The sequence below is a fragment of the Kitasatospora sp. NPDC059408 genome (genome assembly GCF_042751525.1).
Lineage (GTDB): Bacteria > Actinomycetota > Actinomycetes > Streptomycetales > Streptomycetaceae > Kitasatospora.
The window spans coordinates 1-57,671 of the sequence record NZ_JBHYWI010000053.1; the positions used below are offsets into that span (position 1 = coordinate 1).

Consider the following 57,671-nt stretch of genomic DNA (forward strand, 5'->3'; position numbering starts at 1 on the left):
CCCCATCCCCCAGACCCCTGACCCACCACCCCGGGGGATGGAAGGAGAGCGAGGAAGGCGGGCCGTCAGATCGGCGGGGCCCGCGGGGTCCGCGGGCCCCGGCCGGTCCGGGACTCGGCCGAGTCGGCCGGCTCGGCCGTGCCGTGCGCGCCCGCCTTGTGCGCTCCGTGCGCGCTCTGCGGGTGCACGGCCACGCCGAGAGTGGCCGGGGAGTCGCCCGTGACGGCGATGTCCCCCGACCGATCGGTGCGCAGCACCGTCGCGCCGAGCCCGCGCAACCGGTCCACCGTCCGTGGGGACGGGTGCCCGTAGGAATTGCCCTCGCCGCACGAGATCAACGCCAGCCTCGGTCGCAACGCGTCGACCAGGTCCCAGTACTGATGGGCGGACCCGTGGTGCGCCACCTTCAGGACGTCCACGCGCCCCAACCGCCCCGACAACGCGGCCTGCGCCGGTGGCTCCAGATCACCCAGCAACGCCATCCGCACCCCGCCGCCCACCGTCACCACCATCGCGACGCTCGCGTTGTTGGCACCCGGCGCCTCGACGTCCGTGCCCGCACCCGGCCAGACCACGTCCCACGCCAACTCCGCTCCCGCCGAGCGACGTTCACCCCGCCTGGCGCGAATCAGCGGCACGCCCGCGCCGGCCGCCCACCCCGCCACCCGGGCCGCCTCGCCCGGGGGATCGTCCAGCGTGGTGCTCTCGATCGCACCGACTCTGCGCCCCCGCAACACTCCGGGCACGCCCTCGACGTGGTCAGCGTGAAAGTGCGTCACCAAAAGCAACGGCACGCCCGTAACGCCCAAGTCCCGCAGGCACCGATCGGCCGCGTTCGGATCCGGCCCCGCATCGACCACCACCGCACTGCCCGGCGCATCCGTCCGCAGCACCAGCATGTCTCCCTGCCCGATGTCGCACATCACCATCCGCCACCCTGGCGGCGGCCAGCCCGTGGCGATCCGACTCAGCACCGGTGGGCGCAGCAGCACCGTCATCAGGACCACCAGCAGCACACCGGCCACCAGCGCCCGCACCCATCGCCGCCGGGGAGGACGCGCACCGGGCTCCGCCCGCCGGGGCAGCAGCAAGGGCGCCGCCCAACAGGCCGCCAGCGTGGCCAGCCCGACCGTCACGACCCCGAACCACCCACCGGGCCAGGCCAGTTGTCCACCGGGCAGCTCGGCGCCCCGCCGCGCCACCAGGGCCAGCCAGCTCGCCGGCACCCCGGCCGGCTCCGCGAGCAGCCGGGCCAGTGCCGGGGAGAGCGGCTGCAGCACGAGCACCCCGAAGCCGAGCAGCGTCGCCGGGGCCACCGCCAGCTCGGCCAGCAGGTTGCACGGGATCGCGACCAGGCTGACGTGTCCGGACAGCACCACCGTCACCGGCGTGCACAGCGCCTGGGCCCCCGCCGTCGCCGCGAGGGCGCCCGCCAGGTGGTGCGGCCAGCGCCGGGACCTCAGCGCCTCGGCCCAGTGCGACCCGAGGACGAGCAGCCCCGCGGTGGCGAGCACGGAGAGCAGGAAGCCGTACGACCGCGCCAGATAGGGATCCAGCAGCACCAGGACCAGCACCGCCCCGGCGAGCGCGGGCACGGCCTGCCGGGGACGGCCGGTGGCAAGCGCGAGCATGCCGATCAGGCCCGTCCCCGCCGCCCGCAGCACGCTGGGCTCCGGTCGGCAGATCGTGACGAACGCCAGTGTGAGCGCCGTCCCGAGCAGGGCGCTGGTGCGCAGCGAGAGGCCCAGCAGCGCCGCGAGCCCGCGCCGTTCGGGCGTGCCCGCCTGGCCCGGGGCGCCCAGCAGGACGCCGAGGACGATCGCCAGGTTGGCCCCGCTCACGGCCACCAGGTGCACGAGGTCGGTGGCGCGGAAGGCGTCCAGGAGGTCGTCGGAGAGCCGCGAGGTGTCCCCGACGACGAGCCCGGGCAGGAGCCCCCGCGCGTCCGGCGGGAGCCCGTCGCTCGCCGTCCGCAGTCCCTCGCGCAGTCGCCCGGCGATCCGCTGCGGCAGGCTCGGCGGCGCGAGCAGCCGGGGCTCGCCCCGGGCCACCAGCAGTGCCGCCGCCTCCGTGTCGTACCCCTCCCCCGCCGGCCTGACCTCGGCCTCCACCGCGAGCCGGGCGGACGGGAGCAGCCCTTGCCACGGGCCGGCGTCCTGGCCCCGCACCATCACCGTGACCGGTGTCCGGGTCTGGACGGCCCGCTCCCCGGAGACGGTGACGCGGTCCACCACGGCGTCCAGCGTGAGCACGGACTGCCCGCCGGTCGTACCGCCCCGGAACGCATGGGACTTGGGATCGCCCACGACGGTCAGTTCGACCTCCACGCCCCGGACCGGCTCGCCCGGCTGACGCGGCGGACGGTGCTCGGCCGCCCGGGCGAGTCCCGGCAGCGGCCCGCGGTGCAGGTCGGCGGTGTGCAGGAGCGTCGCGGAGGCCGACGCCGCACCGGTGAGCAGGATCGCGGCCAGCGTCGTCGCCGCGCCTCCCCGGCGCAGTGCTCCCGGCCGGGCGAGCATCACGGCACCCGCGGCGGCGGCCGCGCCGGCGAGCCAGTAGAACACGGCGTCGTGCCCCGGCGCCCGCCCAAGGAGCGCCGCTGCGACCACCCAAGCGGCGACCGCCGGGAGCAGCAGCCGGAAGTCGGTGCGGGCGGTGTGAACGGACGAGGTCTGGTCGGTGGCGGACACGGCGGTACCTCCCTTCGGCGGGACGGGCTGGTGGACGGGACGTCAGAGGGTGAGCAGCGGGCGGAGTTCCGCGTACGTCCGCGCGCCGATCCCGCTGACCTGCCGGAGCTGGTCGAGCGTGCGGAACGAGCCATGCGACGTGCGGAACGCGAGGATGCGTTGGGCGAGGGTCGGGCCGACACCGGGGAGGGTGTCGAGCTGTTCGAGGGTGGCCCGGTTGAGGCTGACGGACTGCCTGGACGGGACGACCGACGGCGGCCCCGGGCCGGGACCGGCGGCGACGCCGGGGTCCGTGCCGGGCGGGGGTGCCGGTTCGCCGACACGGATCTGTTCGCCGTCCGTCAGCACCCGGGCCAGGTTGAGGCTCCGGGTGTCCGTCTCCGGCAGCGGACCTCCCGCCGCCCGAAGGGCGTCGGCCACGCGCGAGCCGCCTGGCAGGGTGTGCAGTCCTGGCGCGTGGACCCGGCCTCCGACGTCCACGACGACGACGGGCTCGACGGCGGGCGGCGGCGCCGGCCCGGGCGGACCGCCCTCCGCACCCGTCTCGGCCGCCCCGGACGGGAGCGGCTGCATCGACGTCACCGGCGCCGCCGAGCCCGCCGTCAGCGCCGGCACCGCGACCGCCTGCGGCCGGGCCAGCCAGAAGTGCTGCACGGCGTACCCGACCGCGAACAGGAGCAGGACGGCCAGCCCCACCACCGCCCGCCGGTCCAGGACCATCGCCGGCCCGAACCGGAACGGCACCCGGTGGCCGTCCTCCGGCGGCTCCACCGGATCGGGCTCACCCCGAGGCCCACCCCGAGGCTCACCCGAGGGCGCGCCCACCGAGCCCACCGCGCCGACACGCGAAACGGACTCCGCGGGCGGCGCCCCTGCGGCCGCAGCCTCTCCGACCCCCGCACCGGCAGCCGCACGCGCAGGGGCTCCTGCCACAGTCGTCAGCGGCAACGTGCCCGCCCCCGGCAACACGGCCGCCATCCGCAACCGGACGGTCTCGTTGATCTCGTGGCGCTTCGCCGCGCCCAGGCCCATGCTCGTCATGCGGAGCACGCTAGGAGTCCGCGATCGAACGCGCGGACATTACCGAAAGCCTGTGGATAACACGGGAGTTGTGGATAAATCAGCTAGCCCGGAAGAGTGATGGCACACCCATCACATTGACACCGCCCCCTGCACTCCCCTGCACCTCACGCCCCTACACCACCGGCGGGACCACCACCGGCGACACCACCACCGCCAGCAGCCCCGGCCCGACGTGCGCCCCGATGACGGCCCCCACCTCGCCGACGTACAGCTCCCGCAGCCCCGGCACCCGCCCCCGCAGCCGCTCCGCGAGCGGCTCCGCCCGGTCCTCCGCCGCCAGGTGGTGCACGGTGATGTCGACCGGCCCCTCCCCGGAGCGCTCCACCGCGATCTCCTCCAGCCGCGCGATCGCCCGCGAGGCCGTCCGCACCTTCTCCAGCGGCTCGATCCGCCCGCCGTGCAGGTGCAGCAGCGGCTTGACGGCCAGCGCCGAGCCGAGCAGCGCCCGCGCCGCGCCGATCCGGCCGCCGCGCCGCAGGTGTTCCAGGGTGTCGACGTAGAAGAAGCCGCTGGTCCCGCCCGCCCGCCGGGTCGCGGCACCGGCCGCGCCGGCCAGGTCCTCCCCCGCCGCGATGGCCTCGGCCGCCGCCAGCACCCCGTACCCGAGGGCCATGCCCACGAGCCGGCTGTCGACCACCTCCACCGGGACCGGCGCCTCGGCCGCCGCCAGCCGGGCGGCCTCCACCGTGCCGGAGAGCTCGCCCGAGATGTGCACCGAGACGATGCCCCGGGCCCCGGCCTCGGCCGCCGCGCGGTAGGCCGCCGCGAAGGACTCGGGGTTCGGCCGGGAGGTCGTCACGCGCTGCTTGCCGCGCAGCGCCTCGGCGACGTCCTTCGGCGAGATCTCGACGCCCTCGGCGAGAACGGCGTCGCCGACCGCGACGCTCAGCGGGACCACCGTGATCCCGTGCCGGTCGAGGGCCTCCTGCGGCAGATAGGCCGTGGAATCCGTGACAAGGGCGAGGTCGGAGGGCATGAGGCGGAGGTTACTCCCCGTTCGGCCGGGATGACAGCGCCCGCCGTCCGGCACCCGTGCGGCACCGCGGCGGCACTCGAACAGCCCCGCGCGGCGACTCGAACGGCAGCCCCGACAGGCGCCCCCGAACGCCGACGGCGGTCGGCGCCGCCACCGGATCAGCCCGCCGAGGAACCGGCCGAGGGCCCCGCGGACGGCTTCCGCAGCCGCTGCGCGATCTTGGCCAGCGGGTCGCCGAGCCCGAGCAGGTCCTCGGCACTCGGCCGCCCCTTCCCGTCGGTGAGCCCGGCCCGGGGAGCCGACGCCCGCCCGGCCGCCCCCGCCGAACCGGCCGGAGCGGAAGCCGAAGCAGAAGCAGAAGCCGAGCCAGAACCAGCACCCGTACCAGAAGCAGCACCCGCACCAGCACCGGCACCCGACGTGGAACCAGCAGCAGAACCCGCCCCCGCACTGTCCCAGTGCCGCAGCGCCCCCGCCTCGCTCTCGCACTCCTGGCCGAGCCGGCTCAGCTCGTCCTCCGCGAAGCGGTGCATCCGGTCCTGCGCCGCCCACCGCATGGTCTCCGCGGAGTGGGTGATCCGCTCGGCGCGCTCCCGCAGCTCGGGCAGTTTGGCCGCGATCCGCCCGGTGTCGGGCTCACGCTCCAACACGCGCAGTTCGCCGTCGAGTTCGGCCGCGTGGGCGTCCAGCCGGGTCAGCAGTGCGAGCGCCTCGCCGAGCTGGCCGTCCTGGGCGAGGCCGGACTCCAGGACCTGCCGGGTGCCGTCGAGCGAGGTGCGCAGGCCCAGCCGGACGGCGGCGATCTGCCCCTGCGGTCCGGGTTTGGCGAAGGTCTTGGCCTTGAGCGTGGCGTTCTCGACCGCCCGCCGGGCGTTGGCCTCGTGGCGCTCGACCTTGGCGGCGACGGCCTTGGCCGCCTTGACGGTGCCGACGACGGCCAGCACGACCACCGCGATCCCGATGAGCAGGGCCAGTCCGAGCATCACGCCGAGCACGTCCATCACGAGCCACCTTCCGCCACCGGGCCGACCGCCGCCGGTCCGACCCCACCGATTCGACCCCTCGGGCCAACGCGGGCCGCCCCGCCGAGGGTTCCACGGTAGCCGCCGGACCGGTCCCGGGGGCAGGCCGAACGGGCCCGGACGCCCGAGATCAGGGACAGATCGGGGATCCCCCGGAAGGCCCACACCCCACCCGGAAGACCCGCGCCCCCACCCCAGGGGGGTCCCCACCCCGGAAAGCCCGCACGCCACCCCGGCCGCCACCGGGAACGAGCCCCGACAAGTACGAACCCCGCCGAGAACGAGCCAAGACGAGAAGCGAGCCCCGACGAGAACGGGCGGGCGCCCCGAAGGACGCCCGCCCGCACGAGCACGGACTCAGGAGAGCCCCTCAGCCCGTCACCCCATCACCCCATCACCTCGTCGCTCGTCACCCCGTGACGATGTTGACCAGCTTCGGCGCCCGCGCGATCACCTTGCGCACCGGAGCGTCCCCGATCGCCGCGACGACCGCCGGGTCGGCCAGGGCCAGCGCCTCCAGCTCGGCGTCCGAGATCGTCGGCGCGACCTCCAGCCGGGCCTTGACCTTGCCCTTGATCTGCACGACGCAGGTCACGGCCTCGTCAACGACGTACGCCGGGTCGGCGACCGGGTAGTCGGTGTGCGCCAGCGAGTCGCCGTGGCCCAGCCGGCGCCACAGCTCCTCCGCGACGTGCGGGGCCAGCGGCGCGACCAGCAGCACCAGCTGCTCGGCGACGGCCCGCGGCGTGGAGCCGCGCTTGACCAGGTGGTTGTTCAGCTCGATGGCCTTGGCCACGGCCGTGTTGAAGCGCAGCCCGGCCATGTCGCCGCGGATGCCGTCGATCGCCTTGTGCAGCGCGCGCAGCGTGGCCTCGTCGGCCGGCTCGTCGGTGACGACCAGCTCGCCGGTCGACTCCGAGACGACGTTGCGCCACAGCCGCTGCAGGAAGCGGTACGAGCCGATGACGGCGCGGGTGTCCCACGGGCGGGAGACGTCCAGCGGGCCCATCGACATCTCGTACAGGCGCAGCGTGTCGGCGCCGTACTCGTCGGCGATGTCGTCGGGGGCGACGGCGTTCTTCAGGGACTTGCCCATCTTGCCGGCCTCGCGCTTGACCGGCTCGCCCTGCCAGAAGTACGTGCCGTCGCGCTCCTCGATCTCGGCGGCGGGCACCGGGAAGCCGCGCTCGTCGCGGTAGACGTCGGCGGTGATCATGCCCTGGTTGAACAGCTTGTGGAACGGCTCGACGGACGAGACGTGGCCCAGGTCGTGCAGCACCTTGTGCCAGAAGCGCGCGTACAGCAGGTGCAGCACCGCGTGCTCGGCGCCGCCGACGTACAGGTCGGCGCCGCCGGCCGGCTTGGTGGCGGTCGGGCCCAGCCAGTAGCGCTCGTTGGCCGGGTCGACGACGGCCGCGCCGTTGGACGGGTCGACGTAGCGCAGCTCGTACCAGCACGAACCCGCCCAGTTGGGCATGGTGTTGGTCTCGCGGCGGTAGCGCTTGGGCCCGTCGCCCAGGTCCAGCTCGACGTTGACCCAGTCCTCGTTGCGGGACAGCGGCGTCTTGGGCGAGGAGGTGGAGTCGTACGGGTCGTAGGTGTGCGGCGAGTAGTCGTCGACCTCGGGCACCTCGACCGGCAGCATCGACTCGGGCAGCGCGTGCATCACGCCGTCCTCGTCGTAGACGATCGGGAAGGGCTCGCCCCAGTACCGCTGGCGGCTGAACAGCCAGTCGCGCAGGCGGTAGTTGACGGTGCCCTCGCCGATGCCGCGCTCGGCCAGCCAGGCGGTGGCGGCGGCCTTGGCGGCGACGATGCTCAGCCCGTCCAGGGACAGGTCGCCCTGCTCCCGGGCGGAGTTGACGATGACGGAGTCGTACGTGTCGAACGCGTCGTCCCAGGTCGACGGGTCCTCGTCGCGCCCGTCGGTGGGCTTGACGACGCAGCGCATCGGCAGCGCGAAGGCGCGGGCGAAGGCGAAGTCGCGGTGGTCGTGGGCGGGGACGGCCATGATGGCGCCGGTGCCGTAGCCCATCAGCACGTAGTCGGCGATGAAGACCGGGACGGGCTGTCCGCTGACCGGGTTGACGGCGTGGGCGCCGGTGAAGACGCCGGTCTTGACCTTGGCCTCGACCTGCCGCTCGACGTCCGACTTGGCGGCGGCGGCCGCGCGGTAGGCGGCGACGGCCTCGGCGGGGGTGGCGGCGCCGCCGGTCCACTCGGCGGGGACGCCGGCGGGCCACTCGGCGGGCACGATGGTGTCGACCAGGCCGTGCTCGGGGGCCAGGACCATGTAGGTGGCGCCGAACAGGGTGTCGGGGCGGGTGGTGAAGACGGTGATCTTCTCGCCCTCGCCCTCGCCCGCGCCCTCGCCCGCGCCCTCGCCCGTGCCCGCGCCCGCACCGATCGCGAAGTCGACCCGGGCACCCTCGGAGCGCCCGATCCAGTTGCGCTGCTGCAGCTTGATGGCCTCGGGCCAGTCCAGCAGGTCCAGGTCGGCGATCAGCCGGTCGGAGTAGGCGGTGATCCGCATCATCCACTGGCGCAGGTTGGACTTGAACACCGGGAAGTTGCCGCGCTCGGAGCGGCCGTCCGAGGTGACCTCCTCGTTGGCCAGCACGGTACCCAGCCCGGGGCACCAGTTGACCGGCACCTCCTTGGCGTAGGCCAGGCGGTACTCGCCCAGGACCTCGTCGCGCTCGGCGGCCGACAGCTGCGACCAGGCGCGCCCGCCCGGCACCTCGCGCGAGCCGGACTCGAAGGCGGCGACCAGCTCGGCGATCGGACGGGCCTTGCCGGCGTCCTCGTCGTACCAGGAGTTGAAGATCTGCAGGAAGATCCACTGGGTCCAGCGGTAGTACTCCGGGTCGATCGTGGAGATCGAGCGGCGCGGGTCGTGGCCCAGGCCCAGCCGGCGCAGCTGCTGGCGCATGTTGGCGATGTTGGCCTCGGTGGAGACCCGCGGGTGGGTGCCGGTCTGCACCGCGTACTGCTCGGCGGGCAGGCCGAACGCGTCGTAGCCCAGCGTGTGCAGCACGTTGTGGCCGGTCATCCGCTGGTAGCGGGCGTAGACGTCGGTGGCGATGTAGCCCAGCGGGTGGCCGACGTGCAGGCCCGCGCCCGAGGGGTACGGGAACATGTCCATGATGAAGCTGTGCGGCTTCGCGGCGACGTCGCCCGCGGCCGGGTCGGCCAGGTCGCCGGCCGGGTTGGGAGCGTTGAAGGTGCCTTCCTTCTCCCAGATGTCCTGCCAGCGGGACTCGATCTCCGCCGCCAGCGCGGCGCTGTACCGGAACGGCTCGGTCGCGGGCTCGGCCGCGCCGGACGCAGGGGTCGTCTCGCTCATGGTCCTTCAAGCTCCATCGATGTCAGTTGGCGAACCGCGCACGTGAACCACCGCGCACGTGAACCGTGCACGGGGTCGTGTTCGTGGACCGGACGCGGGGACCGGGCACGTGCACCCCGGACGCGGCGGGCCGGGTACCGGAAGACCCCGGACCGGACCGGAAACGGGGCGGAAAACAAAAAAGCCCCTCGCAGGAGGGGACGCCACGCCGACTCCGGCACCGCCCGAGGGCGCAGCCGGTCCTGGTCAGCGCGGCCGGCTAAGGAGCAGGCGCACAGTTCGCATGGGCTCAGGGTACCGCAAGCGGGTCAGCGCGCTCCCGGGGATACCGCGCGCCCGGCCGCGTCGAAGTCGCGCAGCGCCCGCGCGACCCGCTCGGACTGCATGCCGGAGGCGAGCGTGCGGGCGGCGGCGGCGGTGCGGGCGGCCTCCCGCTGGTCGCCGAGGCGGCGGTGGGTCTCGGCCAGCCGGACCATGAGCAGCGCCTTGGCCCGGGCCCGGCCGGGGCCGAGGCCGGCGACGGCCTCGGCGAGCAGGGTCTTGGCCTTGCGGTGGTCGCCGAGGAACAGCCGGCCCTCACCCACCATGCCGGCGAGGTCGGCGCGGGCCTCCTCGGTGCCGGGCAGGCCTTCGAGTTCGGCGAAGGCCCGGTCGGCGGCCCCGGCGGCCTCCTCGGCCAGGCCGCGGCGCCCGTAGGCGCGGGAGATCCGGGCGAACTGGCGGGCCCGGCCGGGGGCGCCGAGGGCGTGGCCGTACGCGTCGAGGGCGGTGGTGAGCGCGGCGACGGCGTCCAGTCCGCGCCCGCCCGCGCCCTGGGTGGCGAGCACGACGAGGCCGCCGAGCACGAAGACGCCGAGCCGGGCGTCGCCGCTGACGTGGGCGGCGCGCAGCGCGGCGACGAACGCCCGCTGGGCGGCGGCGTCGTGGCCGAGGTCGTAGGCGGCCCAGCCGGCCAGCCGGGCGAGCCGGCTGGCCTGGCCGTAGAGGTCGCGGCCGAGCCGTTCGTCGTAGGCGCCGAGTTCCAGGAGCTTGGCCACCATGGCGAGTTCGGCGCGGCAGGGGCCGAGGACGAGGCCGCCGCCGCAGGAGCGTTCCAGCCGCTGCTTGCTGCGGTAGGAGAGGCCGAGTTCGCCGACGAGTCCGGGGTCGACGCGCAGCGCGCCCTCGCCGCCGCCGACGGGCGGGGGCGGCGAGGAAAGCCGTTCGGCGGCCTGGTCGAGGTCGGCGCTGCGGAAGAAGTCGGTGAGGCGGACGGGCCCGGCGTCGGTGGCGGCCTCGCGCAGGGCGGTCTGGGCGGTGTCGGCGGTCCACGGGTCGGTGAGCAGCCTCGGCGAGAGGATCTTGGCGCCGCGGTGGCCGCCCATCCGGCCCCAGAGCTGCTCGTAGGTGACGGCCATGCCGAGCGTGCGGCTGAGCACCTCGCACACGGTCTGGTCGTGCGGGCTGCGCGGCACCATGCCCCGGTCGCGCCACTTGTAGGGGGCGGTGGAGCTGATGGCCAGGCCGGGCGGCAGGGCGAGGCTCACCTCGCGGGCGAGCCGCTCCGGACTCCAGCCGAGCTGGTGCAGTATCCGGGCCAGTTCCTCGTTCCGCCTTCGCTCCAGATCGGCCATGGCACGACGGTAGCGGTCCTTCCGGGTCCCGTGCCGGTGGCATGCACAGTCGAGTGGCGTACGGCGGGGCACACGAAGCCTGAACGGCAGGACACACGAAGCCCGAACAGCGGGGCGCGCGAAGCCAGGTCGGCGGGGCGCACCGAGGCGGACGGCAGGGCGCGCGGGGCCCGCAACGGCCGAGGGCCGCTTCCCGGTTCGGGAAGCGGCCCTCAACTTCTGTGGAGCTATGGGGAATTGAACCCCAGACCTCTTGCATGCCATGCAAGCGCTCTACCAACTGAGCTATAGCCCCTTGACCTGCGATGTCACCGGGGTTTCCGTCCGGTTTCCCTCGGCGACATCGACTACTTTACACGGTCACGGGGGTGCTCCCCTAATCCGTTTCCGCGGCCGCCCCCGAGCGGGCCGGATGACGGCACGTCCGCAACACGCGGGCCCGGCAACGACGACCACAGCGCCCCCGGAAGCACGACCCCGGGAAACGCAAGAGGCCGCCACCCGGTGGGTGGCGGCCTCTCGGCGACTGTGGAGCTATGGGGAATTGAACCCCAGACCTCTTGCATGCCATGCAAGCGCTCTACCAACTGAGCTATAGCCCCGCGACACGTGCGGCACCGGCCAGGCCGGACCACTGGTGCGGAGTGGAGCTATGGGGAATTGAACCCCAGACCTCTTGCATGCCATGCAAGCGCTCTACCAACTGAGCTATAGCCCCGCACTCACCGGATCTCCCGCTTCCCTTCCGGGCCGCGTTCCTTCCCTGCGAACGAGGAAGACTCTAGCTGGTCAGGCCCGGAACTGCGAAATCCGCCCCTGCGAGCCACCTGCGGGCAACCTACGAGTCCCTCCCGGGCCCCGCGCTCCCGCTCCCGCTCCGCACCCCGCCGCCGACACTCAGGTGTCGTCGCCGATGACCGGCTGCGGGAGCGTGCCCGCGTTGTGCTCCAGCAGGCGCCAGCCGCGCGCCCCCCGGCCCAGCACCGACCAGCAGCAGTTGGACAGCCCGCCGAAGCACTCCCAGAGCGCCGGCTCCAGGCCGAGCAGGCGCCCGAGCATGGTGCGGATCGTCCCGCCGTGGCTGACCACGACCAGCGTGCCGCTCTCCGGCAGCTTGTCGACCGCCTCCAGCACCACGGGCACCGAGCGGTCCGCGACCTCGCTGGACAGCTCGCCGCCGCCGCGCCGCACCGGCTCGCCGGCCGCCCAGGCCGCGTACTCCTCGGGGTAGCGGGCCCGGATCTCGGCGTTGGTCAGCCCCTGCCAGGAGCCCGCGTACGTCTCCCGCAGGCCCTCGTGGTGCTGTACGTCGAGCCCGGTGATCCTGGCGAGCTCGTCGGCGGTGCGCCTGGCCCGCTTGAGGTCGGAGGAGATCAGCAGGTCGGGGCGGAGCCCCGAGAGCAGCCGGGCGGCGCGCTGCGCCTGCAGCACGCCGTGGCCGGTCAGCTCGATGTCGGTCGTGCCCTGGAACCGCGATTCGAGGTTCCAGGAGGTCTGACCGTGGCGCCAGAAGACGATGCGCGGGCCCCGCGCGGCCGGGCTCAGAACTGCTCCTCGGGCTTGCCGAAGTCGTCGGCCGGGGCGACGGCGTTGCCGGCCTCGTCGGTGTGGGCGTCCGGGCGGTTGCGCGAGGCGATGGCGTCCTCGGGCAGCGGCAGCTCGGGGCAGTCCTTCCAGAGCCGGTCCAGCGAGTAGAAGGAGCGCTCCTCGGAGTGCTGGACGTGCACGACGATGTCCAGGTAGTCGAGCAGGATCCAGCGGCCGTCGCGCTCGCCCTCGCGGCGCACCGGCTTGATGTCCAGCTGCTCGCGCAGCTGGTCCTCGATCTCCTCGGCGATGGAGCGGACCTGGCGGTCGTTGTTCGCGGACGCGATCAGGAAGGCGTCGGTGATCGACAGCACCTCGCTGACGTCGAAGGCGATGATGTTGTGCGCCAGCTTGTCGGCCGCCGCCTGGGCGGCGACGGTGATGAGCTGCTGGCTGTGGTCGGTGACGGTCACGGTGTACTTCCGGGTCGGCGGCGTGGGGCTGCCCCGACGCACCGCCGGGACCGCATTCCAGGATCTCACGCCGCCCGGGCCGCCCCGGAACCGCTTTTTTTCCGGTACGCGTAGGGGCCGGGGTCGCCCGGCCCCCACGCGCACCGCCGGCCGCCGGCCGGCTACTGGTTCTTCGGTGGCTGGTAGTCCTTGCCGAGGACGACGACCAGGTCCGCGTTCTGGGCGTCACCGACCTTCTTCACCGCCGTGTCCGGCAGCCCGAGGCTGGTCGCCAGGGACTTCGCGGCGGCCTGCCGGGCGTCGTCGGTGTAGCGGATCTCACTGGCCGCCTGCGGCGCGCCCTTGGCGCCGCCGGGGATGAAGGTCAGGCCCGCGTTCACGATCTGGACCTGTGCGGAGGCGGCGGCCTGGTCGCTTCCGGAGGCGTCCTGGACCGACACGCGCGCCGGGGCGTCGCCCGCGACGGCCGACTTCACGGTGCCGCCGAGCACGTCCTTGACCTGCTTGCCGGCGGTGGCCTCGTCCAGCGAGCCGTCCGGCTTGACGGTCAGCGCCGTGGTGCCGAAGTGGCCGTCCTTGGCCTGCTGGGCGAGCTGGGCGAGCACCCCGGCGAGGGCGTCCTCGGGCAGCGACGGGTCGAGCACCGCGTTCATCCGGTGCACGTCGTCCTTGGCCTCGTTGAAGTCGGTGGGCATGGTGCGCACGACGGCGTCCATGACCTGGCCGAACCGGGCGAGCTGGGCGTCGCGGTTCTCCCCCGCCGCCTGCAGGGTCGCGTAGGCCACCGCGGCCTTGCCGTTGAGCAGGGTGTTCTTGCCGGCCGCACTGAGCAGGGCGCCGTCCGGCTTGCCGCCGTCGTGGGTCTCGGCGTTGGTGTCCACCCGGACGCCGCCGAGCTGGTTGACCAGCAGTTCCAGGTAGGGGGTGTCCAGCCGCCAGGTGCCGGCCACGGGGGCGCCGAGCACGGCGGACAGGCCGTCGCGGGTGGCGGCGGCGCCCATCGAGGGGTCCAGCGCCTGGCTGACCGGGGCGACGGCCGGGTCGCCCGGGCCGGGCAGCCGCAGGGTGTCGGGGAGCAGCAGCACGGTGCCCTTGCCCCCGGCGGCGTCGTTGACGAGCAGCGCGCTGGAGACCTTGCCCTGCAGGTCGCGCAGGTGCACGACGTTGACCTGGCGCTTGCCGGCCGCCTTGGCCGCGGTCTGCTTGCTGTCGCCGGTGAAGAACAGGTAGCCGCCGACGCCGCCCGCGGCCAGCGCGACGGCGACACCGAGGCCGATCAGCCGGTTGCGCAGCCGCCGGCGGCGCTCGGCGCGCACCTCGCTGCGGGACTCGGCGAACTTCAGCCAGTCGATGACGTCCTCGGTCTCCTCCGCCTCCTCGTCGACGAAGGTGAACTCACCGGTGGTGTAGGAGTCCTTGGGCTCCTTGGCGCCCTTGGGCGTGCGGCTTCCGCCGACCATCTCGGACGGCTGCGCGGGCTTGGCCGGCGCCGTCCCGGCGGGCTTGGGCGTGCGCGGGCGCGGCGGCACGGGCGCGGCGGCCGGCGCCGGGGCGACGGGCTCGGGCGCGGCGGGGGCCACGGGGGCCGCGTGGGCCACCTGCACCGCGTCCCCGGCCTGCGGCTCGGCCACCGGGTACGCCTGCTGCTGGTAGCCGTCGTAGGCGTACGGCTGCGGCTCCTGGTAGCCGTAGCCGCCCTGCTGGTACGCCTGCACGGGCTGCCCGTACTGGTCGTACTGCTGCACCGGCTGCTGCCCGTAGGACTCGTACGGCTCGTACTGCTGCGGGGCCTGCCCCTGCTGCTGGTAGGCCTGGTACGGCTGCTGCTGGTACTGCTCCTGGTAGCCGCCGTACGGGTCCTGGCCGTACGCGGGCGCCGCCGGCACGGGCTGCCCGTACTGGTCGTACTGCTGCACCGGCTGCTGCCCGTACGGCTGGTACTGCGGGTACTGCCCGGTCGACCAGTCCTCCGGGCGCTGCCCCGCGTCGCCGCCGCTGCGATCAGTCACGCATACGCTCCTGGTCAGGTCCCGTGCGGCGCGTACAGCGCCCGCTTGTCGATGTAGCGGACCACGCCGTCCGGCACGAGGTACCAGACCGGCTCGCCCTTGGCGACCCGGTTGCGGCAGTCCGTGGAGGAGATGGCCAGCGCGGGGACCTCCACCAGGGAGACCCCGCCCACCGGGAGTCCGGCGTCGGACAGAGTGTGCCCCGGCCGGGTGCACCCGATGAAGTGGGCGAGCGAGAAGAGTTCGTCGGAGTCGCGCCAGGACAGGATCTGGGCGAGCGCGTCGGCGCCGGTGATGAAGAAGAGGTCGGCGTCGGGGTGCAGCGCGTGCAGGTCGCGCAGGGTGTCGACGGTGTACGTCGGGCCCTCGCGGTCGATGTCGATCCGGCTGACCGAGAACTGCGGGTTCTCGGCGGTGGCGATGACCGTCATCAGGTAGCGGTCCTCGGCCGGGGTGACGCGGCGGTCGCTCTTCTGCCACGGCTGCCCGGTCGGCACGAAGATCACCTCGTCCAGGTGGAACGCGCTCGCCACCTCGCTGGCGGCGACCAGGTGGCCGTGGTGGATCGGGTCGAAGGTGCCGCCCATCACGCCGAGGCGCTTCTTCACCGGTTCCGGTCCGCCGGGAATCCCGGCCTGCTCTCCCATGGCGAGACACCTTACGCGACGCCCGTTGCGGTGCGGGAACACCCGTGTGGGAGCAGGCCGCACGTGCGGCCCGGACATGCGTGAGGGAGCGGCCGGCGGGTGTGCCGGACGCTCCCCGAGCGACCCCTGGCCCGGCTCAGCGGTCCCGGTTGAAGCGGGTGGTCACGTAGAGCAGGAGCAGCAGGACGAACAGTGCGGCGCCACCCGAGAGGTACGGGTTGAGGCTGTCGTGGTTGCCCCCCTCGCCGTCGGCGAGCAGGTTCAGGACGGGCAGTGCGGCGGCGGTGTTCATGGTCTGCTGGACCTTCTCGGCTCGGAGGACGGACCTGGGGGTGCTGGCGGGCCGGTGAGGGCCCACCCGTCATCGTACGGGGGGTGACGGGGCAACCGCTCGGCGGCCCACCGCCGCTGACCGGGCGTGAGCGAACGGTGCCACCGCGCGGGACGCGTCCGCCCCGGGACGCGTCCTAGTTGCCGCGGAAGGCGCGGGCCATGATCCAGACCAGCAGGCCGACCCCGACGAACGACGCGATGATGATGATCCGCAGGAACAGGCCCGGGCCGGGCTCGTCCGAGATCGGTGCGGCCAGGCTGACAAGGGCGTCGGTGGACATCTGCGGTGCTCCTCGGACTGCTCGGTTACCGCGGCCGGGTCCGGTCTCGGTTCTCCAGGGCCCTCAGGGTAAACCGGCCTCACACCGGGGCCCGCCACCGGCCCCTCCGGCGCGGCCGGACCCCACCGCGGGCTCGCGGCGGGGACGAGTACGCAACCGCGGACGTTGCACAAGCAGTCGTTGCAGGCGAAGACCAGCGGGGGCCGGCCACCGGCCGGGGCCGCCGTCGACCAGGAGGGTGCTCAGACCATGACCGACACGACCGCGAAGACCCCGAGCCGGCGCCGCCAGCGCTTCCCCGACATCTCCACCCGGGCCTGGGAGCACCCGGCCGACCGTTCCGCCCTGGTCGCGCTGCGCCGGCTGACCGGCTTCGACGACGTCCTCAAGAAGCTCGCCGGCCTGGTGTCGGAGCGGGCGATCCGGCTGATGTTCCTGGCCACCGCCGTGAAGACCTCCGAGCGGCAGTTCCCCGAGCTGCACGACATGGTGCGCGACGCCGCCTACGTGCTCGACCTGGAGAAGGTCCCCGACCTCTACGTCACCCAGGACCCGACGGTCAACGCCTTCACCATCGGCATCGACACCCCGATCATCGTGATCACCAGCGGGCTCGTCGAGCTGCTGGACGAGGAGGAGCTGCGCTCGGTCATCGGCCACGAGGTCGGCCACGCGATGTCCGGCCACGCCGTCTACCGGACGATGCTGCTGATCCTCACCAACATCGCCACCCGGATCGCCTGGGTGCCGCTCGGCAACCTGGCGATCATGGCGATCGTCACCGCTCTCAAGGAGTGGTTCCGCAAGGCCGAGCTGTCCAGCGACCGGGCCGGCCTGCTGGCCGGGCAGGACCTCCAGGCCTCCATGCGGGCCCTGATGAAGCTGGCCGGCGGGCACAACCTGGCCGAGATGAACGTGGACGCCTTCCTGGAGCAGGCCGAGGAGTACGAGAAGGCCGGCGACCTGCGCGACGGCGTGCTCAAGCTGCTCCAGGTGCTGCCGCAGAGCCACCCGTTCGCCGTGGTCCGGGTCGCCGCGCTGAAGAAGTGGGCCGAGGGCGACGAGTACCGCTCGATCCTGGCCGGCGCCTACCCGCGCCGCACCGACGACCCGGACACCTCGGTCACCGAGCAGTGGAAGGCCGCCGCCGACCACTACACGACCTCCGTCAAGGAGAGCAAGGACCCGCTGATGGGCCTGATCCGGGACGTCGCCGGCGGCGCCGCGACCGTGGGCGGCAAGATCCGCGACACCTTCACGGGCGCCGGAGCGCGCACCGGGTCCGCGCCCAAGGACGGCGAGGAGTCGTAACCGCGACCGCCGCCGACGGCCGGTGAGCCCCGCCCGGGGCCACCGGCCGTCGGCGTTCCCGCCCACCCGCGCCCCGCGTCAGCTCCCGGCCAGCACCCCGCACACCTGCCACGCCGGGTGCGCGTGGTCGCCCGGGTCGACCGCCGCCGGCCCCGGCACCCGGACGCCCTGCGGGGTCGCGAGCACCGGCTGCAGGAAGCCCGCCATCGACGTCGTGCACGGCTCCGGCCCGGCCTGGACCACCGCGTCCACCAGCCGCAGCTGCGCCGCGCCGAGGTCGATCCGGTCGAACTGGAAGGTCAGCTCCCGCCGCACGGTCTCCAGCGTGACCGGGGCGCCGGCGGGGGCGCCGGCCGGCCTGAGCGCGTAGACGAAGGTGTGGTCGGTGGTGACCTGCAGCGTGCCGCTGTCCGCCTCGTCGACCCGCATCACGCCGGCCACCTTCACGGTGTCGGTCGACAGGGCCACCTGCGCCGGGTCGAAGCGGACCAGCCAGCCGGTCACCGCGTGGTGCCGGTCGTCGACGGGCTGTGCCACGCTCGCGTCGAACCCGGCCTGCTCGCCGGGCGTCACGAAGGCCCGCACGTCGGCGGTGGCGCCCTGGACGAGGGCGGCCGGCGCCAGCGAGGAGGCGACCAGGTAGCGCTGCACGGTGTCGAGCGCCTTGGTCACCTCGACCCGGCTGAAGTGCTCGGTGGACGTCCCGGCCGGGGTGTTCAGCCCCATCGTCCCGTCCCCGTACCCCGTCGGCAGCGCGGCGAACGGGTTCGCCGGGTCGGCGACCGGCCGCACCGCCGAGGCCGGGCTCAACGCGACCAGGCTGACGGTCAGTTGGCTGCCCTCGGGGCGCGCGGCCGTGCCCTTCGGCGAGCTGACCCCGAAGTACACGGCGGCCGCGAAGGCCAGCAGGATGAGCAGCAGCAGCGCGAGCGCCTGGCGGGGCACCGTGCCGAACGGGCCGAGCCGCACCTTGGGCCGGGTGGCCCGGCCGAAGGAGCCGGCCAGCCGCTCCCGGGCGGACAGTTCCTGGATCCGGGCAGCCCGCACGAACGATTCGTCGAAGACGACGGACCGGTACTCGTCCTCGTTTCCGGACCCACCGTCGGGCGTACCCTCCGGAGGCTCTCGCGGGTCACCCACACCACCAGGGTAGGCGCACCCCCGCCCCGCCACGAGGGTGCTCACGCAGATTCCCGGGAACGCTGCGTGACCACCCGCCCCGGGCGCACGACCCCCGCGGGATCAGCCGGCGGGCGCGGTGACCACCAGCGACGGCTCGGCGGGCGGTGCGGGCGCCGGCGTCGGGTCGACCCCGGCGCTGCTGCTCCCGGAATCCGGCCGCGGGGGCGCGCCGGAGGCGCCGCCCACGCCCTGGTAGATCGCCGCGACGGCGACCGCCACCAGGCTCACGCCCATGATCACCGCGAGCACCCACGCGACCGGCCGGTGCCAGCGCTGCTGGGCGACGTAGCGCCCGCGCCCCCGCACCGGACCGCCGTCGCCCCGGCCCCGGCGGCGGCCCGAACGGCCCACCGCCCGGCCCGGCCCTGACCACGGATCAGGGTAGAGGTGGTCGTCGTCGAGCCGGCTCGGGTACGGGCGCAGCTCCAGCGGCACCCCGTCCCCGGCCGGGACGTCATAGCCCCAGCCCGGACCCGCGGTGTCCGGCTCGAGCCTGGCCTCGGCAGCGGCGAGCTGCCGCTCCTTGGCCGTCGGCTCGTGCACGGCGGCGGACCGGACGAAGGCCTCGTCGAAGACCACGGTGGCGAACTCGTCGTCCGCACCACCGTGGTCGGAGCCGTCGGGGTACGGCAAGCCCCCCACATCCTCAGCCACGGATTCAGCGTATTACCGGGCGGGCGATTTGTCTGTGGCTCCTGCCAGTTGGTCCGTCACACGTGTGACGCGGACCCCGTCCATCCCGACCGGAGGCCCCGGCCGCCCGCCCCGAGCGCCCCGGCCACCCGCCCCGAGACCCGGCCACCCCGACCGGAGGCCCCGGCCGCCCCCGCTCAGAACGCGTCGGCGTCCCCGCCCACCGTCTGCGCGGCCTCGCCGCGGACGTGCCCGTCACCGGTGACGATGTACTTGGTGCTGGTCAGCTCCGGCAGGCCCATCGGGCCGCGGGCGTGCAGCTTCTGCGTGGAGATCCCGATCTCCGCACCGAAGCCGAACTCACCGCCGTCGGTGAAGCGGGTCGAGGCGTTGACGGCGACGGTGGTCGAGTCGACCAGCCGGGTGAAGCGCCGGGCGGCGGCCTGCGAGGTCGTCACGATCGCCTCGGTGTGGCCGGAGGACCAGCGGCGGATGTGCTCGACGGCGGCGTCCAGCGAGGGCACCACGGCGGCGGCGATGTCGTACGACAGGTACTCGGCGCCCCAGTCCTCGTCGGTGGCCGGCACGACGGTGGCCCCGGTGCCCTCGGCGGCCTTGAGCACCGCGTCGTCGCCGTGCACCGTCACCCCGGCACCGGCCAGGGCGGCGAGCGCGAGCGGCAGGAAGGCGTCCGCGACGTCCTGGTGCACCAGCAGCGTCTCGGCCGCGTTGCAGACGCTGACCCGCTGCGCCTTGGAGTTCAGCAGGATGCCGACGGCCATCGCCAGGTCCGTCCGCGCGTCCACGTAGACGTGGCAGTTGCCGGTGCCGGTCTCGATCACCGGCACGGTCGAGCCCTCGACCACGGCGCGGATCAGCGAGGCGCCGCCGCGCGGGATGAGCACGTCCACGAGGCCGCGGGCGCGCATCAGCTCCTGGACGGAGTCGCGGCTCTCGCCCGGGACGAGCTGGATCACGTCGGCGGGCAGCCCGGCCGCGGCGACGGCGTCCCGCAGGACGGCCACCAGCGCGGTGTTGGAGCGGTAGGCCGAGGCCGAGCCGCGCAGCAGCACCGCGTTGCCCGACTTCAGGCAGAGCGCGGCGGCGTCGACGGTGACGTTCGGCCGGGCCTCGTAGATGATGCCGACCACGCCGAGCGGCACCCGCACCTGGCGCACGTCCAGACCGTTGGGCAGCGTGTAGCCGCGCACGACCTCGCCGACCGGGTCGGGCAGGCCGGCCACGCTGCGCACGTCGGCGGCGATCGCCGAGATCCGCTCGTCGGTCAGCGTCAGCCGGTCGATCACGGACTCGGCCGTCCCGGCCTCGCGGGCCCGGGCCACGTCCTCGGCGTTGGCCGCGACGACCTCGGCGGCACGGGCGACCAGCGCGTCCGCGATCGCCAGCAGCGCGGTGTCCTTCGCGCCGCGCGGCAGCGGGGCGAGCGCGGCGGCGGCTTCCCGGGCACGGCGCGCTACGGCGAGGACGGGGCTGTCGGCGGGGGCGAGGTCGCTGGTCATGCGCCAAGGGTAGCGACTGCGCCACGCCCGCCGAGCCCCCGTTTCGCGCGATGAGACGGCCCGGCGGTCAGTACGGGTGCACGCCGCCCAGGTGCGGCGGCGGGTCCCCGAAGCCCTCCGCCACCCGCTTGTGGTACGTCGCCCGGTCGACCACCTCCAGGCCGACGATCTCCCACGGCGGCAGGTTCGCGGTCACCTTGTGCTCGCCCCACAGCCGCAGCGCGATCGCCGCCGCGTCGTGCAGGTCCCGGGCCTGCTCCCAGTAGCGGATCTCCGCGTGGTCGGCGGCGTACCGGGCGGTCAGGAAGAACGAGTGGTCGTGCGCGAGCCGCTCCAGCGAGGCGCGCAGCGAGGTCAGCGGCGTGACCTGGCCGGCCACGCTCAGCACCACGTGCCACAGCCGCGCCTGCTCGGGCACGGTCGGCGGCTCCCCCGCGTCCCGGTGGTCCGGCCGCAGCCTGCGCACCCCGCCGGGCCTCTGCGGCGGCGGACCGGACGGCTCGGCGGGAGCGTCCCCGCGTCCGCCGTCGATGCTGGTCAGCCGCCGGCCCGCCGTTCCTCCGGTCAGCGCTGCCTCGCGCCTGCGTTCCACCGGCGGCCTCCTGTTCGGCGATGTCCTGTCGTCCCCCCACCCGTCCCGCCGGCGTTCGGCCGGCGCGCACGGCTGCGCCCCTCCTCGCCCGGCGGCCGGGCCCCTCCCCGTGCGGAGCGGCCCCCGGCCGGCACCCGCCCCGCGCCGGCCGGTCAGCCGCGCAGGACGACCAGGTCGTCGCGGTGGACGACCTCCCGCTCGTACGCGGCGCCGAGCTCCTGGGCCAGGTCACGGGTGGACCGGCCGAGCAGGCGGGGCAACTCCCTCGCATCAAAGTTGACCAGCCCGCGCGCCACGATGTGGCCGTTTTCGGCAATCAGGTCCACCGGATCACCCGCGGCGAACTCGCCGTCGACCTTCACCACCCCGGCCGGCAGCAGCGACGCACCCCCGGAGACGACCGCCTCGACGGCCCCCGCGTCGAGGTGCAGGGCGCCGCGCGGGCTGCTCGCGTGGGCGAGCCAGAGCATCCGGTCCGAGGTGCGGCTGCCGGTGCGCAGGAACAGGGTGCCGGTGGGCCGGCCGGCCAGCGCGTCGGCGGCGTGGCTGGCCGCGGTGAGCACCACCGGGATGCCGGCGCCGGTGGCGATCCGGGCCGCCTCGACCTTGGTGACCATGCCGCCGGTGCCGACGCCGGCCTTGCCCGCGCTGCCGATCTGGATGCCGTCGAGGTCGTGCGGGCCGCGCACCTCGGCGATCCGGCTGGTGCCGGGGCGGGCCGGGTCGCCGTCGTAGAGGCCGTCCACGTCGGAGAGCAGCACCAGCAGGTCGGCCCGTACGAGGTGGGCGACCAGGGCGGCCAGCCGGTCGTTGTCACCGAACTTGATTTCGGCGGTGGCGACGGTGTCGTTCTCGTTGACGACGGGCATCGCGCCCATCGCCAGCAGCTGGTCGAGCGTGCGGTAGGCGTTGCGGTAGTGCGCGCGCCGGCTGGCGTCCTCGGCGGTGAGCAGCACCTGGCCGACCCGGATGCCGTAGCGGGCGAAGGAGGCGGTGTACCGGGCGACGAGCAGGCCCTGCCCGACGCTCGCGGCGGCCTGCTGGCGGGCCAGGTCCTTGGGCCTTTTCTCCAGGCCGAGCGGAGCGAGGCCGGCGGCGATGGCGCCGGAGGAGACCAGGACGACCTCCGGCGCGTCCGCGCGGGCGCGCACCTTGGCGAGCGCGTCCACGAGGGCGTCGACGCGGTCGGCGTCCAGGCCGCCGGCCGCCGTGGTGAGTGAGGAGGAGCCGACCTTGACGACGATGCGCCGTGCGGTCAGCACCTCCTCCCGCAGTGAGTCGTCGCTCATCTCGCTGTACGCCCTTCCGGTGTGGTGCGGGTGCGGCCATGCCGTGGACCGGGTCGCCGGGCCCGGCCGTCACCCCCGAAATCTACGCGATCCGTGCAGGTCGGCCGCAGGGTGTTTCACCGGCTGGACCCGGCCCGGTCACGGCCTCGCCACAGCCGGGCCACCAATCCGGATGGCTGGTATGGTCCCTGACCGAAAGCCAGATCGGGGGACGGCTTCTTGCCCGCTGGACCCACTCGTCTTCGACCCTCAATGCCATCGGGCGGCACCGCACTGGGCATGCCGGCAACGGTTCGCGGTCGCGCGCTCAGGAGTTAGCGCACCATGCGTTCGTACACCACGAAGCTGACCGTCGCCGCACTGGCGGCGGCCACCGCCCTGTCCCTGGCCGCCTGCGGCCCGGACAACTCGGACACCGGCGCCGCCACGGGCGGCGCCACCGGCTCGACCGCCGCGCCGACCGGCGCGGCCACCGGCGGTGCGGCCACGGGCGGTGCCGCCACCGGCGGTTCCGCGGCCCCGACCGGCGCGGCCGCGGGCGGAGCGGCCACCGGCGGCGGTGCCGCCACGGGCGGTGCGGCGGCCGGCGGCGCCGGGACGGCGGGGGCGACGGGCGGCGCCGCGACCGGTGGCGGGGCCGCCGCCGGCAGCCTCCCGCAGGCCGGCACCTCGGTGAAGTTCGGCCAGCCGGCCGCCGTCGACTTCAACGACAAGACCTCGAACACCGCCGCCAAGCTCCAGCTCACCGTGACCGGTATAACCCCGGGCTCGCTCAAGGACTTCCAGGACGCCAAGGCCAACACGGCCGGCCTGGACGGCCGCGCGCTGTACTACGTCAGCTGGACCATGACGAACCTCGGGGACACCAAGCTGACCTTCAGCGCCCCGGATTCCAAGCTCAAGGTCTACGACGCGAGCGGCAACACCGCGTCGTTCGCCAACCCGGTCGGCTCGACCCCGATCGCCAAGTGCACCACCCCGAGCTTCTCGGGCGCCACCAAGGGCGTCGCGTTCAAGGGCTGCGACATCGTCAGCTTCCCGGCCGGCGGCGGCACCCCGGTGATGGTCGGCTTCGGCGACTCGACCGACATCACCAAGGTCCAGGCCGCCTGGACGAAGTGACGTCCGCTCACGCCTGAACACCTGAACACCTGAACGACCGACGCGAACGGCCCCGCCTCCCCCGAAAGGGTGGCGGGGCCGTTCGGCTGCGCGGGATCAGTCCTCGTCGTCGCCCTCGATGGCGGCCGGCCGGCCGCTCGACAGCGCCTCGAAGTCCAGGAACTCCTGCTCGGCGGCGTCCCGGCCCTTCTGCTTCTCGCGACGGCGGTCGACCGCCGGCCGCGGGTTCTCGAAGCGGTGGTCCTCACCGCGGCGGCCGAGCATCTCGGCGCCGGCGGCCATGGTCGGCTCCCAGTCGAAGACGACGGCGTTCTCGTCCGGGCCGATGATGACGGTGTCGCCCTCGCGCGCCCCGACCTTCCACAGCTTCTCCTCCACGCCGAGGCGGGCGAGCCGGTCGGCGAGGTAGCCGACGGCCTCGTCGTTGGAGAAGTCGGTCTGGCGGACCCAGCGCTCCGGCTTGGTGCCGCGGATGCGGTAGGCGCCGTCCTCCTCGGTGATGGTGAAGCCCTCGTCGTCGACGGCCGTGGGCCGCAGCACGATCCGGGTGGACTCCTCGACCGGCTTGGCGGCACGCGCCTCGGCGACGATCTTCGCCACCGCGAAGCTCAGCTCGCGCAGGCCCTTGCGGGAGGCGGCGGAGACCTCGAACACCTGGAAGCCGCGCTCCTCCAGGGAGGCGCGGGTGAGGTCGGCGATGTCCTGGCCGTCCGGGACGTCCACCTTGTTGAGCGCGACCAGGCGCGGACGGTCGTCCAGGCCGCCGTACTGGGCGAGCTCCGCCTCGATGGTCTCCAGGTCGCTCAGCGGGTCACGGCCGGGCTCCAGGGTGGCGCAGTCCAGCACGTGCACGAGCACCGAGCAGCGCTCGACGTGGCGCAGGAACTCCAGGCCGAGGCCGCGGCCCTGGCTGGCGCCGGGGATCAGGCCGGGCACGTCCGCGATGGTGTAGACGGTGTCGCCCGCGGTGACCACGCCGAGGTTGGGGACGAGCGTGGTGAACGGGTAGTCCGCGATCTTCGGCTTCGCGGCGGAGAGCACCGAGATCAGCGACGACTTGCCGGCGCTCGGGTAGCCCACCAGGGCGACGTCGGCGACGGACTTGAGCTCCATGACGATGTCACGGGCCTCGCCGGGCTCGCCGAGCAGCGCGAAGCCGGGCGCCTTGCGGCGGGCCGAGGACAGCGCCGCGTTGCCGAGGCCGCCGCGGCCGCCCTGGGCGGCGACGAAGCTGGTGCCGTGGCCGACCAGGTCGGCCAGCACGTTGCCCTGGCGGTCGAGCACGACCGTGCCGTCCGGCACCAGCAGGACGAGGTCCTGGCCCTCGGCGCCGGTGCGGTTGCCGCCCGCGCCGGGCTTGCCGTTGGTCGCCTTGCGCTTGGGCGAGTGGTGGTATTCGAGGAGGGTCGTGATCTGCGCGTCGACGGTGAGGATGACGCTGCCGCCCTCACCGCCGTTGCCGCCGTCGGGGCCGCCGAGCGGCTTGAACTTCTCCCGGTGAACGGAGGCGCAGCCGTGGCCTCCGTTACCCGCGGCGACGTGAAGTTCGACGCGGTCCACGAAGGTGGTCATGGGGTGTGCCTCCAGTACGGATGAGTCTGCTTGCTACCTGCGTAAAGCCGAAGGGTGGACCGGAACATTCCGGCCCACCCTTCAGTGTGAGTCTGGTGCGACTCGTGAGTCCGCGGGGACTCAGGCCTCGACGGCCACGATGTTGACGACCTTGCGGCCGCGACGGTTGCCGAACTGCACCGCACCGGCGGTCAGCGCGAACAGGGTGTCGTCGCCACCGCGGCCGACACCGGCACCCGGGTGGAAGTGGGTGCCACGCTGGCGGACGAGGATCTCGCCGGCCGAGACGACCTGGCCACCGAAGCGCTTCACGCCGAGGCGCTGGGCGTTCGAGTCACGGCCGTTACGAGTAGAGCTTGCGCCCTTCTTGTGTGCCATTTTTCGCTATCCCCTTACTTGCTGACCGAGTCGATGCTGGTGATGCGCACCGCGGTGTGCTTCTGACGGTGACCCTGACGACGGCGGTAGCCGGTCTTGTTCTTGTAACGCAGGATGATGATCTTGTCACCCTTGGTCTGGTCGACCACCTCGGCGTGAGCCTTCACGCCGGCCAGGACCCACGGGTCGGAGGTGACGGCGTCACCGTCGACGACCAGGATGGTCGAGAGCTCGACCGAGTCACCCGGCTTGGCCTCGATACGGTCGATCTCCAGCACGTCGCCGACGGCGACCTTGTGCTGGCGGCCGCCTGCGCGAACGATCGCGTACATGCGGTACCTGCTTTCCTTGCTCGGTCGGAACCCCCGACGCCAGCCACCTGGGTACGGACACAGGAGCCTCTCCCCGTCCCTCCGCGCTGGCGCGGACGTACCGGGAAGGTGATGTGCTCGGGAGCAATGGCGTAGACACGCCGATGGTCAAGAATACGGACCGGCCGCCCGGGGGGCAAACCGGCCCGTACGGCCCGGGGCGGGAAGGGTCCCGCCCCGGGCGTGGGCACTACTCGGCCGCCGTATCACCTTCGGCGGCCGCCGCCTTCTTGGCCGCCGCGCTCGTCCGCTTGGTCGCGGTCTTGCGGGCGGTGGTCTTCTTGGCCGCCGTCGTCGTCTTCTTGGCGGCGGTCTTCTTCGCGGCGGTCTTGCGCGCGGCCCGCTTCTTGGGGGCCGGCGCCTCCTCGGCCTCGGCCTCGACGGCCGGCTCCTCCGCGGGCGCCTCGGCCGCAGCCTCGGCGGCGGCCTCGGCGGCGGCCTCCACCGGAGCCTCCTCGGCGACCGGCTCGGCGACCGGCTCGGCCGGGGCCGCGGCGGCCACCGCGGCGGCCTCCAGGGCCGCCTCCAGCGCCGCGTCGGCCTTCGCCTGCAGCACCACGATCTCGGCGCCCTGCGGCGAACCGGCCGGGGCCGTCGCCTTGCGCACCGCGCGGCGGCGCGGCCGGCCCGCCGGAGCGGCCACCGGGGCCGGCTCGGCGACGGGGGCCCCGACGGCCTCCGCGGCCGCCTGGGACACCGGCGCCTCGACGCCCGGGACCTCCAGGGCCAGCTGGCCCTCGATCTCCTCGCGCACCGGCTCGGCCGGGGCCTCCGGGGCCTCGACGAGCTCGACGACCGTCTCCTCCGTCACCGGCACGGCCTCGACGGCCTGCGGCTCCTCGTGGCCCGCACCGCCCTTGCCCCGGCGACGGCGCTTGCCGCCCTGGCCCGCCTCGACGGCCGCGGCCGCCGGGGCGTGGGTGTGGGCGCTCGGCTGCTCCACGTGGACGATCACGCCGCGGCCGTTGCAGTGCACGCAGGCCTCGGAGAAGGACTCCAGCAGGCCCTGGCCGACCCGCTTGCGGGTCATCTGGACCAGGCCCAGCGAGGTGACCTCGGCCACCTGGTGCTTGGTCCGGTCCCGGCCCAGGCACTCCAGCAGGCGGCGCAGCACCAGGTCCCGGTTGGACTCCAGCACCATGTCGATGAAGTCGATCACGATGATGCCGCCGAGGTCGCGCAGCCGCAGCTGGCGCACGATCTCCTCGGCCGCCTCGATGTTATTCCGGGTGACCGTCTCCTCCAGGTTGCCGCCCTGGCCGACGAACTTCCCGGTGTTGACGTCGATGACGACCATCGCCTCGGTGCGGTCGATCACCAGCGAACCGCCGCTGGGCAGCCAGACCTTGCGGTCCAGCGCCTTCATCAGCTGCTCGTCGATCCGGTAGGTGGCGAACACGTCCACCTCGGAGGTCCAGCGCTGGAGCCGCTCGGCGAGGTCCGGGGCCACGCTGGAGACGTACTCGTGGATGGTCTGCCACGCCTCGTCGCCGGAGACGATGACCTTGGTGAAGTCCTCGTTGAAGATGTCGCGCACGACCCGGACGGTCATGTCCGGCTCGCCGTACAGCAGCGCGGGGGCGTTGCCGGTCGCGGCCTTCTTCTGGATCTCCTCCCACTGCTGCTGGAGGCGCTGGACGTCGCGGGTCAGCTCGTCCTCGGAGGCACCCTCGGCGGCGGTGCGCACGATGACGCCCGCGTCGTCCGGGACGATCTTCTTGAGGATCTGCTTCAGGCGGGCGCGCTCGTTCTCGGGGAGCTTGCGCGAGATGCCGGTCATCGAGCCCTCGGGCACGTAGACCAGGTAGCGGCCGGGCAGCGAGATCTGGCTGGTCAGGCGGGCGCCCTTGTGGCCGATCGGGTCCTTGGAGACCTGCACGAGCACGGACTGGCCGGACTTCAGCACCGACTCGATCCGGCGCGGGCCGCCGTGGCCGCCCAGCGCGCCGAAGTTGACCTCGCCGGCGTACAGCACGGCGTTGCGGCCCTTGCCGATGTCGACGAACGCGGCCTCCATCGACGGCAGCACGTTCTGGACCTTGCCCAGGTAGACGTTGCCGACGTACGAGGTGGCCTGCTCCTTGTTGACGTAGTGCTCGACGAGCACCCCGTCCTCCAGGACGCCGATCTGGGTGCGCTGGCCGTTCTGGCGCACCACCATGACGCGCTCGACCGACTCGCGGCGGGCCAGGAACTCGGCCTCGGTGATGATCGGCACCCGGCGGCGGCCCAGCTCGCGGCCCTCACGGCGGCGCTGCTTCTTGGCCTCCAGGCGGGTCGAGCCCTTGATGGACTGGACCTCGTCGGGGTCGAAGGACGGCTCGGTCGAGCGGCGGCGCGGCTCGCGCACCTTCACGACCGTGCGGACGCCGTCCTCGGTGGTCTCGGCGGCCTCGACCGCACCGGCCTCGCCGCTGCGGCGGCGACGACGACGGCGACGGCGCGACGAGGACAGGCCGGCGGCCAGGTCGTCGTCGTCCTCGTCCTCCTCGTCGACCACCGCGGCGGCCGGCTCCTCGGCGGGCTGCTCGGCCTCGTGGGCCTCGGTCTCGAACTCCTCGGCCTCGCCACGGCGGCGGCGACGGCCGCCCCGGCGGCGGCGGCGCGACGGACGGCCGTCGTCCTCCCACTCGCCCTCGGTCTCCGGACCGGCGGCGGGGGCCTCGACGACGGCGACGGGCGCCTCGACCGGGGCCTCGACGACCACCGGAGCGGCCTTGGGGGCGGTCTTGGGGGTGGCCTTGGCGGCAGCCTTCTGGGCGGCCTTGGCGGCGCCCTTCGAGCGGCCCGGCTCGACCCGGGCGCGCACCCGGCGGCGACGGCCGACGCCGCTGTACTCGAACTCGTCCTCCTCCTCGCGCTCGGCGGCCACCGGGGCCTGCTCGGCGGCGGCCGGGGCCTCGACGGCAGCGGGCTGCTGCTGCGTCGCGGCCGGGGCGACGTAGGGGGCCGGCTCCTGGAACACCGGGGCCTGGAAGATCGCGGTGGACGGGCGCACGGCGCGGCGGCGCACCCGGTGCGGCGGCTCGGCCTCGACGGCCGGGGCGGGCTCGGCGACCGGCGCGGGCGCGGCGGCCTCGGCCTCGGTCTCCTCCTCGGCCGGCTCCTCCTCGGCCACCGGCTCCTCGACCGGGGCCTCGACGACCGGCGCGGCCTCGACCACGCGACGGCGGCGGGCGCGGCGGGCCGGCGCGGCGGGCGCCTCCTCGGCGGCGGGCTGCTCGGCCTTCTCGGCCACCGGCTCGGCCACCGGGGCCTGCTCGACGACGGCCGGGGTCTCGGCGGCGGGCGCCCCGGCGGGGGCCTCGGCACGCTTGCGGGTCCGGCGGGCCCGGACCGGCTTCTCGGCCGCGGGGGCCTCCTCGGCCGGAGCCTCGGCGACGGCAGCGGGGGCCGGGGCGGCCTGCGCCTCGGCCGGGATCACGGTCTCGGCGGCCTCGGCCGCCGCGCCCTGCGGTGCACCCGCCGGGCGGGACACCGCGCGGCGACGGCGGCGCGGCGGCGCGGCGGACGCGCCCTCGCCACCGGTCGCACCGGTGTCGTTCGGTTCCGTCGCAGACTGCTGCGGATCGGTGTTATCGAGCATGCGGGTGGATCTCCCGTCAGGCCCCCGGGCTCCGCATCCGGGCACGGCACGACACCTGCGGCCGACCGGCACCGCTCACGGTGCTCGGGCCGGACCTTTCACGGTGCCGCCGCGCGGACGCGAGGCCGCACAGGGGCTCGTAGTCTCGCTCGGCGCCCCACGCTCGGCGGGGTGTCGAAAGTCTTCTGGTCTGACCAGTCTTCTGTGGTTTTCCCAAGCTGCGCCGTCCCCCAACCCCGGGTGGCTCCCGGAAGGGGTCCTCGGGCCCACCGACCGTCCTGGTCGGCGGGCCGCAAGGGGCCGGCCTGTGCTGCGACGACGCTCGCTCCCCTGGGGAGCCGCGGGAACCCCGGAGGTCCGTCGGGTCCAGTGAGGCACTGGACCCGGCCTCCGCCCGCTAGGCGGACGCGGTAGCGCGCGGCCCTGCGGCCGGATCGGAACCGGCCGGGGCCGCGGCGCGGTCGAGCGCCAGCGGGTCGGTCACCGTGCCGGACTCCTCGTCGAGCGGCCCCTGCGCCAGCCTGGTCACCTCTGCGGGGACCGGCGGCGCCAGGTCGGCCGTCGCACGGAGACCGGACAACACGTCGTCGGGTCGTACGGCTGGTGTGGCGTGTCGTACTACCAGGCGCAGTATCGCACAGGCACGGCCGGTCCGAACATCGTGGGCCGCTCCGGCCTCCGTGTCCGCACCGCCGTCGACCTGCGGCGCGAGCACCTCGAGCGCCGCCACGGCGCCGCGCGCGTCGAATACGCGCACGCCGTTCTTGGTCTGGCGCTGCACCTCGACCCGCTCCTCGGCGAGGAAGACGCCGACCGCGCGGGCCGCCTCCTGCGGCTCGACGCCGTCCAGCCGCACCCGCCACTCGGAGGCCTCCAGGCGCTCCACGAAGTTCGGCGTCCGGACCTCGACCGCGTCGATGACGTCCAGTCCGGCGGGCAGCGACTCGTCCAGCTGGGCGCGCAGCGCCTGCGGGTCGCGGACGGCGGCGAGGCCGATCTCCAGGTACTCCGCCTCGCTGGCCACCCCGGTCGGGGCGGCGTTGGCGTAGGACACCTTGGGGTGCGGGGTGAAGCCGGCCGAATACGCCATCGGCACGGCCGAGCGGCGCAGGGCGCGCTCGAAGGCGCGCTGGAAGTCGCGGTGGCTGGTGAAGCGGAGCCGGCCGCGCTTGGTGTAGCGGAGACGGATCCGCTGCACCGTCGGCGCGGGCGGCGGACCGTCGGGCGTACGGCGTGCCAGGTCGCTCAGTCCTTAGTCAGTTGTCCCCGTCCGGCGCGGCGGGTTCCCGCCACTGTCCGGACTCTGTCACCTCAAAGGGTACGCGCCCCGCCGCGCCCCTCGCTCCGCCCCTGGTCAGCCGCACACCGACGACCCCCGGCCGGGACACTCCGGCCGGGGGTCGTCGGTGTGCCGAGGGACTACTTGTTGACGACCGTCAGCGGCAGCATCTTCTTGCCGGTGGGGCCGATCTGGATAGCCGTCTGCATCTGGGGACACACGCCGCAATCGAAGCACGGCGTCCAGCGGCAGTCGTCGACCTCGACCTCCTCCAGGGCGTCCTGCCAGTCCTCCCACAGCCAGTCCTTGTCGAGGCCGCTGTCCAGGTGGTCCCAGGGCAGCACCTCCTCGTAGGTGCGCTCGCGGGTGGTGTACCAGTCGACGTCGACGCCGGTGCCGGCCAGGGCCTTGTCGGCGCAGGCCATCCAGCGGTCGTACGAGAAGTGCTCGCGCCAGCCGTCGAAGCGGCCGCCGTCCTCGTAGACGGCGCGGATGATCCCGCCGACCCGGCGGTCGCCGCGCGAGAGCAGGCCCTCGACGATGCCCGGCTTGCCGTCGTGGTAGCGGTAGCCGATGTTCTTGCCGTACTTGCGGTCGCCGCGGATCGAGTCGCGCAGCTTGGCCAGGCGGGCGTCGGTGGCCTCGGCGGACAGCTGCGGGGCCCACTGGAACGGGGTGTGCGGCTTGGGCACGAACCCGCCGATGGAGACGGTGCAGCGGATGTCGTTCTGACCGGTGACCTCGCGGCCCTTCTGGATGACGTTCTTCGCCATCTCGCCGATCTGGAGCACGTCCTCGTCGGTCTCGGTCGGCAGGCCGCACATGAAGTACAGCTTCACCTGGCGCCAGCCGTTGCCGTACGCGGTGGCGACGGTGCGGATCAGGTCCTCCTCCGACACCATCTTGTTGATCACCTTGCGCATGCGCTCGCTGCCGCCCTCGGGGGCGAAGGTGAGGCCCGAGCGGCGCCCGTTGCGGGACAGCTCGTTGGCGAGGTCGATGTTGAAGGCGTCGACGCGGGTGGACGGCAGCGACAGGCCGATCTTGTCCTCGGTGTAGCGGTCGGCCAGGCCCTTGGCGATGTCGCCGATCTCGGTGTGGTCGGCGCTGGACAGCGACAGCAGGCCGACCTCCTCGAAGCCGGTCGCCTTGAGCCCGCGCTCGACCATCTCGCCGATGCCGGTGATGCTTCGCTCCCGCACGGGGCGCGTGATCATGCCGGCCTGGCAGAAGCGGCAGCCGCGGGTGCAGCCGCGGAAGATCTCGACGGACATCCGCTCGTGCACGGTCTCGGCGAGCGGGACGAGCGGCTGCTTCGGGTAGGGCCACTCGTCGAGGTCCATGACGGTGTGCTTGGACACCCGCCACGGCACGCCCGGGGCGTTCGGCACGACGCGGCCGATCCGGCCGTCGGCCAGGTACTCGACGTCGTAGAACTTGGGGACGTACACCCCGCCGGTGCGCGCGAGGCGCAGCAGCAGCTCGTCTCGCCCGCCCGGACGGCCCTCGGCCTTCCAGGCCCGGATGATGTCGGTGATGTCGAGCACGGCCTGCTCGCCGTCGCCGACCACCGCGCAGTCCAGGAAGTCCGCGATCGGCTCGGGGTTGAACGCCGCGTGACCGCCGGCCAGGACGATCGGGTCGTCGTCGGTGCGGTCCTTGGCCTCCAGCGGGATGCCGGCCAGGTCGAGCGCGGTCAGCATGTTGGTGTAGCCGAGCTCGGTGGAGAACGACAGGCCGAACACGTCGAAGGCCTTCACCGGCCGGTGGGCGTCCACCGTGAACTGCGGCACGTCGTGCTCGCGCATGAGCGCCTCGAGGTCCGGCCAGACGCTGTAGGTGCGCTCGGCCAGCACGCCCTCGCGCTCGTTGAGCACCTCGTAGAGGATCATGACGCCCTGGTTGGGCAGGCCGACCTCGTAGGCGTCGGGGTACATCAGCGCCCAGCGGACGTCGCAGGCGTCCCAGTCCTTGACGGTCGAGTTGAGCTCGCCGCCGACGTACTGGATCGGCTTCTGGACGTGCGGGAGGAGGGCCTCCAGGCGTGGGAAGACCGATTCGACAGTCATGTACTAGGAACCCTTACGACGTGATTCGGGGCCGCGCGCACCGGCAGGCGACGGCTGGGAGGGGTGACCCTCAAGGGTAGCCCAATCCGGGGAAGGACCCGGCGGGCCCGATCGGCGGCCACCGCCCACCGGGACGCCCGCGGCGCCGCCCGCCCCCGCCCGCGGCGCGCACCGGCGCGGCCCGGTCCGTTCGCACCCGCCCCGCACGCACGGTGCGCGCCCGCCGTCCCCGGGCCGTCCGCCGTTGACACCCCCGGACGGCCCGTGCGCTACTGGCAGGGCTCCGCCACCGACCCCTGCACCCCTTCCCGCGCCGGGAGTTGGGCCGTACGCTCGGCCCCTCGCCGACTCCCCACCGGCGACCGACACCGCCCCGGCCCGCGGGCCGCGGCCGGCGGCGCACCCGTCCGCGCCCCGGCGGCCCTCGCCCGGGGGCAAGGAGAAGCATGACCGACACCGGCCACCGGGTCCGTCCGCCCCGGCCCCTCGACGTGACGCCGGCCCGCTACCCGACGGTGGCCGGCGCCGAGGCCGCGGCCCGGCGGCTGGCCCGCAGCCACCCCGACCGCTGCCGGCTGCGCGAGGTGGGCCGCTCCCGCGCCGGACGGCCCCTGCTGCTGCTCTCCGTCGACCGCGGCCCGCACACCGTCCTGGCCGTCGGCGGCCCCCACCCCAACGAACCCGTGGGCACCGCCACCGCCGTCCGCCTCGCCGAACTCCTCCTCGCCTCCCCCGCCCGCCCCGGCCTCTCCTGGCACCTCCTGCTGTGCCTCGACCCCGACGGCGCCGCCCTCAACGCCGGCTGGCTCGACGGCCCCCTCACCATGCGCCGCCACTACCAGCACTTCTTCCGCCCCTCCTTCGAGGAACAGCCCGAACTCCTCCCCGCCCCCGCCACCGGCCGCCGGCCCATGCCCGAGAGCCTCGCCCTCACCGCACTCATCGACGAACTGCGCCCCTTCCTCCAGTGCTCCCTGCACGGCGTCGACTTCGGCGGCGCCTTCGTCCAGCTCACCCGCCCCGTCCCCGGCCTGCCCGAACGCTTCGCCCGCTCCGCCGACCGCGCCGGCCTCCCCCTCGACATCGACTCGTTCGACGCCATCGGCTGGGCCAGCCCCGCCCCCGGCACCTACCTCATGCCCACCCCCGGCAGCGACGCCGCCACCCGCGCCCTGCCCGACGAACCCGAACTCTCCACCTGGTCCTACGCCACCCGCCACGGCGGCGTCACCGCCGTCCTCGAAGTCCCCATGTGGTCCGTCGACGCCGTCGCCGACCCGCGCCCCCACCCCGCCGTCGGCCCCGCCGTCACCGCCGCCGCCCGCACCCTGCGCGACCGCGCCGAGGAACTGGCCGGACTGCTCGCCCGCGTCCCCGTACACGCCCGCGCCGTGCACGGCCCCCTGGTGCGCGCCGCCGATTTCAACCTGGCGGTCTGCCCGTCGGTCGCGGACGAGTGGCTGGAGCGCTGGTGCGCGGAGCCGCTCACGGTCTCCCGGGTGACGACCGCCGCGATCGTCGCCGCCCGGGTGCCGCTGCGCGTCGCGTCGATGCTGCTGCGGCTGCTGGCCGACGTCCGCGGACCGGGCGCGGAGGCCGGCCGCGAGCGCGCCCGCGCCATCGTCACCGAGAGCCTGAACCAGCTGCGCCACCGCTTCGGCGCCCGCTGGGTGCCGGTCGAGGAGCAGGTGGCCCACCAGACCCGGGCCGCCCTCGCCGCCGCCGAGTGCCTGCTCGGCTGACGCTCAACGGCCGAGCCCCGTACAGAAGTCGAGGGCCGGCCCGGGATTCGCTCCCGGACCGGCCCTCGACTCGAGGACGTGCTCTCACGCCGCTATCGGCCGCTGGCTGCGCACCGCCTGGAGCAGTCCGATCGCGATCCACACCGCGAACATCGACGAACCGCCGTACGACACGAACGGCAGCGGGATGCCCGCCACCGGCATGATGCCCAGGCACATCCCGATGTTCTCGAACGCCTGGAACGACAGCCACGCGATGACGCCCGCCGCGACGATCGTCCCGTACAGGTCGGTCGCCTGCCGCGCGATCCGGCAGGCCCGCCACAGCACCACGCCGACCAGCAGGATGATCGCCAGCGCCCCGACGAAGCCCAGCTCCTCGCCGGCCACCGTGAACACGAAGTCGGTCTGCTGCTCCGGCACGAACTGCCCTATGGTCTGCGTCCCGTGGAACAGCCCCTTGCCGGTGAGCCCGCCCGAGCCGATCGCGATCCGGGCCTGCGCGGTGTTGTAGCCGACGCCGGAGGGGTCGAGCTGCGGGTTGGCGAACGCGGCGAAGCGGTCGATCTGGTACTTGCTCAGCAGCCCGAACTTCCAGACCGCGACGGACCCCGCGGTGCCCAGGACCAGCAGCCCGAGGACCCAGCGGTTGGCCGCGCCCGAGCCGAGCAGGATGCCCAGCACGATCGCGGACATCACCATGACCGACCCGGCGTCCGGCATCAGCAGCACGAGGCCCATCGGCAGGCACGCCCAGACCAGGCCCCGGAAGACCGCCCGGTGCGAGGGGAAGGCCCGCTCCCCCGCGTCCACCTGGTCCGACAGCACGACCGCCATCGCCAGCACGATGCCGAGCTTGGCGAACTCGGCCGGCTGGACGGAGAAGCCGCCGCCGAGCTGGATCCACGAGTGCGCGCCGTTGATGGTCGAGCCGATCGGGCTCAGCGTGGCCATCAGCAGCAGGATCACGGCGACGTAGACGAAGGGCACGAGGGTGCGGAAGCGCCGGCTCCCTATCGCTATCACGACGGCGCACAGCACGAGCCCGACGACGACGTTGGTGAGGTGCCGGTAGAGGAAGTACTGCGGGTCCCCGTGGGTCAGCGAGTCCCGCCCGCGGGTGGCCGACCACACCAGCAGCGAGCTGCCCAGCGAGAGGGTCAGCGCGGCCAGCAGCAGTATCCAGTCGAGCCGCCACAGCGGCGAGTCCTTGGCGAGGGCCTTGGACACCCCGGTGCGCTGCGGCGAGAGCCGCAGCTGCCGGTAGGAACCGTACGAGGTCATGCGCGTCCCCTTCCCGCGCCGCGCTGCGGTTCGAGCGCGGCACCGGCCGCGGCGAGCAGGGGCGCCGTCGGGCCGGCCGGCGGCGCCGGGTCGAGGAAGACCCGCGGGGAGCCGCCGGTCACGCCCGGGTCGGCGAGGCCGGACGGGTCCTCGACGGTGTACGCGGCCGGCTTGATGATCGCGGTGCCGTCCGGGTTGAACTTCGGCAGCTCGGCCTGCGGTGCGGGCAGCAGGGCCTTGCCGTTGTCGACGTTGCCCTTGTCGTCCACGCCGTACAGCGCCTGGTAGATCCGGCGGATCGCGTCACCGGAACCGCCGGAGCCGGTGCCGCCCTGGCTGATGGTCATGACGACCGCGTAGTCCTTGCTGTACGTGGTGAGCCACGAGGTGGTCTGCTTGCCCTCGACCTCGGCGGTGCCGGTCTTGGCGTGCAGCTCGATCTTGCCCTGCGGCCACCCGGCGCCGGCGAACTTCCAGGCCGCGGTGCCACTGGTGATGACGCCCGCGGTGGCCTGGTCGATGTAGCTGAGGAGCTTCTGGTCGCCGGGGAACTTGGCGTCCTCGTGCGGGGCGATCTCGCGGACGAGGTCCCCGCCCGGGCTTATCACCGCCTTGGCGATGGTCGGCCGGTAGAAGGTGCCGCCGTTGGCCAGCGCCGAGTAGATCCGGGCCATCTGGACCGGGGTGACGAGGGTGTCGCCCTGACCGATCGCGAAGTTGACGGCGTCACCGGCGCGCATCTGGTAGCCGTCGACGCAGTTCTCCCGGGCGATCTGGTCGGAGAAGCTGTTGCCGCCCTTCTGCGCCTGCGCGCACCAGGCGTCCTTGTTGTTGTCGTAGAAGGACTGCTTCCACTGCCGGTCCGGCACCCGGCCGGGGACCTCGGCCGGCAGGTCGATGCCGGTCTTGGCGCCGAGGCCGAACTCGTGGGCGGTCTTGAAGAACCAGTCGCCCGGGTCCTTCTTCGGCTTGATGCCGCCGTCCTTCATCCACTGGTCGTACGCCAGGCCGTAGAAGACGGTGTCGCAGGAGACCTCCAGCGCCTTCTCCAGGGAGATCGCGCCGAAGTTCTCGCTCTCGAAGTTCTTGAACTCGCGGCCGCCGATGGTCATGGCCTTCGGGCAGTCGTACCGGCCGTCGAGCGAGTAGCCGGCCTGCACCGCGGCGGTGGTGGAGACGACCTTGAAGGTCGAGCCGGGGGCGGACTGACCCTGTATGGCCCGGTTCAGCAGCGGGAAGTTGGAGTCCTTGCTGGTCAGCGACTGGTAGTCCTTGCCGCTGATGCCGCCCACCCAGAGGTTGGGGTCGTAGGTCGGGGCGCTCGCCATGGCGACGATCCGGCCGGTGTGCACGTCCATCACGACGGCGGCGCCGGAGTCGGCCTCGTAGTTGCGGTTGGTGACCTTGTCGAAGGTGTTCCTGGCGTCGTTCATGGCCTGCGCCAGGTTGTCCTCGACGACCTTCTGCACCCGGGCGTCGATGCTGGTGACCAGGTTGTCGCCGGTCTGCGGGGCCACCGTGCCGGCGGTGCCGATCACCCGGCCGAGGTTGTCCACCTCCAGCTTGGTGATGCCGGCGGTGCCGCGCAGGTCGCGGTCGTAGACCGACTCCAGGCCGGCCCGGCCGATCTGGTCGGCCGGCAGGTAGCGGTCCAGGCCGGTCTTGGCGGCGGTCTTGCTGACCTCGTCGTCGGTGACGGGCGAGAGGTAGCCGAGCACCTGGGCCATGTTGGCGCCCTCGGCGCCGGTGTAGCGGCGGACGGCGGTGGGCTGCGCGGTGATCCCGGGGAAGTCCTCGCGGCGTTCCATTATCTGCATCGCCTGCTGGGTGGTCGCCTCCTTGGTGACCGGGATCGGCTGGTAGGGCGAGCCGTTCCAGCAGGGCTGCGGCGTCTTGGCGTCGCAGAGCCGGACCTTCTCCTGCACGTCCTTGGCCGGCATGCCGAGCACGTCGGCGAGCCGGGCGAGCACCGCCTTGCCGCCGTCCTTCTGCTGGAGCAGCGAGGTGCGGCTGACGGAGACCACCAGGCGGGTCTCGTTGCCGGCCAGGATCCGCCCGGAGGCGTCCAGGATCTCGCCGCGCACGGCGGGCTCGACCACTTCGCGGATGTGGTTGCCGGTCGCCTTGGCGGTGTAGACGCTGGCGTTGCGGATCTGCAGGTACCACAGCCGCCCGCCGAGGGTGGCGAGCAGTGACAGCACCAGGATCTGCAGCACCACCAGACGGATCGTCACCCGCCGGGTTCGGCCGGTCTCGGGGATGTTGCTCACGTCTCGTGCGCTCCAGGGTGCGGGAGGGTCGGGAGGTCGGGGGCCGCGGGGCGGGGCTAAGGGCGCCGGGCGAAGCCGGGCACGCGCCGCTTCCGGTAGCCGGGGCCCGACGAGACCTCACGGGTGGTGCGGTAGCGGGCCAGCGTGCCCAGGCCGGGGCCGCCCTCGTCGTCGTCGCTGGCGGCGGTCACCGGGTCGCGGCCGAAGCGGCGGCCGAGCAGCATCACCAGCGGCACGACGAACGGTGCCAGCAGCAGGTCGTACAGGAGGGCGCTGATCACCAGGCCGCCGAGCCCGACGTGCCGGGCCGCGGTGTCGCCGACCAGCGCGCCGACCATCGCGTACAGCAGGGTGGAGGCGACGGCCGCGGCCGCGACGACCAGCAGCGCGCTGGAGACGGACCGCTGGCGGCCGTGCTCCGGGCGCAGCAGTCCGGCGGCGTAGCCCATCAGGCAGAGCACGAGCGCGTAGCGGCCGATCGCGTGGTCGGAGGGCGGCGCGAGGTCGGCGAGCAGTCCGGCGCAGAAGCCGACGACGCAGCCGCCGGAGGGCCCGTAGACCATGGCGAGGCCGACGACGACGAGCAGCAGTATGTCCGGGGTGGCCCCGGGGAGCTGGAGCCGTCCGAAGACGCTGACCTGGAGGATCAGGCCGAACAGGATCAGGACGGCGGAGACGGGGATGCGGGCGAGGCGCATGGCTCAGTTCCCCCCAGTGGGCTTGGCGGGCGGTGCGGCGGGAGCCGTGGTGGCGGGCGCCGCCGGTGCGGCGGGGGCGGCCGGGGCCTGGCTCTGGCCGGCTGCCGGCGCGGGCGGCAGCACGCCGTCGCGCGGGTCGGTGCGCGGCGGCACGACGACGACGCCGACCAGGTCCAGCCGGGTGAACTGGACGAACGGCTCGACCAGGACGGTCTTGGTCAGCTGGCCGGCGTTGGCCTGGACCTCGACGACCTTGCCGACCGGGACGCCGGGCACGAACGGGCGGCCGCTCTGCGAGCCGAAGGTGACCAGCCGGTCGCCGGCCTTGACCTGCGCCTTCCCGTTGAGCAGGGAGACCTTCATCGGGCTGTCGCCGCCGCCGGAGGCGAAGCCGATCTCCCCGCTGCCCTCCAGCCGGGCGCCGGCGGTGAAGCCGGGGTCGGAGGCGAGCAGGACGGTCGCGGTGGTGGGGGCGACGGTGGTGATCCGGCCGACCAGGCCCTGGCCGTTGATGACGGTCATGTCGCGGGTGAGGCCGTCGTCGCTGCCGGCGTCGATGGTGATGGTCCAGGAGAAGCCCTGGGCCGGGCCGATCGCGATGACCTGGGCGGCCTTGACGGTGTATCCGCCGGCGCCGGCGGTGCGCAGCAGGTCGTCGAGCTGCTTGGTGCGGCCGGCGGCCATGTCGGAGGAGGCGAGCTTCTGGCGCAGTTCGGTGTTCTCGCGGGCGAGCTGGTCGGTGCGGCCGCTGTTGGTGGCGGCGTCGCGGAAGGCCCGGACGGTGTTGGCGACCGGGTCGACGAGGGTGGATGCGCCGCGCTCGACCGGGCCGAGGACTCCGGCGGCGGCGCGCCTGGCACCGCCGAGCGGGGAGCTCTCACCGCCCTTGATGTCCACGGTGATGAGCGCGAAGGCGACGGCCACCAGCAGGATGAGCAGCAGCCGGCTCTCTCGTGTGTCCCTCACGGTGCTGGTACTGCCCCTTCGTACCTGGCCGGCCGCCGGGGCTGTGGGGCCCTGGCGGCGGCGGCCCGTTCAGTTGAGTGTCGGGTGTGTCGTCGGTGCTAACGGCGCGGCTGGGCGTCGAGTACCTGCTGGAGCGCCTCGAACTCCTCGACGCACTTGCCGGAGCCGAGCGCGACAGAGTCGAGCGGGTTCTCGGCGATGTGGATCGGCATGCCGGTCTCGCGGCGCAGCCGCTCGTCGAGGCCGCGCAGCAGGGCGCCGCCGCCGGTGAGCACGATGCCGCGGTCCATGACGTCGCCGGCGAGCTCGGGCGGGCACTGGTCGAGGGTGGTCTTGACCGCGTCGATGATCGAGTTGACCGGCTCGTCGATGGCCTCGCGGACCTCGGCGGCGGAGATGACGACGGTCTTGGGCAGGCCGCTGACGAGGTCGCGGCCGCGGATCTCGGCGTGCTCGTCCTTCTCGCCCTCCAGGCCGTAGGCGCTGCCGATGCTCATCTTGATCTGTTCGGCACTGCGCTCGCCGAGGAGCAGCGAGTACTCCTTCTTGATGTGCTGGACGATCGCGTTGTCGAGTTCGTCGCCGGCGACCCGGATGGACTGGGCGGTGACGATGCCGCCGAGGGAGATGACGGCGACCTCGGTGGTGCCGCCGCCGATGTCGACGACCATGTTGCCGGTGGCCTCGTGGACGGGCAGTCCGGCGCCGATGGCGGCGGCCATGGGCTCCTCGATGATGTGCACCTGGCGCGCGCCGGCCTGGGAGGAGGCCTCGATGACGGCGCGGCGCTCGACGCCGGTGATGCCGGAGGGCACGCAGACGACGACGCGGGGGCGGGCGAGGTAGCGGCGGCGGTGGATCTTGAGGATGAAGTAGCGCAGCATCCGCTCGGTGATCTCGAAGTCGGCGATCACGCCGTCCTTGAGCGGGCGGATGGCGACGATGTTGCCCGGGGTGCGGCCGATCATCTTCTTGGCCTCGGCGCCGACCGCGAGGATGCCGCCGGTGTTGGTGTTCACCGCGACGACGGACGGCTCGTTGAGCACGATCCCCTTGCCCCTGACGTACACCAGCGTGTTGGCAGTTCCGAGGTCGATCGCCAAGTCGCGGCCGATGAACGACAGGTTGCTCGCCATGGGGTGTAGGTGCCTTCCCGGGCTCGGAGTTCATGAGGGGTGGACGACTGCGTGCGCCCACGCTTGGGCGGAGACCAGCTGAGCTGCCTTACCGGGCCCTTGAGTCGCGTCCATCGTAGTCACGCCTCGCGGTACGGACGTCGACGTGGGGCATACCGTCCATTGTCCGGAGCGTGATCGCTTCTCCGAGGATTGGGACGCCGTGTCGGCACCCCCAGTTCCCTATTTCCCGATAAGAATGCCCCGGCCGGGCCAATGGTCCCGACCGGGGCAGTCCCTAAGTCCTCCGGGTGTGTCGCCCGGGCCGGCTCAGGCGTGCGCCGGGAAGAAGATCTTGATCTCGCGCTCCGCGGACTCGGGCGAGTCGGAGGCGTGGATCAGGTTCTCGCGGGTGATCGTCGCGTAGTCGCCGCGGATGGTGCCGGCACCGGCCTCCAGCGGGTTGGTGGCGCCGGCCAGCATGCGGATGCCCGGGACGACGTCCTCGCCCTCGACGATCAGGGCGATCGACGGACCGGAGGTCATGAACTCCAGCAGCGGCTCGTAGAACGGGCGGCCGACGTGCTCCGCGTAGTGCTGCTCCAGCGTCGCCCGGTCGAAGGTGCGCAGCTCGACGGCGGCGAGCTGCCAGCCGGCCTTGCGCTCGATGCGGCTGATGATCTCGCCCGCCAGGCCGCGGCGGACGGCGTCGGGCTTGAGCAGGACGAGAGTGCGCTGGGACACGGTGCGTCTCCTGGGAAATCGGTTCGGCATACGGTATGCGGGTACGGCAGAGGTTACCTTGCGTGAGCGACCCGCCGGTTCCGCTGGTCTAGGCCTCCGCGGCGGCCGCGACGGCGGCGGCGCGGGCGGCCTTGAACTCGTCCACCTTGCGGCCGTAGTGCACCGAGCACCACCACAGGGCGGCGAAGACCACGCCGAGGCCGAACATCGTCGGCAGGATGAAGCCGCTGGCGATCAGGCCGATCTGCAGCGCCCAGCCGATCTGCACGGCGCCGGGCCGGTTGATCATGCCGCACAGCGCGATGCACAGCGCCATCGCGATGCCGCTGACGATCCAGACCGAGGCCGTCGAGACGCTGGAGAGCCGCATCGCGACCAGCGCCGCGAACATGATCAGCAGTGCCTCGCCGATCAGCGTCGAGGAGCAGAGCGTCCTCATCTTCACTTCCTCCCGAGCAGCAGGCGGGCCTCGCCCACCGTGATGACCGAACCGGTGACCAGGACCCCGGCGCCGCCGAGGTCGCCCTCCTCCTCGGCGAGGGTGACGGCGGCGGCGATCGCGTCGTCGAGGCGGGGCTCGACCTGGACGCGGTCCTCGCCGAAGACCTCGACGGCGAGCGCCGCGAGCGCGTCGACGTCCATCGCGCGGTGGGTGGAGTTCTGGGTGATGACGACCTCGGCGAGGATCGGCTCGAAGGCCTCCAGCACGCCGGCCACGTCCTTGTCGCCCGAGGTGCCGATCACGCCGACCAGGCGGTTGAAGCCGAAGGACTCGGTGATCGCGGCGACGGTGGCGCGGGCGCCGTGCGGGTTGTGCGCGGCGTCCAGGATGATCGTGGGGCTGCGGCGGACGATCTCCAGGCGGCCCGGCGAGGAGACGCCGGAGAAGGCCTGGCGGATCTTGTCCACGTCGAGCTGCCCGCCGCGGGCGCCGCCGACGCCGAAGAAGGCCTCGACCGCGGCCAGTGCCAGCGCCGCGTTGTGCGCCTGGTACTCGCCGTGCAGCGGGATGAAGACGTCCTCGTACTCCTCGCCGCCGAGTCCGCGCAGCGTCACCAGCTGGCCGCCGACGGCGAGTTCACGGCGGATCACGCCGAACTCCATGCCCTCGCGGGCGACCGTGGCGTCCACCTCGACGGCCCGGCGCAGGATGACCTGGGCGGCGTCCAGCGGCTGCTGGGCGACCACGGCGACGGCGCCGGACTTGACGATCCCGGACTTCTCGACCGCGATCTCGCCGGTGGTGTCGCCGAGCTTGTCGGTGTGGTCCAGCCCGATCGGGGTGATCACCGCGACGGCGGCGTCGATGACGTTGGTGGCGTCCCAGGAGCCGCCCATGCCGACCTCGACCACGGCGACGTCCACCGGGGCGTCGGCGAAGGCGGCGTAGGCCATGCCAGTCAGCACCTCGAAGAAGGACATCGGCACCGGCTGCTGCGCGTCGACCATCTCCACGTAGGGCGCGATGTCGCGGTAGACCTCGACGAAGCGCTCGGGGGCGATCGGGGCGCCGTCCAGGCTGATGCGCTCGGTGACGCTCTCCACGTGCGGGCTGGTGTAGCGGCCCGTGCGCAGCTCGAAGGCGTTGAGCAGCTGCTCGATCATCCGGGCGGTGGAGGTCTTGCCGTTGGTGCCGGTGATGTGGATGGAGGGGAAGGACCGCTGGGGCTGGCCCAGGATGTCCATCAGCGCCTCGATCCGGTCGAGCGAGGGCTCCAGCTTGTTCTCCGGCCAGCGCTTGGACAGCTCGACCTCGACGTCGCGCAGGGCGTCGCCGGTGCCGCCGTCGGCGGGGCGGAGGGTGTACGGGTTCGGGTCGGCCTTGTCGCTCACGACCACAGTCTACGGAGGGTCGGCGGCCCGTCCTCACACGGTGAGGTCCGGGGTGAGAACGACCACTTTGCCCGGTCTTGACCACCGATTCCCAGTTCACTCCCTTTACTATCGATTTAGCGAGTTTGAACCGCAATGAAGCATCGATTCGCATCCCTGAGGAGCCAATAGCCTTTGATCATTGGGAGTGCCACGCCATGCCCGACGTCCTGCACGACTGGATCGTCCTCCGGCAGGACACGATCGTCCGGCTCGCCGGGCTGATCTCACTGCTGCTCGTCGCCTACATGGTCCTGGTGTTCGGCCGCTTCCTGGTCTACTGGGCCGGCTCCCGCCACGCCTTCAAGCGCAACCTCGCCGCCGAACCCGGCGACCCCGCCGCCTTCCAGTGGCACCTGGTCATCCCCTGCCGCGACGAGGAGGCCGTGGTCGCCCAGACCCTGGCCGGCCTGCGCGCCTCCGCGCCCGAGGCCCACCTGTGGGTCATCGACGACGACAGCGAGGACGCCACCCGCGAACTCGTCCTCGCCGCCGCGGCCCACGACGACCGCGTCCACCTCGTCCAGCGCCGCCGCCCGCACGCGCGGATCGGCAAGGGCGCCGCCCTCAACGCCGCCTACCGCGAGATCTCCGCCCGGCTGCCCGAGGACACCGACCGCTCCCGCGTCGTCATCGGCGTCGTCGACGCCGACGGACAGCTCGGCGCCGGCACCCTCGCGCAGGTGTGCAGCGACAAGGCGCTCGGCCGCCCCGACACCGGCGCCGTCCAGATCGGCGTGCGCATGCGCAACGCCGACGACGAGCTCCCGCTGCCCGGCCGCGGCCGCACCGCCAACGCGTTCGCCCGCGCGCTCGTGCGGATGCAGGACGTCGAGTTCCAGGCCAACAACGCCGGCATGCAGCTACTGCGCCGGCGCACCGGCAGCGTCGGCCTCGGCGGCAACGGCCAGTTCGTGCGCCTCACCGCCCTCGACTCGCTCACCGCCGAGGAGGGCCGGGCCGGGCGGCCCTGGCCCGAGCGCGCCCTGCTGGAGGACTACGAGTCCGGCCTCGACCTGCGCCTGGCCGGCTGGCGCCTGACCCACGTCACCGAGGCCCAGGTCTCCCAGGAGGCCCTGGTCTCGCCGCGCCGCTTCCTCACCCAGCGCACCCGCTGGGCCCAGGGCAACATGCAGTGCCTGCGCTACACCGGCCGGGTGCTGCGCTCCCCGCACTACACGTGGCCGGGCAAGGCCGAGGTGCTGTACACCTTCCTGCAGCCGGTGGTCTGCGTGCTGCTCGTGCTGCTCACCCCGCTGTCGATCGCGATCACCGCGGCCGGGCTGGTGCTCTTCCCCGCCGAGACCGCCGACTTCCAGCTGCGGTTCGGGCCGTACATGGCCGTCGCCTTCGTCGTCGCCACGCTGCCGATGGTGTTCTGGGGCTTCGCCTACCGCACCCTCGTCCACCCCGACCGCCGCCGCCTGACCGGGCTGCTCTGGGGCGTCCTGGTGTGGATCTACGCCTACCACCTGTTCGTCGTCGCCACCCGGGCGGCCGTGCGGATGCTGCTCGGCCGCAACGGCTGGGCCAAGACCCGGCGCAACGCCGAGAAGGTCGCCGTCGGCGCCCCCACCGCCCTCGAATCCTGAGCCCCGACAGATACCCACGGAGCCTCCTCCCATGAGCACCTGCCTTCCCCCGTCCAGCGTCGCCGTCGTCCTCGGCACCCGCCCCGAGCTCGTCAAGCTCGCCCCGCTGATCCACGAACTCGGCGACGCCACCCGTCTGGTGCACACCGGCCAGCACTGGGACGAGGCCATGTCCGGCCGCTTCCTGCGCGATCTGGACCTGCCCCGGCCGGAGCTGCTCACCGGCGTCGGCGGCCGGCCGCGGGCCGGGCAGATCGCCCAGTCCCTCGGCCAGCTCGACGCCGCCTTCGCCGAGGACCGCCCGGTGGCCGTCGTCGTCCAGGGCGACACCAACGCCACCCTCGCCGGCGCGCTGGCCGCCAACGCCCGGGAGATCCCGCTGGTCCACGTCGAGGCCGGGCTGCGCAGCTTCGACCGGGCGATGCCCGAGGAGCACAACCGCGTCATGGTCGACCACGTCGCCGACCTGCTGTGCGCCGCCACCCCCGACAACGTCGCCAACCTGCGCGCCGAGTCGCTCGACGAGCGGCGGATCGCGCTCACCGGCAACACCGTCGTCGAGGTCGTCCGCCACCGGCTGCCGGACCAGGAGGCGCGCGCCGCCCTGCTCGCCGCGCACGGGCTGCGCCCCGACGGCTACGTCCTCGCGACCGTGCACCGCCCGGAGAACACCGACACCGCCGAGGCGCTCGGGGCCGTCCTCGCGGAGCTGGACCGCATCGCGCGGGCCGGCACGCCGGTGCTGTTCCCGATGCACCCGCGCACCCGGGCCGCCGTCGAACGCTTCGGGCTGGACGGGCTGCTGGAGCGGATCGCCGTCACCGGACCGGTCGGGTACGCCGACTTCCTCGGCCTCGCGAGCCACGCCGCGCTGCTGGTCTCCGACTCCGGCGGCGTGCAGGAGGAGTGCACCGTGCTCGGCCGCCCGCTGCTGGTGGTGCGCCGCTCCACCGAGCGCCCGGAGGCCGTGGACGCCGGCTTCGCCGCGCTGGTGCGGCCCGGCGAGGAGCTGGGCGAGCTGGCGCACGCCTGGCTGTCCGACACCCCCGAGCGGCTGGCCCGGCTCGCGGCCACCCCGAGCCCGTACGGCGACGGCCTCGCCTCGGCGCGCATCGCCGAACTCACCGCCCGGATCGCCGAGTCCGCCCGGTCCGAGGCCGGCACCGGCCTGCGGGCGGCGTAGTCCTGATCGCCAGTCGGGCTTGACAGCCGGATTGGTCTACTCCACCTTGTGAGGCAAGTCCCCTTTCCCTAGCGGGACTTGAGTTGTCGGTAGCTCCCGCACGCGCACCATCGACACCCCGGACGGCGCCGCCCCCACAGCACGCCGCCGGGCCTCCCCCACAGGAGATGGAGTCATGCCACCTGCCCGACACCGGCGGCGCCCGCGCGCCGTCCGCACCCTGCTCGCCGGGGCCGGCGCGATCGCGCTGGGCCTGAGCGGACTCGTCCTCGTCACCGGCACCGGCGCCCGCGCCGCGGACGTCGACCTGATCACCAACGGCGGCTTCGAGGCCGGCGCCCTCACCGGCTGGTCCTGCACCGGCGGCACCGTCCAGAGCGCGACCGTCCACTCCGGCTCGTACGCGCTGCGGTCCACCCCGGGCGCGGGCGACACCGGCGAGTGCACGCAGACCGTCGCCGTGAAGCCCTCGTCGGCGTACACGCTGAGCTCCTGGGTGCAGGGCTCGTACGCCTACCTCGGCGCCCGCGGCACCGGTGGCACCGACCCCAGCACCTGGACGACGTCGGCGGGCTGGGCGCAGCTCAGCACCGGCTTCACCACCGGCCCGGCCACCACGAGCGTCACCGTCTACCTGCACGGCTGGTACGGGCAGGCGGCGTTCCTGGCCGACGACGTCTCGCTGGTGGGCCCCGGCGGCCCGCAACCGTCGCAGAGCCCGACGTCCCCCTCGTCCCCGAGCCCGACCGCAACGGCGACCGCGACGGGCAGCCCGACCGCCACGGCGACCGCGACCGCGACCGCGACAGGCAGCCCGACCGGCACCCCGACGAAGCCGCCGGGCCTGCCCAAGCACGTGCTCACCGGCTACTGGCAGAACTTCGACAACGGCGCCGCCGTCCAGCGCATCGGCGACGTCCCGGCCGCGTACGACATCATCGCGGTCGCCTTCGCCGATGCCACCGCCACGCCGGGCGCGCTGAGCTTCACCCTCGACCCGGCCCTGTCCTCGCGCCTCGGCGGCTACACCGACGCACAGTTCAAGGCCGACATCGCGGCCAAGCGCGCGGCCGGCAAGCGGGTCGTGCTCTCGGTCGGCGGACAGAACGGCACCGTGTCGGTGGCCGACCCGGCGTCGGCGGCGAACTTCGCGGACTCCGCCTGGTCGCTGATGCGGACCTACGGCTTCGACGGGATCGACATCGACCTGGAGAACGGCGTCAACGCGACGTACCTGGGCCAGGCGCTGCACGCGGTCGCGGCCAAGGCCGGCAGCGGGTTCGTCCTGACCATGGCGCCGCAGACCATCGACATGCAGTCGACCGGCATGGAGTACTTCAAGCTGGCGCTGAACGTGAAGGACGTCCTCACCATCGTCAACACGCAGTACTACAACTCCGGCGCGATGAACGGCTGCGACGGCAACGTGTACGCGCAGGGGACCGAGAACTTCCTGACCGCGCTCGCCTGCATCCAGCTCCAGGGCGGGCTGCGGCCCGACCAGGTCGGGCTCGGGGTGCCGGCCTCGACCAGCGCCGCGGGCGGCGGGTACGTGAGCGCGGGCGTCGTGAACGCCGCGCTGGACTGCCTCGCCGCCGGCACCGACTGCGGCAGCTACCGGCCCGGCACCACCTGGCCGGGGATCGGCGGGGCGATGACCTGGTCGACCAACTGGGACGCCTCGGCGGGCAGTCCGGTCGCCGGCACCATCGGCGCGCACCTGCACGCCATGCCGTGAGCCCGGCCCGGAGACCCGGGCCGGGTTCGGACTCCGGCGCGGCCCCCGGCTCAGACCCCGGCCCGGGCCTCCGGCACGTGCGCCGCACCGCCGCCGTGGCGACGGCGCAACTCGGCGGTGATCTCGCCGAGTTCGCCGTCGGGCAGGAACGGCAGCATCATCGCGACACCCTGCAGCAGGCCGCCGAGCAGGAAGGTGGTGTCGGCGTTCGCGGCGACCAGGCCGCGGACCTCCGCCACGTCCCCGACGGCCACGGCCTCGATCAGCCGGGCGGCGTCCGCGGTCTCCTCGTCCACGCAGACCGCGCCGGCGTCGACCGGGGCGCGCCTGGCCATCGCGCGCAGCACCTTGTCGCCGACCGCGGGGGCGTAGGCCTTGCGGACCGCCTCCGCGGCGATCCAGGCGAGCAGGGTCGTCACCTCGCGCTCGGCGTGCTCGGCGAGCAGCACGTCGAGCTCGTGGTCGAAGGCGAGCTGGTTGCCGTGCCGGAACGCGAGCAGCAGCGTCGCCGCCCTGGCCTTGGCCTCCTCGACCGCCTCGGCAGGAAGTTCGTCGACCAACTCTTCGGTCACCACCACGCCATGCCCTCCCGTCCGTTGGCTCAGCGAAACGCCCGGCAGAAACCCGCTGGTGCGCACCGCGCAAACTCAGAGCACACCGTACACATCCGACCTGCAAACTTCCGAGAACCCGCGCTGGCAAGACCGGAATGAATTCGAGCGGAATAGGACCTTACCCGGTCCAGGATGAATATTCGCCGGAAGGGAGCAATGGTGCTGGGCTATTCGGCGTAAACGGCGGAGGGGCCGTACTCCGCTCGGCGCGGAATACGGCCCCTCGTGGACCGGTGGGGCGGCTCAGCCCTGCGGCAGCGCCGCGAGCTGGGCGGTGATCCGGGCGATGTCGGCCTCGGCGGCCTCCAGGCGGGTCCGGATCTTGGCGACCACGTCGTCCGGCGCCTTGGCGAGGAACGCCTCGTTGCCGAGCTTGCCGGTGGTCTGGGCCTTCTCCTTCTCGGCCGCCGCGAGGTCCTTGGCGAGGCGCTTGCGCTCCGCCGCGACGTCGATGGTGCCGGAGAGGTCCAGCGCCACGGTGGCGCCGGCGACCGGCAGCGAGGCGGTGGCCGCGAAGCCCTCCTCGGGGGCGGTCAGCCGCAGCAGCGAGCGGATCGCGTCCTCGTGGGCGGCCAGCGCGGTGCCGTCCAGCTCCAGGGTGGCCGGGACGCGCTGGCCCGGCTTGAGGCCCTGGTCGGTGCGGAACCGGCGGACCTCGGTGACGACCTGCTGCAGCGTGGCGATCTCCGCCTCGGCCGCGGCGTCGCGGAAGCCGCTGTCCTTCGGCCAGTCGGCGATGACGACCGACTCGGCGCCGGTGAGCGTGGTCCACAGCGTCTCGGTGACGAAGGGCACGATCGGGTGCAGCAGGCGCAGCGTGACGTCCAGGACCTCGCCGAGCACCCGGCGCGCGGCGTCGGCCTGCGGGCCGCCCTTGGCCAGGGTGGTCTTGGAGAGCTCGACGTACCAGTCGAAGACCTCGTCCCAGGCGAAGTGGTACAGGCCCTCGGAGAGCTTGGAGAACTGGTAGTCGTCGTACAGGCCGTCCACCTCGGCGACGGTGCTGTTGAGGCGCGACAGGATCCAGCGGTCGCTCGCGGTCAGCTCCTCCGGCGCGGGCAGCGGGCCCTCGACGGTGGCGCCGTTCATCAGCGCGAAGCGGGTGGCGTTCCAGATCTTGTTGGCGAAGTTGCGGGACGCCTGGACCCAGTCCTCGCCGATCGGCACGTCGACGCCGGGGTTGGCACCGCGCGCGAGCGTGAAGCGCAGCGCGTCGGAGCCGTACTTGTCCATCCAGTCCAGCGGGTTGACCACGTTGCCGAAGGACTTCGACATCTTCTTGCCGTTCTGGTCACGGACCATGCCGTGCAGCGCGATGGTGTGGAACGGCGGGGTGCCGTCCATCGCGTAGAGGCCGAACATCATCATCCGGGCGACCCAGAAGAAGAGGATGTCGTAGCCGGTCACCAGGACGGAGTTCGGGTAGAACTTCGCGAGGCTCTCGGTCTGCTCGGGCCAGCCGAGCGTGGAGAACGGCCACAGGCCGGAGGAGAACCAGGTGTCCAGGACGTCGGTGTCCTGGTGCCAGCCCTCGCCGGCGGGCGGCTGCTCGTCCGGTCCGACGCAGACGACCTCGCCGTTCGGGCCGTACCAGACCGGGATGCGGTGGCCCCACCACAGCTGGCGCGAGATGCACCAGTCGTGCAGGTTGTCGACCCAGTCGAAGTAGCGCTTCTCCATCTCCTGCGGGTGGATCTTGACCTTGCCGTCGCGGACCGCGTCGCCGGCGGCCTTCGCCAGCGGGCCGACCTTGACCCACCACTGCATCGACAGCCGCGGCTCGATGGTGGTCTTGCAGCGCGAGCAGTGGCCGACCGAGTGGACGTACGGGCGCTTCTCGGCGACGATCCGGCCCTCGGCGCGCAGCGCGGCGACGATCGCCGAGCGGGCCTCCAGGCGGTCCAGGCCGAGGAAGGGGCCGTGCACGGTGATGACGGCGTGCTCGTCCATCACGGCGATGTTCGGCAGGCCGTGGCGCTGGCCGATCTCGAAGTCGTTCGGGTCGTGCGCGGGCGTCACCTTGACGGCGCCGGTGCCGAACTCCGGGTCGACGTGGGCGTCGGCGACGATCGGGATGCGGCGGCCGGTGAGCGGCAGCTCGATCTCGGTGCCGACCAGGTGCTTGTAGCGCTCGTCCTCGGGGTGGACGGCGACCGCGGTGTCGCCCAGCATCGTCTCGGCGCGCGTGGTGGCGACGACGATGGAGTTCTCGCCCTCGCCGTAGCGGATCGAGACCAGCTCGCCGTCGTCGTCCTGGTACTCCACCTCGATGTCCGAGATGGCGGTCAGGCAGCGCGGGCACCAGTTGATGATGCGCTCGGCGCGGTAGATCAGCTCGTCGTCGAAGAGCTTCTTGAAGATGGTCTGGACGGCCTGGGAGAGGCCCTCGTCCATGGTGAAGCGCTCGCGCGACCAGTCCACGCCGTCGCCGAGGCGGCGCATCTGGCCGGAGATCTGGCCGCCGGACTCCGCCTTCCACTGCCAGACGCGCTCGACGAAGGCCTCGCGGCCCAGGTCGTGGCGGGACTTGCCCTCCTTGGCGAGCTCGCGCTCGACCACGTTCTGGGTGGCGATGCCGGCGTGGTCCATACCGGGCTGCCAGAGCGCCTCGTAGCCCTGCATCCGCTTGCGGCGCACCAGCGCGTCGATCAGCGTGTGCTCGAAGGCGTGGCCCAGGTGCAGGCTGCCGGTCACGTTCGGCGGCGGGATGACGATGGTGAACGGGGGCTTGTCGCTCTTGGCGTCCGCGGTGAAGTAGCCACGCTCTACCCAGCGCTCGTACAGCTCGCCCTCTACGTCCGCGGGGGTGTAGGTCGTCGGGAGGGTTGCCGCATCGTCCCCGGTGGTGCTCACGGGGCGCTGGTTCGTCGTGTCGGTCACGACGCACAGTTTACGTAACGGCGGGCTCGGGTTACGAACCGCTTTCGGTCCGCGGACACCGCGCTCCCGACCGGCTCCCCCGTCGGCGGCGTGCGGTACCGTGCCCGGACAATCGTCTGGATTTCCGGACGTACACGGGACAATTCCACACCAGACAGGCCGCGGGTGCGGCGGGGGAGCACAGACAGATGTACGGCCAGGGTCAGCAGTATCCGCAGGGACAGCCGCAGCCCTACGGGGGACAGCCCCCGTACGGCGCGCCGCAGCAGCCGCAGCCGCCGTACGGGGCGCCGCAGCCGCCGCCGCAGCCGTACGGCGCGCCGCAGCCCCAGTACGGCTATCCGCCGCAGGGCCAGCCGCAGTACGGCGCGCCCCAGCAGCCCTACGGCGCGCCTCCGCAGGCCCCGTACGGCCAGCCGGGGTACCCGCCGCCGCCGAAGAAGGGCAAGGGCGGCCTGGTGGTCGGCCTCGTGATCGGCGCGCTCGTGCTCGGCGGCGGCGGCTTCGCCGCGTGGAAGGTCCTCGGCGGCAAGGACTCCTCGGGCGGCAACTACAAGCTCTCCGCCCCGCAGTCGCTGCCGGACGGCTACGTCAAGAAGTCGTCCGACGAGAAGCCGGCCGACCCCAACAAGCCCGAGTCCACGAAGTACGGCTCGAACCTCATCGGCGTGATCTCCAGCTACACCAAGGGCGCCGACCCGCTCGACACGATCTCGGTGATCGGCATCTACGGGCAGCTGAACAGCCCCGACCAGATCATCCAGGAGTCGAAGCAGGACAGCGGCGGCCTCACCTGGACGACGCCGATGACGGACTACCCCGCGAACGACAGCACGAGCTCCGCCGCGAAGCTCGCCTGCGGCGCCACCAGCATCATCGGCAAGCCCGGACCCGTGGTCTGCGTGTGGGCCGACAAGTCCACCTACGGCCACGTCAGCTTCAACCACGTCAGCATCACCGGCACCGCCCCGACCCCGCTCTCCCCGGCCCAGGCCGCGGAGAAGACCCGCGCCATCCGTGACGCGATGAAGGTGGCCAAGTGACCGACCAGAGCCCGTACGGCGCACCGCCGCCGCCCCCCAACCAGCCCTACGGGGCACCGCCGCCGCCCGCCGGCCGGCCCTTCGGGGCTCCCCCGCCGCCCACCGACCAGCCCTACGGCGCCGTGCCGCCGCAGGCGCCGCCACCCGGCTACCCCGCGCCCGACCAGGCCGGCTACCCCGGGTACGGGATGTACCCGCCGCCCCCGCCCCGCACGTCGCACAAGACGCTGTGGATCGTCCTCGGCTGCGTCTTCGGCGTGCTGCTCCTCGGCGGCGGCGCGCTCGCGTACTTCGTCTTCGACGTGACGAGCAACGCGGGCACCCAGAAGATCGTGATGCCGACGGCCTTCAAGGACCTCAAGGCCAACGACGACCCGACCACGACCCGGAAGATCCAGGACGAGATCACGTCCAAGATCGGCAACGGTGACGGCAACTGGAAGCCCACCGGCGTCGCCGCGGTCTACCAGGACGCGAACTCCGACCCGCAGCTGGTCGCGGTCGGCGTGTACGGCAAGGTCCTGCTGCCCAAGCAGGAGCTGGACCAGATGTTCCAGGGCTTCTCCGGCTCGGGCGGGCAGGTCGGCGACCGGCACGCGGTCGACCCCGGCCCCAAGGGCGGCACCATGGAGTGCGGGACGTCCGTGGACGGCGACACCAAGATGGCCGTGTGCGCCTGGGCCGACAGCAGCAGCCTCGTGATGGTGCTCAAGGGCGCCGACGACGGCACCCAGCCGGACGTGGACAAGCTCGCCGCCGACACCCGCGACCTGCGCGCGGTCGCCGAGGTGCCGAAGTAGCCACGAGCCACCCACCGGGCGAACGGAACACGCGAGAGGGCCCCGCACCACGACGGTGCGGGGCCCTCCCGTTCAAGGCTTCAGGACTCAGGCGCTCTTCTCGCGCCGCTCGCGCTTGATCATGTCGCGCGGGACGAGCGTCGGGATCGCGTGCTTGGAGACCACGTCCCCGGTGACCACCACGCGGGCGACGTCCTGGCGCGAGGGGACCTCGTACATCACGGACATCAGCACCTCCTCCATGATGGCCCGCAGCCCACGCGCGCCGGTGCCGCGCAGGATCGCCTGGTCGGCGATCGCCTCCAGCGCGTCACGCGTGAACTCCAGCTCCACGCCGTCCAGTTCGAAGAGCTTGCGGTACTGCTTGACCAGCGCGTTCTTCGGCTCGGTGAGGATCTGCAGGAGCGCCTCGCGGTCCAGGTTGTGCACGCTGGTGATCACCGGCAGACGGCCGATGAACTCCGGGATCATGCCGAACTTCACCAGGTCCTCGGGCATCACCTGACGGAAGTGGTCGCTCGCGTCCGACTCCCGCTTGGAGCGGATGTTCGCGCCGAAGCCGATGCCCTTGGCACCCGCGCGGCCCTCGATGATCCGCTCCAGGCCGGCGAACGCGCCGCCGACGATGAACAGCACGTTGGTGGTGTCGATCTGGATGAACTCCTGGTGCGGGTGCTTGCGCCCGCCCTGCGGCGGCACCGACGCGGTGGTGCCCTCCAGGATCTTCAGCAGCGCCTGCTGCACGCCCTCGCCGGAGACGTCCCGGGTGATCGACGGGTTCTCGCTCTTGCGCGCGACCTTGTCGATCTCGTCGATGTAGATGATCCCGGTCTCGGCCTTCTTGACGTCGTAGTCGGCCGCCTGGATCAGCTTGAGCAGGATGTTCTCGACGTCCTCGCCGACGTACCCGGCCTCGGTCAGCGCCGTGGCGTCCGCGATCGCGAACGGCACGTTGAGCATCCGGGCCAGGGTCTGCGCCAGCAGGGTCTTGCCGGAGCCGGTGGGGCCCAGCAGCAGGATGTTGGACTTGGCCAGCTCGATCGCGTCGTCGCGGCCGTTGCCGCCGCTGCGGCCCGCCTCGCCCGCCTGGACGCGCTTGTAGTGGTTGTAGACGGCCACCGACAGCGCCTTCTTGGCGAGGTCCTGGCCGACCACGTACTGGTCCAGGAACTCGTAGATCTCGCGCGGCTTCGGGAGTTCCTCGAAGCGCACCTCGGAGGTCTCGGCGAGTTCCTCCTCGATGATCTCGTTGCACAGGTCGATGCACTCGTCGCAGATGTACACGCCTGGGCCGGCGATCAGCTTCTTCACCTGCTTCTGCGACTTGCCGCAGAACGAGCACTTGAGCAGGTCGCCACCGTCTCCGATGCGTGCCACGAGGTGCTTCCCCTTCGCCAGGGGCCCCGCGGGGGTTCCGGGGCCTGGTGCTGTGGACCGTCAACGCCGACGGCGATCGGTCTCGCTATCCGACGGTACTCTGCCGGGCCCCTGATTCCGTCCTCTTCGCCGGGTCTGCCCTACGCCCTGGGCGAATTGATACCGAACAGATGCCGTCGCGGCGGCCGCCGAAGGGTCCGGGGCGGGCGCACGCGACCCGCGCGCGCCCGCCCCGGCACCCTGCCGACCTCAGGAGGTCAGCGAGGTCTTGCGGGTGGAGATGATCTGGTCGATCAGGCCGTACTCGGCGGCCTCCTCGGCGGTGAGGATCTTGTCGCGCTCGATGTCCTCGCGCACCTGCTCCACCGACTTGTTGGAGTGCTTGGAGAGCATCTGCTCCAGCTGCTCGCGCATCCGGAAGATCTCCTTGGCCTGGATCTCCAGGTCGGACACCTGGCCGCGGCCGGTCTCGGTGTACGGCTGGTGGATCAGGATCCGGGCGTTCGGCAGCGCCATGCGCTTGCCGGGGGTGCCGGCCGCGAGCAGCACGGCCGCGGCGGAGGCCGCCTGGCCCATGCAGACCGTGGTGATGTCCGGCTTGACGTACTGCATGGTGTCGTAGATGGCCGTCAGAGCCGTGAACGAGCCGCCGGGCGAGTTGATGTACATCTGGATCTCGCGGTCCGGGTCCATCGACTCCAGGCACAGCAGCTGCGCCATGATGTCGTTCGCCGAGACGTCGTCGACCTGCGAGCCGAGGAAGATGATGCGCTCCTCGAACAGCTTGGCGTACGGGTCGTACTCGCGGATGCCCTGCGTGGTGCGCTCGACGAAGCGCGGGACGATGTAGCGGCCCTCGGCGCGCATGTCCTCGACGCGGGCCTGGGCGGCCGACAGGCTGGGGATGTTCATGGGGGTTCTTGTCCTCCGGGGCGTTGGGGCTGTGGTCTCGTGGGCCGGGCCGAGGCTCAGGCGCCCGTGCCGCCGCCGCCGGGAACGTCCGCGGCGCTGTGCATGATCGCGTCGATCAGGCCGTACTCCAGGGCCTCCTCCGGCGTGAACCAGCGGTCGCGGTCGGAGTCCCGGGTGATCTGCTCGAAGGACTGGCCGCTGTGGAAGGCGATCAGCTCGGACATCCGCTTCTTGGTGCGCAGCAGCTGCTCGGCCTGGATGCGGATGTCGGTGGCGGAGCCGCCGAGGCCGGCCGACGGCTGGTGCATCAGGATGTTGGCGTTCGGCAGCGAGAAGCGCTTGCCCTTGGCGCCGGCCGTCAGCAGGAACTGGCCCATCGAGGCCGCCATGCCCATCGCGATGGTGACGACGTCGTTCTTGATGTACTGCATGGTGTCGTAGATCGCCATGCCGGCCGAGATCGAGCCGCCCGGGGAGTTGATGTAGAGGAAGATGTCCTTTTCCGGGTCCGCGGCCAGCAGGAGCAGCTGCGCGGTGATCTTGTTGGCGATGTCGTCGTCGACCTGCTGGCCGAGGAAGATGATCCGCTCGTTGAGCAGCCGGTTGTAGACCTGGTCGCCCAGGCCGCCGAGCACGTCACCAGAGGCGGCGTGCGGCGCCATCGGGCCCATCTGCATCTGCGGGAACGTCACTTAGCCACCTGCTCAGTCGATTTGGACGGTCGCCGGGCGGCCGTCACGGTGTCGCACAGCTTCCGGGTATCACGTCGTGATTGTTGCTGTCCAAGGACCCTAACGCGCAGGCCGGGCCGCAGAATCCCCCACGCAGAACTGTTCGCTGTGAGCGCAGGGTCACGCGCGCCGGACGGGACTGCTCCGGTTGGGGCGCCCGCGCCGGGAACGGCGACGGGCCCGGACGCCATGACGGCGTCCGGGCCCGCTGCGTGCCTCAGGGGGCTACCGCGGCCATCAGGCCTCGGTGGTCTCCTCGGCGGCGGCCTCGGTGGCCTCGACGGTCTCGCCCGACTCGTCCTCGTCGTCGAAGTTGACCTCGTTGCCCTCGGTGTCGACGACCTTGGCGGCCTCGACCACGGTGGCCAGCGCCTTGCCGCGGGCGACCTCGCCGACCAGCAGCGGAACCTGGCCGCCCTGGACGACCTGCTGGGCGAACTGGTCCGGGGTCAGGCCGGAGCCGGCGGCGCGGCGGATGAGGTGCTCGGTGAGCTCCTCCTGGTTGACCCCGAGCTCCTCGTTGGCGACGATCTGGTCCAGGACGAACTGGGTCTTGATGCCCTTCTTCGCCTGCTCCTCGATCTCCGCCTCCCACTCCTCGCGGGTCTTGCCCTGGGTCTCCAGGTAGGCGTCGATGGTCAGGCCCATCGGCTCCAGCTGGTGGTGCTCCAGGTTGTGCTTGCGGGTCTCGATCTCGTCCTTGAGGAGCTTCTCCGGGTACTCGATGTCGACCAGCGCGAGCAGGGCGTCGAGGACCTTCTCCTGGGCCTGGGTGGCCTGGTCGTACTCCTTCATGCGCTCCAGGCGCTTGCGGGAGTCGGCGCGCAGGTCCTCCAGGGAGTCGAACTCGCTGGCCAGCTGGGCGAACTCGTCGTCCAGCTCGGGCAGCTCCTTCTCCTGGACGGCGGTGACGGTGACGGTGACCTCGGAGGTCTTGCCCGCCTGGGTGCCGCCCTTGAGCTCGGTCTCGAAGGTCGCGGTGCCACCGGCCTCCAGGCCGGTGACGGCGTCGTCGATGCCGTCGATCAGGCGGCCGGAGCCGATCTCGTAGCTCACGCCGTTGGCGGTGCCGTCCTCCGGCACCTCGCCGTCGACCGTGGCGACGAGGTCGACGACCACGATGTCACCGGCGGCGGCGGCGCGCTCGACGTCCTTGACCGAGGAGAAGCGCTCGCGCAGCTGCTCCAGGGACTTCTCGATGTCCTC

At 73.0% G+C, this 57,671-nt stretch carries 45 protein-coding genes and 3 tRNA genes (1 of these 48 running past the window's edge); 8 read left to right on the top strand and 40 right to left on the bottom strand.

Features of this window, described 5'->3' with window-relative positions; translation table 11 throughout:
* Positions 1-65: 65 nt before the first annotated feature.
* The 15 genes from ACFXDE_RS29440 to ACFXDE_RS29510 all read right to left on the bottom strand — a co-directional run bounded on the left by ACFXDE_RS29440 (position 66) and on the right by ACFXDE_RS29510 (position 16,000).
* On the bottom strand, positions 66-2,690 hold the full coding sequence (locus tag ACFXDE_RS29440; protein ID WP_380497716.1) for a ComEC/Rec2 family competence protein: 2,625 nt from the start codon (positions 2,688-2,690) through the stop codon (positions 66-68).
* Positions 2,691-2,732: 42 nt separating this feature from the next.
* Positions 2,733-3,461, bottom strand: a complete 729-nt coding sequence (locus tag ACFXDE_RS29445) for a helix-hairpin-helix domain-containing protein (protein WP_380497717.1) — start codon at positions 3,459-3,461, stop codon at positions 2,733-2,735.
* A gap of 424 nt (positions 3,462-3,885) precedes the next feature.
* Complete coding sequence (locus tag ACFXDE_RS29450) at positions 3,886-4,749, bottom strand: DegV family protein (RefSeq protein WP_380446147.1); 864 nt, start codon at positions 4,747-4,749, stop codon at positions 3,886-3,888.
* A 158-nt stretch (positions 4,750-4,907) separates the two neighbouring features.
* Positions 4,908-5,750, bottom strand: a complete 843-nt coding sequence (locus ACFXDE_RS29455; protein WP_380497718.1) for a hypothetical protein — start codon at positions 5,748-5,750, stop codon at positions 4,908-4,910.
* Positions 5,751-6,180: 430 nt separating this feature from the next.
* Positions 6,181-9,117, bottom strand: a complete 2,937-nt coding sequence (gene leuS, locus ACFXDE_RS29460) for a leucine--tRNA ligase (protein ID WP_380497719.1) — start codon at positions 9,115-9,117, stop codon at positions 6,181-6,183.
* Positions 9,118-9,425: 308 nt separating this feature from the next.
* Positions 9,426-10,730, bottom strand: coding sequence for a hypothetical protein (locus tag ACFXDE_RS29465; RefSeq protein ID WP_380497720.1), 1,305 nt, complete (start codon positions 10,728-10,730; stop codon positions 9,426-9,428).
* A 222-nt stretch (positions 10,731-10,952) separates the two neighbouring features.
* Positions 10,953-11,025, bottom strand: a tRNA-Ala gene (locus tag ACFXDE_RS29470).
* A gap of 234 nt (positions 11,026-11,259) precedes the next feature.
* Positions 11,260-11,332: transfer RNA gene (locus ACFXDE_RS29475), tRNA-Ala, on the bottom strand.
* A 43-nt stretch (positions 11,333-11,375) separates the two neighbouring features.
* Positions 11,376-11,448 (bottom strand) — tRNA-Ala (locus ACFXDE_RS29480).
* 179 nt (positions 11,449-11,627) lie between these two features.
* Positions 11,628-12,275 carry a histidine phosphatase family protein gene (locus ACFXDE_RS29485; protein WP_380446156.1) on the bottom strand — a complete coding sequence of 216 codons (648 nt, stop codon included), beginning with the start codon at positions 12,273-12,275 and terminating at the stop codon, positions 11,628-11,630.
* Entirely contained in the window at positions 12,272-12,730 is a 459-nt protein-coding gene (rsfS, locus tag ACFXDE_RS29490; protein WP_380446143.1) for a ribosome silencing factor, read from the bottom strand. Before rsfS ends, ACFXDE_RS29485 begins: the two co-directional genes overlap by 4 nt.
* Positions 12,731-12,891: 161 nt before the next feature.
* Complete coding sequence (locus ACFXDE_RS29495) at positions 12,892-14,739, bottom strand: LCP family protein (RefSeq protein ID WP_380497721.1); 1,848 nt, start codon at positions 14,737-14,739, stop codon at positions 12,892-12,894.
* Between the two features lie 14 nt (positions 14,740-14,753).
* Positions 14,754-15,386, bottom strand: a complete 633-nt coding sequence (gene nadD, locus ACFXDE_RS29500; protein WP_380497723.1) for a nicotinate-nucleotide adenylyltransferase — start codon at positions 15,384-15,386, stop codon at positions 14,754-14,756.
* A 136-nt stretch (positions 15,387-15,522) separates the two neighbouring features.
* A complete protein-coding gene (locus tag ACFXDE_RS29505) occupies positions 15,523-15,678 on the bottom strand; it encodes a hypothetical protein (RefSeq protein WP_380446141.1) in 156 nt (51 codons plus the stop codon).
* 175 nt (positions 15,679-15,853) lie between these two features.
* Positions 15,854-16,000 (bottom strand): hypothetical protein, encoded by a 147-nt coding sequence (locus tag ACFXDE_RS29510; RefSeq protein ID WP_380446140.1) that lies wholly within the window; start codon positions 15,998-16,000, stop codon positions 15,854-15,856.
* 249 nt (positions 16,001-16,249) lie between these two features.
* Between ACFXDE_RS29510 and ACFXDE_RS29515 the strand changes: the two genes are divergently transcribed.
* On the top strand, positions 16,250-17,311 hold the full coding sequence (locus tag ACFXDE_RS29515) for a M48 family metallopeptidase (RefSeq protein ID WP_380446139.1): 1,062 nt from the start codon (positions 16,250-16,252) through the stop codon (positions 17,309-17,311).
* Positions 17,312-17,389: 78 nt separating this feature from the next.
* Here the strand turns inward: ACFXDE_RS29515 and ACFXDE_RS29520 are convergent, their stop codons facing one another.
* The 5 genes from ACFXDE_RS29520 to proB form a co-directional block, all read right to left on the bottom strand.
* Complete coding sequence (locus ACFXDE_RS29520) at positions 17,390-18,451, bottom strand: hypothetical protein (RefSeq protein WP_380497724.1); 1,062 nt, start codon at positions 18,449-18,451, stop codon at positions 17,390-17,392.
* Between the two features lie 102 nt (positions 18,452-18,553).
* Positions 18,554-19,135, bottom strand: a complete 582-nt coding sequence (locus ACFXDE_RS29525; RefSeq protein WP_380446155.1) for a hypothetical protein — start codon at positions 19,133-19,135, stop codon at positions 18,554-18,556.
* A gap of 188 nt (positions 19,136-19,323) precedes the next feature.
* Positions 19,324-20,646, bottom strand: coding sequence for a glutamate-5-semialdehyde dehydrogenase (locus ACFXDE_RS29530; RefSeq protein WP_380497725.1), 1,323 nt, complete (start codon positions 20,644-20,646; stop codon positions 19,324-19,326).
* A gap of 67 nt (positions 20,647-20,713) precedes the next feature.
* A complete protein-coding gene (locus ACFXDE_RS29535) occupies positions 20,714-21,238 on the bottom strand; it encodes a hypothetical protein (protein ID WP_380497726.1) in 525 nt (174 codons plus the stop codon).
* A gap of 152 nt (positions 21,239-21,390) precedes the next feature.
* The gene (proB, locus tag ACFXDE_RS29540; RefSeq protein WP_380446135.1) at positions 21,391-22,527 is read right to left on the bottom strand and encodes a glutamate 5-kinase; all 1,137 of its coding nucleotides are present in this window, start codon (positions 22,525-22,527) and stop codon (positions 21,391-21,393) included.
* Between the two features lie 324 nt (positions 22,528-22,851).
* Between proB and ACFXDE_RS29545 the strand changes: the two genes are divergently transcribed.
* A complete protein-coding gene (locus ACFXDE_RS29545) occupies positions 22,852-23,649 on the top strand; it encodes a hypothetical protein (RefSeq protein WP_380497727.1) in 798 nt (265 codons plus the stop codon).
* Between the two features lie 96 nt (positions 23,650-23,745).
* Here ACFXDE_RS29545 and obgE read toward each other — a convergent pair whose 3' ends face one another.
* From obgE to ACFXDE_RS29575, 6 genes are all read right to left on the bottom strand, one after another.
* Complete coding sequence (gene obgE, locus ACFXDE_RS29550; protein WP_380446158.1) at positions 23,746-25,221, bottom strand: GTPase ObgE; 1,476 nt, start codon at positions 25,219-25,221, stop codon at positions 23,746-23,748.
* A gap of 120 nt (positions 25,222-25,341) precedes the next feature.
* Positions 25,342-25,599, bottom strand: a complete 258-nt coding sequence (gene rpmA, locus ACFXDE_RS29555) for a 50S ribosomal protein L27 (RefSeq protein WP_030058248.1) — start codon at positions 25,597-25,599, stop codon at positions 25,342-25,344.
* A gap of 14 nt (positions 25,600-25,613) precedes the next feature.
* A complete protein-coding gene (gene rplU, locus ACFXDE_RS29560; RefSeq protein WP_380446159.1) occupies positions 25,614-25,931 on the bottom strand; it encodes a 50S ribosomal protein L21 in 318 nt (105 codons plus the stop codon).
* A gap of 229 nt (positions 25,932-26,160) precedes the next feature.
* A complete protein-coding gene (locus ACFXDE_RS29565; protein ID WP_380497728.1) occupies positions 26,161-29,556 on the bottom strand; it encodes a ribonuclease E/G in 3,396 nt (1,131 codons plus the stop codon).
* A gap of 397 nt (positions 29,557-29,953) precedes the next feature.
* Positions 29,954-30,754 carry a TIGR03936 family radical SAM-associated protein gene (locus ACFXDE_RS29570; RefSeq protein WP_380497729.1) on the bottom strand — a complete coding sequence of 267 codons (801 nt, stop codon included), beginning with the start codon at positions 30,752-30,754 and terminating at the stop codon, positions 29,954-29,956.
* A gap of 221 nt (positions 30,755-30,975) precedes the next feature.
* Positions 30,976-32,904 (bottom strand): TIGR03960 family B12-binding radical SAM protein, encoded by a 1,929-nt coding sequence (locus ACFXDE_RS29575; protein ID WP_380497730.1) that lies wholly within the window; start codon positions 32,902-32,904, stop codon positions 30,976-30,978.
* A gap of 446 nt (positions 32,905-33,350) precedes the next feature.
* Between ACFXDE_RS29575 and ACFXDE_RS29580 the strand changes: the two genes are divergently transcribed.
* A complete protein-coding gene (locus ACFXDE_RS29580; protein WP_380497731.1) occupies positions 33,351-34,646 on the top strand; it encodes a M14 family zinc carboxypeptidase in 1,296 nt (431 codons plus the stop codon).
* An 84-nt stretch (positions 34,647-34,730) separates the two neighbouring features.
* Here ACFXDE_RS29580 and rodA read toward each other — a convergent pair whose 3' ends face one another.
* The 8 genes from rodA to ACFXDE_RS29620 all read right to left on the bottom strand — a co-directional run bounded on the left by rodA (position 34,731) and on the right by ACFXDE_RS29620 (position 43,556).
* A complete protein-coding gene (rodA, locus tag ACFXDE_RS29585) occupies positions 34,731-35,930 on the bottom strand; it encodes a rod shape-determining protein RodA (RefSeq protein ID WP_380497732.1) in 1,200 nt (399 codons plus the stop codon).
* Positions 35,927-38,200, bottom strand: a complete 2,274-nt coding sequence (gene mrdA / locus ACFXDE_RS29590; protein ID WP_380497734.1) for a penicillin-binding protein 2 — start codon at positions 38,198-38,200, stop codon at positions 35,927-35,929. The genes rodA and mrdA overlap by 4 nt, the downstream gene beginning before the upstream one ends.
* Before the next feature lie 56 nt (positions 38,201-38,256).
* Entirely contained in the window at positions 38,257-38,898 is a 642-nt protein-coding gene (gene mreD / locus ACFXDE_RS29595; protein WP_380446119.1) for a rod shape-determining protein MreD, read from the bottom strand.
* A gap of 3 nt (positions 38,899-38,901) precedes the next feature.
* Positions 38,902-39,864 carry a rod shape-determining protein MreC gene (mreC, locus tag ACFXDE_RS29600; RefSeq protein ID WP_380446120.1) on the bottom strand — a complete coding sequence of 321 codons (963 nt, stop codon included), beginning with the start codon at positions 39,862-39,864 and terminating at the stop codon, positions 38,902-38,904.
* A 98-nt stretch (positions 39,865-39,962) separates the two neighbouring features.
* Positions 39,963-40,988: a rod shape-determining protein gene (locus ACFXDE_RS29605; protein ID WP_329931217.1), complete on the bottom strand. Its 1,026-nt coding sequence runs from the start codon at positions 40,986-40,988 to the stop codon at positions 39,963-39,965.
* A gap of 321 nt (positions 40,989-41,309) precedes the next feature.
* Positions 41,310-41,723, bottom strand: coding sequence for a nucleoside-diphosphate kinase (ndk, locus tag ACFXDE_RS29610; protein WP_329931154.1), 414 nt, complete (start codon positions 41,721-41,723; stop codon positions 41,310-41,312).
* An 88-nt stretch (positions 41,724-41,811) separates the two neighbouring features.
* Positions 41,812-42,162 carry a DUF4233 domain-containing protein gene (locus ACFXDE_RS29615; RefSeq protein ID WP_380446121.1) on the bottom strand — a complete coding sequence of 117 codons (351 nt, stop codon included), beginning with the start codon at positions 42,160-42,162 and terminating at the stop codon, positions 41,812-41,814.
* Between the two features lie 2 nt (positions 42,163-42,164).
* On the bottom strand, positions 42,165-43,556 hold the full coding sequence (locus tag ACFXDE_RS29620; RefSeq protein WP_380446122.1) for a bifunctional folylpolyglutamate synthase/dihydrofolate synthase: 1,392 nt from the start codon (positions 43,554-43,556) through the stop codon (positions 42,165-42,167).
* A gap of 197 nt (positions 43,557-43,753) precedes the next feature.
* On the opposite strand from ACFXDE_RS29620, the gene ACFXDE_RS29625 reads away from it, so the two are divergent.
* The 3 genes from ACFXDE_RS29625 (at position 43,754) to ACFXDE_RS29635 (ending at position 48,108) form a co-directional block, all read left to right on the top strand.
* A complete protein-coding gene (locus tag ACFXDE_RS29625) occupies positions 43,754-45,187 on the top strand; it encodes a glycosyltransferase (RefSeq protein WP_380497735.1) in 1,434 nt (477 codons plus the stop codon).
* A 31-nt stretch (positions 45,188-45,218) separates the two neighbouring features.
* On the top strand, positions 45,219-46,370 hold the full coding sequence (wecB, locus tag ACFXDE_RS29630) for a non-hydrolyzing UDP-N-acetylglucosamine 2-epimerase (RefSeq protein ID WP_380497736.1): 1,152 nt from the start codon (positions 45,219-45,221) through the stop codon (positions 46,368-46,370).
* A gap of 175 nt (positions 46,371-46,545) precedes the next feature.
* Positions 46,546-48,108, top strand: a complete 1,563-nt coding sequence (locus ACFXDE_RS29635; RefSeq protein WP_380497737.1) for a chitinase — start codon at positions 46,546-46,548, stop codon at positions 48,106-48,108.
* 50 nt (positions 48,109-48,158) lie between these two features.
* On the opposite strand, the gene ACFXDE_RS29640 is transcribed toward ACFXDE_RS29635, so the two are convergent.
* Both ACFXDE_RS29640 and ACFXDE_RS29645 read right to left on the bottom strand, forming a co-directional pair.
* On the bottom strand, positions 48,159-48,686 hold the full coding sequence (locus ACFXDE_RS29640) for a hypothetical protein (RefSeq protein ID WP_380446126.1): 528 nt from the start codon (positions 48,684-48,686) through the stop codon (positions 48,159-48,161).
* A gap of 279 nt (positions 48,687-48,965) precedes the next feature.
* Complete coding sequence (locus ACFXDE_RS29645) at positions 48,966-51,602, bottom strand: valine--tRNA ligase (protein ID WP_380446127.1); 2,637 nt, start codon at positions 51,600-51,602, stop codon at positions 48,966-48,968.
* A gap of 188 nt (positions 51,603-51,790) precedes the next feature.
* On the opposite strand from ACFXDE_RS29645, the gene ACFXDE_RS29650 reads away from it, so the two are divergent.
* Both ACFXDE_RS29650 and ACFXDE_RS29655 read left to right on the top strand, forming a co-directional pair.
* On the top strand, positions 51,791-52,645 hold the full coding sequence (locus ACFXDE_RS29650; RefSeq protein WP_380497739.1) for a hypothetical protein: 855 nt from the start codon (positions 51,791-51,793) through the stop codon (positions 52,643-52,645).
* Positions 52,642-53,445, top strand: coding sequence for a hypothetical protein (locus ACFXDE_RS29655; protein ID WP_380497741.1), 804 nt, complete (start codon positions 52,642-52,644; stop codon positions 53,443-53,445). Before ACFXDE_RS29650 ends, ACFXDE_RS29655 begins: the two co-directional genes overlap by 4 nt.
* Before the next feature lie 87 nt (positions 53,446-53,532).
* Here ACFXDE_RS29655 and clpX read toward each other — a convergent pair whose 3' ends face one another.
* The 4 genes from clpX to tig all read right to left on the bottom strand — a co-directional run.
* On the bottom strand, positions 53,533-54,822 hold the full coding sequence (clpX, locus tag ACFXDE_RS29660) for an ATP-dependent Clp protease ATP-binding subunit ClpX (RefSeq protein ID WP_329931163.1): 1,290 nt from the start codon (positions 54,820-54,822) through the stop codon (positions 53,533-53,535).
* A 249-nt stretch (positions 54,823-55,071) separates the two neighbouring features.
* Complete coding sequence (locus ACFXDE_RS29665; RefSeq protein WP_380446130.1) at positions 55,072-55,734, bottom strand: ATP-dependent Clp protease proteolytic subunit; 663 nt, start codon at positions 55,732-55,734, stop codon at positions 55,072-55,074.
* 56 nt (positions 55,735-55,790) lie between these two features.
* A complete protein-coding gene (locus tag ACFXDE_RS29670) occupies positions 55,791-56,405 on the bottom strand; it encodes an ATP-dependent Clp protease proteolytic subunit (protein WP_329931219.1) in 615 nt (204 codons plus the stop codon).
* A gap of 297 nt (positions 56,406-56,702) precedes the next feature.
* Positions 56,703-57,671: the 3' portion of a trigger factor gene (gene tig / locus ACFXDE_RS29675; protein WP_380497743.1), read on the bottom strand. The gene runs 417 nt beyond the window's last position; 969 of the gene's 1,386 nt are visible here — the last part of the coding sequence; its start codon lies beyond the right edge, outside the window; the stop codon is at positions 56,703-56,705.

Bases quoted from the DNA above. Each gene is read 5' to 3' on its own strand.
- ACFXDE_RS29450 (WP_380446147.1), bottom strand. From the start codon at position 4,749: ATGCCCTCCGACCTCGCCCTTGTCACGGATTCCACGGCCTATCTGCCG.
- ACFXDE_RS29455 (WP_380497718.1), bottom strand. From the start codon at position 5,750: ATGGACGTGCTCGGCGTGATGCTCGGACTGGCCCTGCTCATCGGGATC.
- leuS (WP_380497719.1), bottom strand. From the start codon at position 9,117: ATGAGCGAGACGACCCCTGCGTCCGGCGCGGCCGAGCCCGCGACCGAG.
- ACFXDE_RS29465 (WP_380497720.1), bottom strand. From the start codon at position 10,730: ATGGCCGATCTGGAGCGAAGGCGGAACGAGGAACTGGCCCGGATACTG.
- nadD (WP_380497723.1), bottom strand. From the start codon at position 15,386: ATGGGAGAGCAGGCCGGGATTCCCGGCGGACCGGAACCGGTGAAGAAG.
- ACFXDE_RS29505 (WP_380446141.1), bottom strand. From the start codon at position 15,678: ATGAACACCGCCGCCGCACTGCCCGTCCTGAACCTGCTCGCCGACGGC.
- ACFXDE_RS29510 (WP_380446140.1), bottom strand. From the start codon at position 16,000: ATGTCCACCGACGCCCTTGTCAGCCTGGCCGCACCGATCTCGGACGAG.
- ACFXDE_RS29515 (WP_380446139.1), top strand. From the start codon at position 16,250: ATGACCGACACGACCGCGAAGACCCCGAGCCGGCGCCGCCAGCGCTTC.
- ACFXDE_RS29530 (WP_380497725.1), bottom strand. From the start codon at position 20,646: ATGACCAGCGACCTCGCCCCCGCCGACAGCCCCGTCCTCGCCGTAGCG.
- proB (WP_380446135.1), bottom strand. From the start codon at position 22,527: ATGAGCGACGACTCACTGCGGGAGGAGGTGCTGACCGCACGGCGCATC.
- ACFXDE_RS29545 (WP_380497727.1), top strand. From the start codon at position 22,852: ATGCGTTCGTACACCACGAAGCTGACCGTCGCCGCACTGGCGGCGGCC.
- obgE (WP_380446158.1), bottom strand. From the start codon at position 25,221: ATGACCACCTTCGTGGACCGCGTCGAACTTCACGTCGCCGCGGGTAAC.
- rpmA (WP_030058248.1), bottom strand. From the start codon at position 25,599: ATGGCACACAAGAAGGGCGCAAGCTCTACTCGTAACGGCCGTGACTCG.
- rplU (WP_380446159.1), bottom strand. From the start codon at position 25,931: ATGTACGCGATCGTTCGCGCAGGCGGCCGCCAGCACAAGGTCGCCGTC.
- ACFXDE_RS29565 (WP_380497728.1), bottom strand. From the start codon at position 29,556: ATGCTCGATAACACCGATCCGCAGCAGTCTGCGACGGAACCGAACGAC.
- ACFXDE_RS29575 (WP_380497730.1), bottom strand. From the start codon at position 32,904: ATGACTGTCGAATCGGTCTTCCCACGCCTGGAGGCCCTCCTCCCGCAC.
- ACFXDE_RS29580 (WP_380497731.1), top strand. From the start codon at position 33,351: ATGACCGACACCGGCCACCGGGTCCGTCCGCCCCGGCCCCTCGACGTG.
- rodA (WP_380497732.1), bottom strand. From the start codon at position 35,930: ATGACCTCGTACGGTTCCTACCGGCAGCTGCGGCTCTCGCCGCAGCGC.
- mreD (WP_380446119.1), bottom strand. From the start codon at position 38,898: ATGCGCCTCGCCCGCATCCCCGTCTCCGCCGTCCTGATCCTGTTCGGC.
- ACFXDE_RS29615 (WP_380446121.1), bottom strand. From the start codon at position 42,162: ATGAGGACGCTCTGCTCCTCGACGCTGATCGGCGAGGCACTGCTGATC.
- ACFXDE_RS29625 (WP_380497735.1), top strand. From the start codon at position 43,754: ATGCCCGACGTCCTGCACGACTGGATCGTCCTCCGGCAGGACACGATC.
- wecB (WP_380497736.1), top strand. From the start codon at position 45,219: ATGAGCACCTGCCTTCCCCCGTCCAGCGTCGCCGTCGTCCTCGGCACC.
- ACFXDE_RS29635 (WP_380497737.1), top strand. From the start codon at position 46,546: ATGCCACCTGCCCGACACCGGCGGCGCCCGCGCGCCGTCCGCACCCTG.
- ACFXDE_RS29650 (WP_380497739.1), top strand. From the start codon at position 51,791: ATGTACGGCCAGGGTCAGCAGTATCCGCAGGGACAGCCGCAGCCCTAC.
- ACFXDE_RS29665 (WP_380446130.1), bottom strand. From the start codon at position 55,734: ATGAACATCCCCAGCCTGTCGGCCGCCCAGGCCCGCGTCGAGGACATG.
- ACFXDE_RS29670 (WP_329931219.1), bottom strand. From the start codon at position 56,405: ATGGGCCCGATGGCGCCGCACGCCGCCTCTGGTGACGTGCTCGGCGGC.